We start from the raw sequence: 47,718 nt of genomic DNA on the forward strand, positions 1-47,718 counted from the left end.
CTGCTGGCCGGTGTCCAGCGCAAGCCGTGGGCGATTTGGCTCAACCTGGGGGCGCAGCTGTTGGTGCTGGCGGGCTTCGCGGTCTACCCCGGCGTCGGATTCATCGGCATCCTGTTCACCGCGTTGTGGGGCCTCATCGCCTATTTCCGCGCCGAGGTTCGGCGCCGGCAGGACCGCGGCCTGCCGCCCGGGGGCTGACGGCAAAACCGCGTTTTGGGCATCGACCGGTCGGCACTCTATGTTGGGCAGCGTGACCGAGCGGACTCTCGTATTGATCAAGCCCGCCAGCACCAACAGCTGCGCCCCCAGGTTGAGCCAAATCGCCCACGGCTTGCGCTGGACACCGGCCAGCAGCACCAGCACGACGGCCAGGCCGATCAGGTAACCCAGCGACGGCCCGCTCAGTCCGCCGCCCACCGCGCCGACCACAGGTATGGCCAGCAGCACCACGATCGCTTCCAGGATCAGCGTGGCGGCCATCACCGCACCGAAGCTTCTCCACGGGTCGGGCGGCCCGTGGTCGGCGAGGCCGGGCTGAGAGTCGTCGGTCATTGCGGGTCCCGACCGAACAGGCTGCGGGCGGCACCGGCGGTGACAACCGAGCCGGTGATGACTATCCCGGTACCCGACATCGCCTCCCCTTCGGCGGCCGTGGCGTCGTCGACCAGCGCGGTCGCAACGTCGATCGCATCCCGCAAATTCTCGGCGGTGACCACTCGGTCCGGCCCGAACCGTTGTTGCGCGACCAGCGCCAGCGACTCGACGTCCAGCGCCCGCGGTGACCCGTTGTTGGTCACGACGATCGAGTCGAAAACCGGCTCGAGCGCAGCGAGGATGCCGTCTACGTCCTTGTCGGCCAGCACGCTGAGGATCCCCACCAAGTACCGGAAGTCGAATTCGTCGGTCAGCGACTGCGCCAGCGCGGCCGCACCGGCCGGGTTGTGCGCGGCGTCGATGAAGACCGTCGGCGCGCTGCGCATTCGTTCCAATCGCCCTGGGCTGGCCACGGCGGCGAATCCGGCGCGCACCGCATCAACGTCGAGTTGCCGATGAGCGCCGGCGCCGAAGAATGCTTCGACGGCCGCGAGCGCCACAACCGCGTTGTGCGCCTGGTGTTCTCCATGCAGGGGCAGGTAGATGTCGGAGTACACCCCGCCCAGACCCTGAAGCTGCAACACCTGGCCGCCGATGGCGACTTGACGTCCGAGCACGGCGAATTCGGAATCTTCCCGGGCGACCGCGGCATCCGCGCGTACCGATTGGGCCAGCAGAACCTCCATGGCCTCCGGCACCTGCCGGGCGATGACCGCGACGGTGTCCGGGGCGCCTTCGGTGGCCCGGTGGATGATGCCCGCTTTCTCGCCGGCGATTCCGGCGATGTCAGCGCCGAGGTATTCGACATGGTCGACGCTGACCGGTGTGATGACCGCGACCGGCGCGTTGACCACGTTGGTGGCGTCCCAGCGCCCGCCCATGCCGACCTCCACAATGGCGACGTCGACGGGGGCGTCGGCGAAGGCGGCGAACGCCATCGCGGTCAACACCTCGAACTTGCTCATCGCCGGCCCACCGGCGGCCTGCGACTGTTCGTCGACCATCTGCACGAAGGGTTCGATCTCGCGGTAGGTCGCGACGTATTGCCCTGGGCTGATCGGCTTTCCGTCGATCGAGATGCGCTCCACCGCCGACTGCAGGTGCGGGCTGGTGGTGCGCCCGGTGCGTTGGTGAATCGTCGTGATCAACGCGTCGACCATCCGCGCGACGGAGGTCTTGCCGTTGGTTCCGGCGATGTGAATCGATGGGTAGTTCAGTTGCGGAGATCCAAGTAGGTCCAGCAGCGCGCTGATCCGCGTCAGGCTCGGCTCGATCTTGGTCTCCGGCCAGCGCTGATCCAGCAAGTGCTCCACTTGTAGCAGCGCGGCGATCTCGTCGGGTGTCGGGGCCACCTCGATCGCCGGTTGCTCATCGGCCCAGTCCGACGGCTCGAATGTCATTGCAGCGCGGCCAGTCTGGCGGTGATTCGCTCGTTTTCCTCCTGGGCGAGTCGCTGCCGGTCGCGGATCTTGCCGACCACGGCCTCGGGGGCTTTGGCCAGGAAGTCGGCGTTGGCCAATTTGGCGGCCGTCGACGCGAGTTCTTTTTGGGCGGTGGCCAGATCTTTCTCCAGCCGGCGCCGTTCGGCGGCCACGTCGATGGTGCCTGAGGTGTCGAGTTCCACGACGACCGTCGCGCGGCTGAGCCGGACTTCGATGGACGCCGAGGGCTGGAAGTCCGCACCGGCGGCGGTCAGCCAGGCCAGCGAGGTCACCGCGGGCACCTGGGTGTGCAGGTCCGCGTCGTCGATGCCGGCCAGCCGCGCCGGCACCTTCTGCCGGTCGGCCAGGCCCTGGTCGCTGCGGAAGCGACGCACCTCGGTGACCAGTTTCTGCATGTCGCTGACCCGTTGCGCGGCAGTTTTATCCAGCTCGATGCCGGATGGCTGCGGCCAGTCGGCAATGACGACGGACTCGTGCCCGGTCAGCGCTTGCCACAGTGCCTCGGTCAGGAACGGGATCACCGGATGCAGCAGCCGCAACAGCGTGTCCAGACCCGCGGCGAGCACGGCGGTGGTGTGGGCTACTCCGTTGGCCAGTTGAGTTTTGGCCAGTTCGACATACCAGTCGCAGAATTCGTCCCACGCAAAGTGGTAGAGCGCTTCACAGGCCCGGCTAAATTCGTATCCGTCGAAAGCCGAATCCACTTCCGCGCGAACCTCTTCCAGCCGGCCCAGGATCCAGCGGTCGGCGTCGGTCAACTCCGCCAACGGCGGCAGCGGCGCCGGGCGCGCGCCGTTCATCAGCGCGTATCGCGTGGCGTTGAACAGCTTGGTGCCGAAGTTGCGCGACGCCCGGACATGATCCTCACCGACGGCGAGGTCACTGCCGGGGCTGGCGCCGCGGGCCAAGGTGAACCGCAGCGCGTCGGCGCCGAACTTGTCCATCCAGTCCAAGGGGTCGACGACGTTGCCCTTGGACTTACTCATCTTCCGGCCGGACTCGTCGCGGATGAGGCCGTGCAGGAACACGTCGGTGAACGGCACCTGCGGACCGCGGCGCCCGCCGAGGGTGATGGCATCGTCGCCGCCGACGAAGGTGCCGAACATCATCATCCGCGCCACCCAGAAAAACAGGATGTCGTAGCCGGTCACCAAAACACTTGTCGGATAGAACTTCTCCAGCTCGACCGTCTGCTCCGGCCAGCCCAACGTCGAAAACGGCCACAGCGCAGAGGAAAACCAGGTGTCCAGTACATCGGGGTCCTGTTCCCACCCGGGCGGCGGTGTCTCGTCCGGACCCACACAGACCTGTTCCCCGTTCGGGCCGTACCAGATCGGGATGCGGTGCCCCCACCACAGTTGACGAGAGATACACCAGTCGTGCATGTCGTCGACCCAGCCGAACCAGCGCGGCTCCAGGCTGGCTGGGTGAATGACGGTGTCGCCGTTGCGGACCGCGTCACCGGCAGCCTTGGCCAGCGACTCCACCCGCACCCACCACTGCAGCGACAGACGCGGCTCGATCGGCTCGCCGCTGCGTTCGGAGTGTCCGACACTGTGCAGGTAGGGACGCTTCTCCTCCACGACGCGGCCTTGCGCCGCCAACGCCTCCCGCACCGCGACCCGGGCCTCGAATCGATCCATGCCGTCGAATTGGGTTCCGGTGTCCACGATCCGGCCCTTGGTATCCAAAATCGACGGCATCGACAGCTGGTGGCGCATGCCGATCTCGAAGTCGTTGGGGTCGTGAGCGGGAGTGACTTTGACTGCGCCGGTACCGAATTCGGGATCGACGTGTTCGTCGGCCACGATGATCAATTGCCGGTCCACGAACGGGTGCGGCAAGGTGGTGCCCACCAGATGGCGGTAGCGCTCGTCGTCGGGATGCACGGCGATTGCGGTGTCACCCAGCATCGTCTCGACTCGCGTCGTGGCGACCACGATGTGCGGTTCGGAATCGTCTAGCGAGCCGTACCGGAACGACACCAGCTCGCCCTCGACGTCGAGATAGTTGACCTCGAGGTCCGAGATCGCCGTCTCCAGCACCGGTGACCAGTTGACCAGCCGCTCGGCGCGGTAGATCAGTCCGGCGTCGTAGAGCCTTTTGAAGATGGTTCGCACCGCCCGCGACAGGCCTTGGTCCATGGTGAAGCGGTCGCGGCTCCAGTCCACGCCGTCGCCGAGCCGGCGCATCTGGCCCCCGATGGCGCCGCCGGACTCGCGTTTCCAGTCCCAGACTTTGTCGACGAACAGCTCGCGGCCGAAGTCCTCTTTGGTCTTGCCGTCCACCGCCAGCTGTTTTTCCACCACACTTTGGGTGGCGATGCCGGCGTGGTCCATGCCGGGTTGCCACAGCACCTCATAGCCCTGCATGCGTTTGCGGCGGGTCAACGCGTCCATCATCGTGTGCTCCAGCGCGTGCCCCATATGAAGGCTTCCGGTCACGTTGGGTGGGGGCAGCACGATGCAGTAGGCCGGCTTGCCGCTGTTCGGGTCCGCGGTGAAGTAGCCGGCGTCCAGCCACTTCTGGTAGATCGCGTCCTCCATCGCAGCCGGATCCCATGACTTGGGCAGCTGGTCGTCGGCGGGGTGGGGGGTTGCGGTCACCGGTCAATTCCTAGAATTGACCGGTGACCGCGTGACATCGCCTAAACCCGCAGGTGAAGCCGGCACCTGCGGGGTGGTCAGGGAATGGTGAGGACTTGACCGGGGTAGATCAGGTCGGGATTGGGGATGCCGCTGGCGTCGGCGATCACCTGGTATTTGCTCCCGTCGCCGTAGAAGCGTTCCGCGATGGCCCACAGGGTGTCGCCGGATTCGACGGTGTAGGTCTGCGCGGGCGCGGCGTCGGGAGCCGGCTCGGGCGCCGGGGGCATCTGCTCATCGGCGCCACCGACCGGCCCGGACGCCGGCGCCGGCGCAGCTTCAGCCACGGGCTCGTCGGTGGCGGTCGCCACCTCGGGTGCCGGCGGCTCGGCCGCCGACGATTCGGGAGCGGCGGGTGGCGGTGGTACCTCACCCTCGGTATGTGATGCCCATGCCGCGGTGCCGTCCGCGGCGTACAGCACCAGGTTGCCGTCGTCTTGCAGGACCAGTCGGACGTTCTTCTTGCCTTTGGTGTCGCTGTGCCAGACCGGCTTGTCGGGCGTGTAGAGGACGAAGTTGCCGTCTCGCTGCACTTCGGCGCGGACCACATCCTGACCGTTGGTGGCCGTAGCCCAGCGCGGTTCGCCCCGGGCGGCCAAGACGAGATTGCCGTCGTCCTGAAGGGTCAGCGAAAAGGCTCCGTTGTTGGAGACCAGCGATTCCCCCCGCGAGAGCTGCTGTCCTTCGGTGAGCGTGTCTGCCATGCGCTGTCCTCTCGATGATGGGTGCGGCGTCGGCTCAGTTGAGCCGCTCGGTCTGCAGGGATACCCCCGCAGCGGGTAACCGCTCCAGCAGTGCGTCACCCATCGCCGCGGCGGGCGTCAGGACACCGCGCAACTCGGACAGCTTGTCACCGTCGAAAGCCAGCGCCAGCGCGCATTCCCCCAGCAGCAAAGCCGTCGCCTTGTAGCCCGGGTCACCGCGTTGGGACATGCGCGTCACATACCGGGCACCCGTCGTGGTGATGGTGTAGGTCTCGATGCGGTAGTGGCCGCGCTCTCGGGTCGCCTCGCTCGGCCCACTGCCGGGCTTGGGCACGACGCGATCGACCAGCCGCCGCGGCAACAACCGGAAGTAGCGGCTGCCCAGCGCCACCATGGCGTTGCTCACCCCGTTGAAGACGGCCGACGCGACGGGCGCCAGCACCGGCGAGGAGCCCAGGCTCAGGTACTCGCTGTAGCGGAATTGCCGGCCGTAGGCCCAGTCCATCAGTGCGTTGCTGCGCCGCACGATGCGGGTATTCGCCGGGGCCATGCCGAAGCCGGCCGTCCACACGCCCGCGAGTTCGGGCGCGAGTTGACCGCCGCGACGCCACTGCAGGTCCCGCTGGGGGCCGAGGTCAGGTTCGGCAGCGCGGTCGGTGCTCAAGGTGTAGGGGTCGAGGAGTTGGCGACGCGCCTCGGAGTCACGGGAGGCGGTGTCGAGGACTTCCAGTAAGGACGACAGCGTTCCGCCGGAAATCCCGCCGGCCAGGGAACGCACGACGAAGTTCGTGTCTTTGAGTTGGCCGGCGTCATCATCTCGTGCCGCGCGGTACAGCGCGTACACGCTCAGGTCCGACGGGACGGAGTCGAACCCGCAGCTGTGCACGATGCGCGCGCCGATGTCAGCGGCCTGCTTGTGGAATTGGTCGATGCTGTCGCGCACGAACAGGGGCTCACCGGTGAGGTCGGCGTAGTCGGTCCCGGCGGCGGCGCACGCCTCGACCAGGGGCAGCCCGTAGCGGGTGTAGGGACCGACCGTCGTGACGACGACGTGGGCGCGGGCGGCCATCGCGTGCAGCGTGGATGGTGATTCCGCGTCGGCTTCCACCACCGACCAGGACTGCGCGGATTCTGGCAGGGTCTTGCGCACGGCGAGCAGGCGCTCGCTCGACCTGCCGGCAAGTGCGACCCGGGCGTCTGCGGCCGCCCTCGCCAAGTATTCGGCGGTGAGTTTGCCGACGAAGCCGGTGGCGCCGTAGAGGACGACATCGAATTCCCGGTCGGATTCACGCGGCGTTGCGGTCACGCGCCCGACGCTACCCCACCGAGCTGACGCGCCGCCCGAGCCGGACAGCGGGCTTGAAATGACCTTAAATGCGTTGAATGACCTGCGAATGACCAAGTGCCGGGCCCGAAGGCCCGGCACTTGTCGTAAGTGGCTGCTTGTCAGCCGCGTCGGCCGCACACCGGCCAGGCGCCAATGCCTTGCGAGTGCAACACGTTCTCGGCCACCCGGATCTGCTCCTCCCGGCTAGCGCCAGCCGCCGAGCCGGAGCCGCCGTTGGCATGCCAGGTGCTCGAGGTGAACTGCAAGCCACCGGAGAAGCCGTTACCGGTGCTGATGCCCCAGTTGCCACCAGACTCGCACTGAGCGATGGCGTCCCAGTTGACGCTGTAGGCCTTGACCGGCTTCGGCGCCGGGGGCGCCTCGGGCGGTGGCGGCTGGTTGGGGTCGAAGGCGGCCGGTTCCGGCGCGGGAGCCGGTGGCACGTCCTCGGGCGCATCCGCTGCCGGAGGCGGCGGCACGTTCGGGTCGAATCCGACCAGTTCCGGCGCGTCGGCGGGCGGCGCGTCGGCGGGCGGCGCGTCGGGTGCCGGCACCATGTTCGGGTCAAATCCCACTGGGTCCGGGCCGGGCGCAGCGTTCGGATCCGCTGGATCCGCGCTGGCGATACCGGACGGCAGAGTCACGAGCGTCCCTGTGATCGCGGCGACAACAAGCGTCTTACGGACGTTCTTCAACCTTTGTTCCTTTCGCGGTGCGCGCGCGCCGAAGCCACCCACGCATGTGGGTAGGAATGCATCTGCTTTTGAAGAGGTGCTGCTTCAGGACGTGCCGTCTCGGTTCGGCACGACAGCGGAGGGCTACAACTGCCTGGCGCGGCTCAGGGCCACCGCCTGCGGGGCGGCTAATCGAGCGTGCCGTCCCACTCCGCTCGCACGCGGGTCCGTGGATTCACTTTTTCGGTTATTTCTTGCTAGCCCCTGCGGGCTCAAAAAGGACCGTACGATAACGATTTGGATCCGTCATCTTCGCCGAGCGCCGATATCGGATCGGTAACGCGCGCATCACAACCCGGGTTTGCAATGGTCGCTGCAGGTCAGCTGTGAGTTTGCGGAGGGCGACTCAAGAAGTACTTTACGGTCTAATCGTGAGCCGAATCACGGCCATTTTGTGAGCTGGCACACGAGATTTCCCCGTGTGAACACAGATTAAGCGGGGAAGCTGACGCAACGGCGAGCGGTGATGCACGTCATAGGCGCATACCCGAGCGATGAGCGTCACACCGGTGCAAGCCGAGATTTCAACTGCCACACGAATTTCGGGCGATAAGCCGACGGTGCTGCTCGATGGTTACTGATGGCGTCAGATCGGCCGACTGGTGCGGCTGAGACGTACCGCTCTCCTGACACGGCGGTTCGCTGGCCGCAAACTCGCTGCGCTGCATCGCATGTCGATGCGGCAATTCATGCTGCGCCGTCTGGTCCTTGCTGTAGCAATAGGAACCGAGCGAAACGAAATCCGCTGGGCAATAACGTGTTCAATTAACAATTCCGAATACTTCGCATACGCCAATTGACGAACGTTCAATAGCAAGGCAATGCGACTGACCCGGTTGGCCTAGCGTCGCGGCGGCGCCGCCGTACGGAAATCGTCCGGCGAGTTGATGTTGGCCAGCGGGCCGGAGTCGGACACCACGATCTGCTGCACGTCCGAGGCTTCGATCAGCGCGCGCATTGAGCGCTCTCCCCCGTTGACCAGTGCGGCCACTCGCTCGGCGAGGTCGACCCGGTACACCCCGGCCAGATAGTGACTGCGGCCGTCCCAGGGCAACACCACTTCTGCGTTGGTCCGATCCGCCAGCGCAGCCAGCTCATCGATCAAATCGCTTGTCAGATAAGGCATGTCGACGGCGCAGACGAAGGCGTAGCGGGCGCCTGCCGCTGCGGCCGCGCGCAGGCCGCGGCCCGTCGCGGGCAACGGCCCCAGACCGCGCAATTCGTCGCGCAATACCGACACCTGCAATTTCGGCAGGGCTTGACCGGGGGCGGCGACCACGAAGACCGGCTCACAGCGCTGGCCGACCACACCGACCACATGCTCGACCAGCGTGGTGGTGCCTCCAGGCACGGGCAGGGTCGCCTTGTCGCGTCGCATGCGCCGCGATTCTCCGCCAGCCAGGACGACCCCGGCGAGTGATACTGCGTCGGGCACGGATTCAGCCACCTTTACTCGACGGTCCAGGTGTCGCGACCGCGCAGCAGGGCCTGCAGCGCGCCGGCATCGGACGGCTTGGCCTCCTGCGCCGCGGCGACCTGAGACCGGGCCGCGTCGTCGTATGTCGGCCGGTTGACGTGCCGGAAGATGCCCAGCACGGTGTGCTCCAAGTTCTGATCCGAAAGCCGCGATAGCGCAAAGGCATAGGCGGTGTCGTCGGCGTGCGCGTCGTGCACGACGATCTCTTCGGCCGCCACGTCGGCGGTCTTGGCGACGTCCAGACCGAAGCCGGACTTCACCACGCAGTATTCGTCGTTGGCGCCGAAGACTATTGGTTCGCCGTGGCGCACCCTGATCACTCGCTCCTCGGCGCCTTCCTTGCGCAGCGCATCGAACGAGCCGTCGTTGAAGATCGGGCAGTCCTGCAGGATTTCGACCAAGGCCGCGCCGCGGTGTTCGGCGGCCGCGCGCAGCACCTCGGTCAAGCCGGCGCGGTCGGAGTCCAGCGCGCGCCCGATGAAGGTCGCCTCGGCGCCCAACGCCAGGGAGACCGGATTGAACGGCTGGTCCAGTGACCCCATCGGGGTCGACTTGGTCACCTTGCCGACCTCAGACGTCGGCGAGTACTGGCCCTTGGTCAGACCGTAGATGCGGTTGTTGAACAGCAGGACGGTGATGTTGACGTTCCGGCGCATGGCGTGGATCAGGTGGTTGCCGCCGATCGACAACGCGTCGCCGTCACCGGTGACCACCCACACCGACAGGTCCTCCCGGGCCAGCGCCAGCCCCGTCGCAATCGCCGGGGCGCGGCCGTGAATCGAGTGGAAGCCATAGGTTTCCAGGTAGTAGGGGAACCGGCTGGAGCAACCGATGCCGCTGACGAAGACGATGTTCTCGCGGCGCAGCCCCAACTCCGGCAAGAAATTCCGGATGGTGTTCAGAATGACGTAGTCACCGCACCCCGGGCACCAGCGCACCTCTTGGTCGCTGGTGAAGTCTTTGCCCTTCTGCGGTTGGTCCGTCGTGGGCACTCCGTCGTGCTTGGTCGGCTTGGGTGTCACCCCGAGGTCCGTGCCCGCTAGCTTGCCGATAACGCTGGTCATGCGTCAGCTCCCGCTCCCACCGTGGCCGCCGACATGCGGGCGACCATCGTTTTGTCTTGCTCGACTTCGGCCAACGTCCCGCCGAGTGCGGCGCGAATCACGCGGCCGATCTCGTCGGCGAGAAACGCCAACCCCTGCACCTTGGTGACCGACTGGACGTCGACCAAGTACTTCCCGCGCAGCAGCAACGCCAGCTGGCCCAGGTTCATCTCCGGCGCCACCACCTGCGGGTAGCGCCGCAGCACGTCACCAAGATTGGCCGGGAAGGGGCTCAAGTAGCGCAAGTGCGCGTGCGCGACCTTGATGCCCTTGCGCCGGGCGCGCCGGCAGGCTTCGCCGATCGGGCCGTAGGAACTGCCCCAACCGATGATCAGCAGTTCCGCGTCTCGGGTGGGGTCGTCCACCTCTAGGTCGGGAACTTTGATGCCGTCGATCTTGGCCTGGCGCAACCGAACCATGAGGTCGTGGTTGACCGGCTCGTAGGAGATGGCGCCGGATCCGTTGGCCGCTTCCAATCCACCGATGCGGTGTTCCAGGCCGGGCGTGCCCGGAACGGCGAACTGGCGCGCCAATGTCGCGGGGTCACGCGCGTAAGGCTGGAACGGCTCGTCGGGCTTGGCGAAGACGTGCTTGATCGGGCTGAGCTCGCTGACGTCGGGAATCTGCCACGGCTCGGAGCCGTTGGCGATGGCGCCGTCGGACAGGATGATCACCGGTGTGTGATACGACACCGCGATGCGCACCGCCTCCAGTGCCGTCTGGAAGCAGTCGGAGGGAGAACGCGGCGCCAGCACCGCCACCGGGGACTCACCGTTGCGACCGTAGAGGGCTTGCAGCAGATCGGCCTGCTCGGTCTTGGTGGGCAGGCCGGTTGATGGTCCACCTCGCTGCACGTCGATGACGATCAGGGGCAGCTCCGTCATCACCGCCAAGCCCAGCGCCTCGGACTTGAGCGAGATGCCCGGACCCGAGGTGCTGGTGATGCCGAGCGCACCGCCGTAGGAGGCGCCGATGGCCGCGCAGATGCCGCCGATCTCGTCTTCGGCTTGGAAGGTGATGACGTTGAAGTTCTTGTGCTTGGACAGTTCGTGCAGGATGTCCGACGCGGGAGTGATCGGGTAGCTGCCGAGCACGACTTGCTTGTCGGCCACTTGACCGGCCGCGACGATGCCGTAGGCCAGGGCGGTGTTGCCCGAGATCTGCCGATATTCGCCGGCCGGCAGCGAGGCCTTGGACACCTCGTAGGTGGTGCCGAAAGCTTCGGTGGTCTCGCCGTAGTTCCATCCCGCCTTGAGCGCCAGCACGTTGGCTTCGGCCACGTCGGGCTTGCGGGCGAACTTCTCGCGGATGAATTTCTCGCTGGCCTCGATCGGTCGGCCGTACATCCAGGACAGCAGGCCCAAGGCGAACATGTTCTTGGCCCGCTGGCCGTCCTTTTTCGTCGCACCGATCGATTCCACCGCGCCCAGGGTCAGGGCGGTCATCGGCACGGCGTGGACGACGTACTCCTCCAACTCGTCGGATTCGAGCGGGTTGGTGATGTAACCGACTTTGGTCAGGTTCCGTTTGGTGAATTCGTCGGAGTTCGCGATGACCATTCCGCCGCGCGGCAGGTCTCCGACGTTGGCTTTCAACGCCGCGGGGTTCATGGCGACCAAGACGTCCGGTCGGTCACCAGCGGTCAGGATGTCGTAATCCGCGATTTGAATCTGAAAAGACGAGACGCCGGGCAAGGTGCCTGCGGGAGCGCGGATTTCGGCCGGATAATTCGGCTGGGTGGCCAGGTCGTTTCCGAATAACGCGGCCTCGGAGGTGAACCGGTCACCGGTCAGCTGCATGCCGTCGCCGGAGTCCCCCGCGAAACGGATGACCACATTTTCCAGACGCTGACGAGGGGACCCGGCAGCTCCATTGTGAGACTCTGCCCCGGCCCCGTTGCCGTTCGGATCCACGTCTCCGCCCTCCACTGATAACCGGACAGGCACTCCGTGCGACTTCAGGTTACGCGCCGTCGGAGTGACTTCCCCAAACGCTCACGATGTGTGTCACTGCCGGTATCAATTATGGCATTACTTTAAGGAAGAGATCGTCGCGTCCGGGCCGGAACGCTCCCGCAGGTCGTAGGAGAAAGGCCATGTCAGCGAGGTGCCAGGGGCGAGAACAGCGACAAACTGTGTTCTTGGTCACGCGGTCGGCCCAGAGAGTGGTTCGACACACCGATGGTTGCGCGCCTTCAGCTAGAACACGTTCTAATTCGGCCCCCCGACGGGGCCGAGATCGACGCTGTGACGTTGGTCAGGCGGTCTTGTCGCGGCGCTCGGAACGCGACGGCTTGCGCGGGACGATCGTGGGCAGCACGTTGTCTTCGACGGTCTCCTTGGTGACCACGACCTTGGCGACGTCGTCGCGGCTGGGGATGTCGTACATCACCGGCAGCAGCACCTCTTCCATGATCGCGCGCAAGCCCCGGGCGCCGGTGCCCCGGTGAATCGCCTGATCGGCGATGGCCTCCAGCGCGTCGTCGGTGAATTCCAGTTCGACGCCGTCCATCTCGAACAGGCGAACGTACTGCTTCACCAGAGCGTTCTTCGGCTCGGACAGGATCTTGACCAAGGATTCCTTGTCCAAGTTGGTGACCGAGGCGACCACCGGCAGGCGGCCGATGAACTCCGGGATCAAGCCGAACTTGATCAGGTCCTCGGGCATCACTTCGGCAAAGTGGTCGGTGGTGTCGATCTCGGCCTTCGAGCGAACCTCGGCGCCGAAACCCAAGCCGCGCTTGCCGACTCGCTCGTAGATGATCTTTTCCAGTCCAGCGAACGCACCGGCGACGATGAACAGCACGTTGGTGGTGTCGATCTGGATGAATTCCTGGTGGGGGTGCTTGCGGCCACCCTGCGGGGGAACCGACGCTTGGGTGCCTTCCAGGATTTTCAGCAAAGCTTGCTGCACACCTTCGCCGGAAACGTCGCGGGTGATCGACGGGTTCTCGCTCTTACGGGCGATCTTGTCGACCTCGTCGATGTAGATGATGCCGGTTTCGGCCCGCTTGACGTCGTAATCGGCGGCCTGGATCAGCTTGAGCAGAATGTTCTCGACGTCCTCGCCGACGTAGCCGGCCTCGGTCAGCGCGGTGGCGTCGGCGATGGCGAACGGCACGTTGAGCATCTTGGCCAGCGTCTGGGCCAGGTAGGTCTTGCCGCAACCGGTCGGTCCGAGCATCAAGATGTTGGACTTGGTCAGCTCGACCGGCTCCGAGCGCGAGTCGCGGCCCTTCTCGCCGGCCTGGATTCGCTTGTAGTGGTTGTAGACCGCCACGGCCAGCGTGCGCTTGGCGGTGTCTTGCCCGATGACGTAACCCTCGAGAAACTCGCGGATCTCGACCGGTTTGGGTAGCTCGTCGAGTTTTACGTCGTCGGCGTCGGCCAGTTCCTCTTCGATGATCTCGTTGCAGAGGTCGATGCACTCGTCACAGATGTAGACACCGGGGCCCGCGATGAGCTTCTTGACTTGCTTTTGGCTCTTGCCACAAAACGAGCACTTCAGCAGGTCACCGCCGTCTCCGATGCGCGCCATGATGCTTCAGGGCCTACTTCCTGTTTTCGCCGTTCGTATGGTCTGCCGCGTGTAATCCCCGACGCTACCCGCTTGCTCTGGCCCACCGCGACCGTTAGCGCGGAATAGCGTGCTTGGTATTCATGCCTCTCGTGCTCATGAACATATCCCGACGGCGCCCGTGACCCGTCGAGACGCGCAATCCGTGTCTCTGGCGTGTCGCGGTCGTTACGTCACTGACGCTCGTCTGTCCCCCAGCTAATCACCCTACAGTGACCGCATGGGGCTGCCGCTGGATTCGTTGCTGATCAGCGACGGTGGCCTGGCGACCGAATTGGAGGCGCGCGGTAACGACCTGTCCGACCCGTTGTGGTCGGCGCGGTTACTGCTCGACGCCCCGGAGGAAATCATTGCCGTGCATGCAACCTACTTTCGCGCCGGAGCACGCCTCGCGACGACCGCCAGCTACCAAGCCTCGTTCGACGGCTTCGCCGCGCGCGGTCTGGATCGTGGCGCGGCGCAGGCGCTGCTGCGACGCAGCGTGCGGTTGGCGGTCGACGCGCGGGACGCGGCCGGCCCGGACGGGCGGTGGGTCGCGGCGTCGGTGGGGCCCTTTGGTGCCGCGCTCGCCGACGGGTCCGAATACCGCGGCGGGTATGGACTTTCGGTCCAGGCTTTGGCCGAGTGGCACCGGCCGCGCCTGGAGATCCTGGCCGACGCGGGCGCCGATGTGCTGGCGTTGGAGACCATTCCGGACGTCGACGAGGCCGAAGCGCTGGTCGGCGTCGTGCATGACCTTGGCGTGCCGGCGTGGCTGAGCTACACCATCAGCGGCACCCGGACCCGCGCCGGCCAACCGTTGGCCGAGGCGTTCGCGGTGGCCGCGGGGGTGCCCGAGATCGTCGCGGTAGGGGTCAACTGCTGTGCCCCCGACGACGTGCTGCCGGCGATCGACCTGGCGCGCGCGGCGGGCAAGCCGGTCGTCGTCTATCCCAACAGCGGTGAGCGCTGGGACGGGCGGGCCTGGACCGGTTCGTCGCGATTTACCGGCGAACTCGCGCAGCACTGGGTCGCGGCCGGAGCGCAGATCGTCGGCGGGTGCTGCCGGGTCGGGCCGACCGACATCGCCGAGATCCGCGCGAAGCTGGCACCCCGTCGATCCCGCGACTAGACGGTTTGCGCCGACAGCTTCCGGTATTCCAGGACGGTGTCGATGATCCCGTAGTCCTTGGCCTCTTCGGCGGTCAGGATCTTGTCCCGGTCGGTGTCCTTGCGGATGACCGACGGGTCCTTGTTGGTGTGCCGCGCCAGGGTGGTCTCCATCAGCGTTCGCATCCGCTCGATCTCGGCGGCCTGGATCTCCAGATCGGAGAACTGTCCTTGGATGACACCGGATAACGAAGGCTGGTGGATCAGCACTCGGGCGTTGGGCAGGGCCATGCGCTTACCCGGCGTGCCGGCGGCCAGCAGCACCGCGGCTGCCGAGGCGGCCTGACCCAGGCACACCGTCTGGATGTCGGCCCGCACGTACTGCATGGTGTCGTAGATGGCCATCAACGAAGTGAAGCCGCCACCCGGTGAGTTGATGTACATGGTGATGTCGCGGTCGGGGTCCAGCGACTCGAGCACCAACAGCTGAGCCATGATGTCGTTTGCCGACGCGTCGTCGACCTGAACACCGAGGAAGATGATGCGTTCCTCGAACAGCTTGTTGTACGGGTTGGACTCTTTGACGCCGAAGCTGGAGTGCTCGATGAACGACGGCAGGATGTAGCGCGCCTGGGGCTGGATTTGAGAATGATTCACTGGGCTTCTCCGTTGCTGATGTGAGCGGCGCGGGTGATGATGTGGTCGACGAAGCCGTAGTCCAGGGCTTCCTGGGCGGTGAACCACCGGTCGCGGTCGGAATCCGCCTCGATGCGTTCGATCGGCTGGCCGGTGAACTCGGCGTTGAGCCGGAACATCTCCTTCTTGATCACGGAGAACTGTTCGGCCTGGATGGCGATGTCGGCCGCGCTGCCGGTCACGCCGCCCAGCGGCTGGTGCATCAGGATCCGGGCGTGCGGCAACGCGTAGCGCTTGCCCTTGGTGCCGGCGGCCAACAAGAACTCACCCATCGATGCGGCCATGCCCATCGCATAGGTGGCGACGTCGCACGGCGCGAGAACCATGGTGTCGTAGATGGCCATTCCGGCGCTGATCGAGCCGCCGGGCGAGTTGATGTAAAGCGAAATGTCCTTGTCCGAGTCCTCGGCGGCGAGCAGCAGGATCTGTGCGCACAGCCGATTGGCGACCTCGTCGTTGACCTCGGAGCCCAGGAAGATGATGCGCTCGGCCAGCAAGCGCTCATAGACCGAGTCCGTGAGGTTGAGACCCAACGAGTTCGAACGCATGTCAGTCACGACCGGATTACCTGCTTTCTCGAGTTCTTCTTGCACCGACCCTAACCAACCGGGCCCGCCGTTTCCCGCTCACGCACCCCTGAAACGGGCGCGTTCGCTCACAGCGTCACGACTTGGCTTCGTCGGCCTCTTTGTCGGCCTCTTCGTCGGTCACTCCGTCGGTCACCTGGTCGAGGTCGTCGGCCTCTTCGTCGGTCACCTCGTCGTCTTGGTCCGCAGCGTCGAGCCCGGTCTCGTCGTCGAGTTCGTCGGTCTCCGCCGCGCGGTTGCCGAAGAACTCACTGACGTCGATCGGATTGCCGTCGGTGTCGGTGACGGTGGCCTTCTGCACCACGGCTGCGACGGCCAGTCCTCGGCGCACGTCGGCGAACATCGCGGCGAGCTGGTTGTTTTCCTGCAGATAAGCGAACAGCTGCTGCGGCTCGATGCCGTACTGCCGGGAGGTCAGCACCAGCCGCTCGGTCAGGTCTTCCTGACTGACCTCGAGGTCGAGCTCGTCGGCGATGGCGTCGAGCAGCAGCTGACGTCTGACGTTGTTCTCCGCGGCGCTCCGCGCTTCGGCGTCGAACTCTTGGCGAGACGAGCCCTGCTGGGCGAGCACCTCAGCGAACTTGGTCTCGTCGTGGTCGAGGCCGCGCAGCGCGGCGTGCAGCGTCTCGTCGATCTGGGACCGGACGACGGCTTCGGGCAACGGCACCTCGACCTGCTCGACGAGGGCATCGAGGGTGGCGTTGCGGATCTGCTCGGCCTGCTGGGTGCGCTTGGTGGCACGCACTTGGTCGCGCAGGTTCTCCCGCAGCTCGTCGATGGTGTCGAATTCACTGGCCAGTTGCGCGAATTCGTCGTCGGGCTCGGGCAGCTCCCGTTCTTTGACCGATCGGACGGTGACGGTGACCTCCGCCTCGCGCCCGGCGTGTTCACCGGTTGCCAGCTTCGCGGTGAACACCTTGGACTCGTCGACCGACAAGCCCACCAGCGCGTCGTCCAGGCCCGCGATGAGCCGGCCGGAGCCGACCTCGTGCGAGAGGCCCTCGGCCGAAGCGGCCGGCACGTCCTCACCGTCGACCGTCGCCGACAGGTCGATGGAGACGAAGTCACCCGTCTGCACGGGCCGGTCCACTCCGGTGAGGGTGCCGAAGCGGGCGCGCAGGGACTGCAACTCGGCGTCGACGTCCTCGTCGGTGACCTCGATCGGGTCGACGGTGACGGCGAGCCCGGTCAGGTCGGGAAGCGTCAGCTTCGGCCGCACGTCGACCTCGGCGAAGAATTCCAGGTCCTGACCCAGCTCCTTCTTGGTGACCTGAATGTTCGGCCGGCCGATCGGCTGCACGTCGGACTCCGTCACCGCTTGCCCGTACCGGCTGGGCAAGGCTTCTTCGATGACCTGGTCCAGCAGCGCTTCGCGGCCGAATCGTGCCTCGAGCAGCTTGGCCGGCGCCTTGCCGGGCCGGAAGCCGGGCAGCCGGACCTGCTTGGCGAGTTCTTTGTACGCGCGCTGGAAGTCGGGTTCCAGCTCGGTGAAGGGCACCTCCACGTTGATTCGCACCCGCGTCGGGCTCAACTGTTTGACGGTGCTCTTCACGGGTGTGCTCCTCGATGTGTTCGTTGCGGTGTCCGGCGCTGAGTGGGTCGGGCTGGTCGGGGTGACAGGATTTGAACCTGCGGCCTTCCGCTCCCAAAGCGGATGCGCTACCAAGCTGCGCTACACCCCGCGCTGACCTCGCGATCCTACGGCCCGGTGACGCCCGCTCCGCAGCGACCTCGATCCTTACGGAGCGGTCACGGCGTTGCGTCGATTAGATTTGATCTACGCCACCACGTATCGTCTCGCTCGACGAATACACGCGGGCGTAGCTCAATGGTAGAGCCCTAGTCTTCCAAACTAGCTACGCGGGTTCGATTCCCGTCGCCCGCTCGAGCTCACGATTGCTCAACAGGAAAGGCGCCATGAGCGACGTCGTAATTCATGGCTCATGCGCTTCGAGCTTCGCGAGAGTGCGCGACGCGTTCGAGCGCAATTTCGAGCTGCGCAACGAGATTGGCGCAGCCGTTGCGGTCTGGGTGGACGGCGATCTCGTGGTCAATCTGTGGGGCGGCTCCGCTGACGCGGCCGGTACCCGGCCGTGGCGAGAAGACACCCTGACCACCGTGCTGTCGGGCACCAAGGGCCTCACCGCCACCTGCGTGCATCAACTGGCCGACCGCGGTGAGATCGATCTGAATGCGCCGGTATGCCGCTATTGGCCCGAGTTCGCCCAGGCCGGCAAGCAAGACATCACCGTCGGCATGGTGATGAGCCACCGCTCGGGAGTCATCGGGCCGAACAAGCGGATGACGTGGCAGCAGGTCGCCGACTGGGACTACGTCTGCGAGCAGCTCGCCATCGCCGAACCGTGGTGGGAGCCGGGTACCGCGCAGGGCTATCACATGACGACGTTCGGCTTCATCCTCGGCGAGGTGTTCCGCCGCGTCACCGGCCGGACCGTTGGGCAGTATCTGCGCACCGAGATCGCCGAGCCGATCGGCGCCGACGTCCATATCGGCCTGTCCCGACGCGACCAGCGGCGCTGCGCCGAGCGGGTGAACAAGCCACACGCGCGCGATCTGCTGGCCGAGGTGCAGGCTCCCGGTTATCCGACCAGCCTCGACGAACATCCCAAGGCGGCGCTGTCCATCTCAATGGGATTCGCCCCCGACGACGAGCTCGGTTCGCACGACTTGCAGTTGTGGCGCGAATTGGAGTTCCCAGGCACCAATGGACAGGTGTCGGCGCTGGGCTTGGCGACCTTCTACAACGCGTTGGCGCAAGAGAAGCTGCTCAGCCGCGAGCACATGGACTTGGTTCGCGTCTCGCAAGGCGGATTCGACACCGATCTGGTGCTGGGGCCCCGCGTCGCCGACCATGGCTGGGGGCTGGGCTACATGCTCAACCAACGCGGCACCAACGGACCCAACCGGCGCATCTTCGGACACGGCGGGCTAGGCGGCTCGTTCGGGTTCGTCGACCTGGAGCACCGGATCGGCTACGGGTATGTGATGAACCGCTTCGACGCGAGCAAGGCCAACGCTGATCCGCGCAGCGTCGCGCTGAGCAACGAGGTCTACGCGGTTCTCGGCGTCGAAGCCGACAGCTGACAGACGGACCCTGCCGGCAAGCGGCAGGGTCCGTTTCGCTGATGAACTCGATGACTTAGTGGTGGTCGCCACGCCAGCCGGGGCCGCCCGGGCCACCCGGTCCGCCTGGACCCCATCCCGGACCGCCGGGGCCACGCCCGAATTCCGGATGCGGGTTGGGTCCCGGTCCACGCCAGTTGTCGTGGCACCCGTGCCAATCCCAGTTGTCGCCCCAACCCGGGTCCCAGAAGTCGCCGGGGCACCACTGCGGAAACGGTCCCGGTTGGGCCTGAGCCTCGCCCGCGGCACCGAGTCCCGCCAGCCCCAGGCCGACCATCATTGCGAAAGTCGTTGCAGCCAAACGCGAAGAGATTTTCATAGGTAATAGATGTACCTGTAGAGCCTGTGCTCAAACTGAAGAAGGAGCACTTGTTCCTGTTAGTTTGCTGTCAAAACGCTGGCAGCGGGGTTGGCGGTCAGCGCTGACAGACCGGACACCAGAAAACGTTGCGGCCCTCCAGCACGTTGGTGTGGATCGTTTCGCCGCACACCCGGCAGGGCTTCCCCGCGCGCCGGTAGACGTAGGTGCGGGGCCGCCCCGGCGCGTAGGACGGCGCGCCGTGGTCATGTTCGGGACGGACGACGATGATCTTGCCGCGACGCAGGCCGACTTTCATCAGCGCCACCAGATCGGTCCATGCCGAGTCGAACTCCGCTTCGGAGATCTGTTGACCGGTCCGATACGGGTGGATGCGGTGGCGATACAACAGTTCGCTGCGGTAGACGTTGCCGACTCCCGCGATCACGGTCTGATCCATCAGAAGCGCCCCAATCGGCCTGCGCGACTTCTTGATTCGCGCCCAGGGCCAGGACGGGTCGGCATCCGAACGCAACGGGTCAGGCCCCAGCCGGGCCAGCACGGTATCGACTTGGCCCTCGTCGAGCAACTCGCACACCGTCGGGCCGCGAAGGTCGGTGCCGTAGTCGGCGCCGACCATGCGCATCCGCACCTGCCCGACCGGCTCCGGAAGGGGTTGTCCGACAACGCGTTCCCATTCGGTGAAGGCGCCGTAGAGCCCGAGGTGCACATGCACGATCGGACCGCCGGCGTAGTGATGGAACAGGTGCTTGCCCCAGGCGCTGGTGCGATTCAACACCCGGCCATCGACGACGTCGGCGTCGAATCTGCCTTGCGGACTCGACACCGCCACCGGTTTGCCGGCATACCGGCGCTGATGCAGCCGGGCCAGCCGGTGCAGCGTATGCCCTTCGGGCACGAGCTGGCTTAGCCCTGCGCGCCGGGTACCGGCGGCGCCTCGTGCGTGCGCTCGTATTCGGCGAGGATGTCGATACGCCGCTGGTGGCGTTCGACTCCCGACCATGGCGTGGTGAGGAAGGCGTCGACGATGGCCAGCGCCTCTGCCACGGTGTGCATGCGTCCGCCGATGCCGATCAACTGCGCATTGTTGTGCTGGCGTGCCAGCGAGGCGGTTTCCACGCTCCAGGCCAGCGCGCACCGCGCACCGGGCACCTTGTTGGCGGCGATCTGCTCACCGTTGCCCGAGCCGCCGAGCACGATTCCCAGACTGCCCGGGTCGGCCACCGTGCGCGTCGCCGTGGCGATGCAAAACGCCGGGTAATCGTCCTCCGCGTCGTAGCTGAACGCGCCGCAGTCGATCGGTTCGTGGCCGCCTTGCTCTAGGTGCGCGATGATCTGCTGCTTGAGTTCGAATCCGGCATGGTCAGATCCCAGGTAGACGCGCATGCCCGACATTCTGCACGATGCCGTGCGCGACACCGGCGAGCGTCGGTGCGGCTAGTCGAACTGCGGGCCCTCGGTGCGAGTCCGCTTGAGTTCGAAGAAGTGCGGGTAAGACGCGAACGTCACCGACGCGTCCCACAGCTTGCCCGCCTCTTCACCGCGTGGGATGCGGGAGAGCACCGGCCCGAAGAACGCCACACCGTTGACGTGAATGGTCGGGGTACCGACGTCGTCACCGACCGCGTCCATGCCGGCGTGGTGGCTCTTGCGTAACGCTTCGTCGTAAGCGTCGCTGGTCGCGGCGTCGGCCAACTCGGCCGGCAGCCCGGCGTCGGCCAGGGAAAGCTTGATGACCTCTTCGAGGTCTTTGTTGCCCTCGTTGTGGATTCGGGTGCCCATCGCGGTGTAGAGGGGCTCGAGCACCTTGGCGCCGTGCTGCTGCTCGGCGGCGATCGCCACCCGCACCGGACCCCAGGCCTTGGCCATGTTCTCGCGGTACTTCTCGGGCAAGTCGTCGCGGTTTTCGTTGAGCACCGCAAGGCTCATCACATGGAACTGCACGTCGATGTCGCGGACCTTCTCGACCTCGAGAATCCAGCGCGAGGTGATCCAACACCAGGGGCACAGGGGGTCGAACCAGAAACCGGCGACAGCTTTCTCGGGCATAGTGCGGTCCTCTCTAGCGAGTCAGGGATAGCCGCTCAAACACAACCGTAGCCGCGCGGCACCTGTTCCCGTGTCGACGCCGTCCTGCCCGGCGCCGTCAGTACGCCTATGTTGGAGCCCGTGGCTCTTCCCAACCTCACCCGGGATCAGGCGATCGAACGCGCCGGACTGATCACCGTGGACAACTACCAGATCAACCTCGACGTGACCGACGGCAACGGGTCCCCGGGCGAACGGACCTTCCGGTCCACCACCACGGTGGTGTTCGACGCACTGCCGGGTGCGGACACCGTCATCGACATCGCCGCGGACCGGATCCACAGCGCCACCCTGAACGGCCACGAACTCGACGTGTCCGGCTACGACGAGTCCGTCGGGATTGCGCTGCGCGGACTGGCCGAGCACAACACCGTCGTCGTCGACGCCGACTGCCGCTACTCCAACACCGGCGAGGGCCTGCACCGCTTCGTCGACCCGGTCGACGACGAGACCTACCTGTACTCGCAGTTCGAAACGGCCGACGCCAAGCGGATGTTCGCCTGCTTCGACCAGCCCGACCTCAAGGCCACCTTCGACGTGCAAGTGACGGCGCCCGCGCACTGGAAGGTGGTGTCCAACGCCGCCGCCACGTCGGTCGTCGACGGCGTGCACACCTTCGCCACCACCCCGCGCATGAGCACCTACCTGGTGGCGTTGATCGCCGGTCCGTACGAGGTGTGGGAGGACGTCTACCGCGACGAACACGGCGAGATACCGCTGGGCATCTACTGCCGGGCCTCGCTGGCCGACCACATGGACGCCGAGCGGCTGTTCACCCAGACCAAGCAGGGTTTCGGCTTCTACCACAGCAACTTCGGCATGCCGTACGCGTTCGGCAAGTACGACCAGTTGTTCGTTCCCGAATTCAACGCGGGCGCAATGGAAAACGCCGGTGCGGTGACGTTCCTCGAGGACTACGTGTTCCGCAGCAAGGTCACCCGGGCGTCCTACGAACGACGGGCCGAGACCGTGCTGCACGAGATGGCGCACATGTGGTTCGGTGACTTGGTCACCATGACGTGGTGGGACGACCTGTGGCTCAACGAATCGTTCGCCACCTTCGCATCGGTGTTGTGCCAGGCCGAGGCCACCGAATTCACCGAGGCGTGGACGACGTTCGCGACGGTGGAGAAGTCGTGGGCGTACCGCCAGGACCAGTTGCCCTCGACGCACCCAATCGCCGCTGACATTCCGGATTTAGCCGCCGTCGAGGTCAACTTCGACGGAATCACCTATGCCAAAGGCGCATCGGTGCTCAAGCAACTGGTTGCCTACGTGGGACTGGACCACTTCCTAGCCGGACTGCGCGACTACTTCCAGGCGCACGCGTTTGCCAACGCCACCTTCAGTGATCTGGTCACCGCGCTGGAGAAGGCGTCCGGGCGTGACCTGTCGGACTGGGGGCAGCAATGGCTGAAGACCACCGGGCTCAACACCTTGCGGCCGGACTTCGACGTCGACAGCGACGGGAGGTTCACCAGGTTCGCGATCACCCAGAGCGGCGCCGCCCCCGGCGCCGGTGAGACCCGGGTGCACCGGCTGGCGGTGGGCATCTACGACGACGACGGATCGGGCAAATTGGCGCGCGTGCACCGGGAGGAGCTCGACGTCGAAGGCGAGACGACGGAAGCCCCTGGGCTGGTTGGTCTTTCGCGCGGGAAGCTGATTCTGGTCAACGATGACGACCTGACGTACTGCTCGCTGCGGCTGGACGCCGAGTCGCTGCAGACCGCGTTCGACCGGATCGCCGACATCACCGAGGCTTTGCCGCGCACGTTGGTGTGGTCGGCGGCCTGGGAGATGACCCGCGAGGCCGAGTTGCGCGCCCGCGACTTCGTGGCGCTGGTGTCCCGAGGGGTGCACGCAGAAAGCGAGATCGCGGTGCTGCAGCGCTTACTGTTGCAGGCTCAGACCGCGTTGGGGTCCTATGCCGACCCGGTGTGGGCGCGCGAGCAGGGTTGGCCGGCGTTCGCCGAGCGGGTGCTGGAGCTGGCGCGTGCCGCCGAACCCGGTTCGGATCACCAATTGGCGTTCGTCAACTCGTTGTGCTCGTCGGTGTTGTCGTCGCAGCATGTCCAGACGCTCACGGCGCTGCTCGACGGCGATCCGGCCGACGTGGGGTTGGACGGCCTGGACGTCGACACCGACCTGCGGTGGCGCGTCGTCACCGCGCTGGCCGGCGCGGGGGCCATCGACGCCGACGGTCCCGAGACACCGCGCATCGACGCCGAAGCCCAACGCGACCGCACGGCTGCCGGCAAGCGGCACAGCGCGCAGGCGGCCGCGGCGCGGCCGCAATTCGCCGTCAAGGACCAGACGTTCACCACTGTGGTCGAGGACGACACGTTGGCCAATGCGCTGAGCCGGGCGATGATCGCGGGCATCGCCGCGCCCGGTCAGGGCGAGCTGCTCAAGCCGTTCACCGCGCGCTACTTCGAAGCCATTCCGGGAGTGTGGGCGCGGCGGTCCAGTGAGGTCGCGCAGACCGTGGTGATCGGCCTATACCCGCACTGGGACATCAGCGAGGAGGCCATCGCCGCCGCAGATCGGTTCCTCAGTGCCCCGGAGTCCGAAGTGCCGCCCGCGCTGCGCCGACTGGTGCTCGAGGGCCAAGCCGCCGTCAAGCGATCGTTCAAGGCCCGACAGCTCGACCGGACCGACTAGCCTCCCTACCGGCCGCGGGCGTCCGCCTAGGTCGGAGAGATGCCCGAGCTGAGCACGCGGATGGCGCTGACCAGGCCGTCGACCAGGTTGCCCTGCTCGAACGCCGAGGACGCGGCGGCCACGCCCAGGGGAGCCGCCGACTCGGCGCCGCGACCGCGCACCTGCGTGCCGTAGACCACTTCGATCGCGTGCTGGTTGGGCGACACGGCCAGCAGCACGGCGTTGTCCGGGGTCGGCACCTTGGCCAGGATTTCGCGGGCCCGCGAGGCGGTGTCGTCGCCCAGATCGCCGAGGTAGATGGCGAAACGGGTCTGCGACGTGCGCGAGCCGTATTTCAGTGCGTCGTCGATGGCGACCAGGTCTTTGATCGGGAACGGGAAGTGCACTGAGACGTCCCCGGGCTCGGTGACCCCGGACAGCCGTCCGCTGGTGGTGATCACCCACCCGCGCGGCAGCTCGGCTGGTTCTACCGTCGCCACTTCACCACGTGCCACTGGCTCCCCCTCCCACCGTGAAGCTCGATGCCCCGTGTCCGTGGCCGTGTCCGCGTGCGTGGCCGACATCCTCGTCCGTGGCGGCCCAAAGGATCGGTGGATGCGTCCACTGTTCGGACAGTTTGTACGTTGCCGGGTGGGGGCCCTTGCGCGACCAGATGAGCGCCGCGAGGACAACCACCAGCAGCAACGGAACTCCGATGAAGAAGAGGTGGATCTCCATTGTGCTCACGACGCAAACCGTATCCCACCGGGGAATCAACCGGCGCACCTAGGACATGAGAAGGACGCCGCAAGGACACCGCAAGCCCGCTCAGGCCGCGCCTTCACCGAGGTACTGCGCCCACGACGGGTCGAGTTCCTTGACCGTCGACAGCAACCGCCAGTGCTGTCCGGTGGGCGGCAGCGGGGTGCGGCGCAAGGTCCAGCCCAGTTCGGTGAGCAGCTTGTCGCCCTTGCGGTGGTTGCACGTCGAGCAGCACGCCACGCAGTTCTCCCACGAGTGGTCACCGCCGCGGCTGCGGGGTATGACGTGGTCGACGGTGTCGGCCTTGGCGCCGCAGTAGGCGCAGCAGAACCGGTCGCGATGCATCAACGCGGCCCGGGTCATCGGGACGCGGGCGCGGTAGGGCACCCGCACGTAGGAACGGAGCTGGATCACCGAGGGCACCGCGATGGAGCTGGTCGCCGAGTGGATCACCGGACCGGCAGGGTCGTCGTGCACCACGTCGGCCTTGCCGCAGATCAGCATGACGATGGCGCGGCGCATGGGCAGCGCGGTGAGCGGCTCGTAGGTGGAGTTGAGCAGCAGCACGCGGCGCCGATTCCAGATCGACGCGCCGTCGTGGCGGGTGGGTGGATGGGTGTCGACGCTGTGCAGGCATGACGCGTTTGGGGCCCCAGTTATGCCTGCCGCGGCACCGGTACTGCGGTGGCTGCGGCGTTTCTTGCCGTGCGCCATAAATCCTCCGCCGACAGTCCACCATGATTCGCCGCCAACTGCACGCCAATTCGCACGCCACGCCGTGTCGATCCGGTGAACAGCAGGCGCTCGCCGCGGGCCCGGTCGCAAATGGCCCACAATGGAGGAGATGGATCAGATGACAGAGTCTTTCTACGACGCGGTCGGCGGCGCCAAGACGTTCGACGCGATCGTTTCGCGTTTCTATCAAGAGGTCGCGCAGGACGAGATCCTGCGTCCGCTGTACCCGGAGGAGGATCTGTCGGGCGCCGAGGAGCGCCTGCGGATGTTCCTCGAGCAGTATTGGGGCGGCCCGCGGACCTATTCCGAACGGCGCGGCCACCCGCGGCTGCGGATGCGGCATGTGCCCTTCCGGATCACGCCCATAGAGCGCGACGCCTGGCTGCGCTGCATGCACACCGCGGTCGCGTCGGTCGACGCCGACACCCTGGACGACGAGCGCCGGCGGCAGCTGCTGCAGTACCTGGAGATGGCCGCGCACTCGCTCGTCAACTCGGCGTTCTGATGGCGGCCGAGACGCCGTGGTGGTCGCATGCGGTCTTCTACCAGGTGTATCCGCGCTCGTTCGCCGATAGCGACGGTGACGGTGTCGGCGACTTGGACGGCCTGGCGCAGCGGCTGGACCACCTGGTCGAGCTGGGCGTCGACGCCATCTGGATCAACCCGGTCACCGTTTCCCCGATGGCCGATCACGGGTACGACGTCGCCGACCCGCGCGATATCGACCCGCTGTTCGGCGGTATGGCCGCATTTGAGCGGCTGATCGCCGCGGCACACCAACGCGGCATCAAGGTGACCATGGACGTGGTCCCCAACCACACCAGCTCCGCGCATCCGTGGTTCCAGGCGGCCCTGGCCGCCGGACCGGGAACCGATGCGCGCGCCCGTTACTTCTTTCGCGATGGGCGCGGGCAGCGCGGGGAGTTGCCCCCGAACAACTGGAAGTCGGTGTTCGGCGGTCCGGCCTGGACCCGGGTGGTCGAGCCGGACGGCAACCCCGGCCAGTGGTATCTGCACCTGTTCGACAGCGAGCAGCCCGACCTCGACTGGGACAACTCCGAGGTCTTCGACGACTTCGAGAAGACGCTGCGGTTCTGGCTGGAACGCGGGGTGGATGGCTTCCGCATCGACGTGGCCCATGGCATGGCCAAGCCCGAGGGTCTGCCGGACGCGCCGGAATCGGACATTTCGGTGTTGCACCACAGCGACGACGACCCGCGCTTCAACCGCCCGCACGTGCACGCGATCCATCGCGACATTCGCTCGGTCATGGACGACTATCCCGAGGCGGTCTCCGTCGGGGAGGTTTGGGTTCGCGACAACGCCCAGTGGGCCGATTACGTTCGGCCGGACGAATTGCACCTCGGTTTCAACTTCCGGCTCACGCGCACCGACTTCGATGTCACCGAAATCCGCGACGCGGTGCAGAACTCGCTTGAGGCGGCTGCCTTGCAAGACGCCACGCCGACCTGGACGCTGTCCAACCACGACGTGGGCCGAGAAGTCACCCGTTACGGCGGCGGCGAGGTCGGGCTGAGCCGCGCACGGGCCATGGCGATGCTGATGCTCGCCCTGCCCGGAGCCGTGTTCCTCTACAACGGCGAAGAACTCGGGTTGCCCGATGTCGATTTGCCCGACGAAGTGCTCCAGGACCCTACCTGGGAACGCTCGGGGCACACCGATCGTGGCCGCGACCGGTGCCGGGTTCCCATTCCGTGGTCGGGCGAGACTCCCCCGTTCGGGTTCTCCACCAACGCCGAAACCTGGTTGCCGATGCCGGCGCAGTGGGCGGCGCTGACGGTGGAAAAGCAGCGCGCGGACGAGCAATCGACGTTGTCCTTCTTTCGCCGGATGGTCGAGATACGCAGTAATCGAAGCGAATTCGACGGCAGCCAGTTGGACTGGCTGGCCGCGCCCACCGATGTCCTGATCTTCCGGCGCCGCGGGGGCGGGCTGGTCTGCGTACTGAATGCCAGCCATCGCCCGGTGCCGCTGCCGCCGGGAGGGCTGATTCTGGCCAGCGCGGCGCTACGCGACGGCCAGTTGCCGCCCGACGCGGCGGCGTGGCTGGTCTAGCCGCGCGGGCATGCATCTCGCCGCGCGGTGCTCTATACGTGGTGTATGGCACCCTACGCGTGGACAGTGGTCGGAGCCGGTCCCGCCGGAATCGCGGCGGTGGGACGACTGCTCGATCACGGGATTCCGGACGAGGCGATCGCCTGGGTCGATCCGGCGTTCGCCGCCGGCGACCTCGGCCAGAAGTGGCGGCCGGTCTCCAGCAACACCATCGTCGGCACATTTCTGGAATATCTGAACGCCGCCAAAGCTTTTCGGTTCTCGGAGGCTCCGCCGATGCCGCTGCGCGAGGTCGACCCGGAGGAGACCTGCGCCCTAGCGCTGGTGGCCGAACCGTTGGTGTGGATCACCGATCATCTGCGGGAGCGGGTACCGGTCTTCCAGGCGACGGCAACCGCGCTGCGTCTGACCGGACGGCGCTGGCACATCGAGACAACGGGCCCAGAAATCGTCTCGGACAACGTCATTCTCGCCGTCGGTGCGGTTCCGAAGAAACTCGACTATCCGCTGGACGAGATTCCGGTCGACGTCGCGCTCGACTCGGAGAAGCTCGCGCAGGAGCCGTTGGAAGGCGCGACGGTCGCGGTCTTCGGGTCATCGCATTCGTCGATGATCGCGCTGCCGCACCTGCTACGCCATCCCGTCAAGAAGGTGATCAACTTCTATCGCAGTCCGCTCAAATATGCGATCTATCTTGACGATTGGATTCTCTTCGACGACACCGGACTCAAGGGACGAGCGGCGGTGTGGGCGCGTGAGAACATCGACGGGGTCTATCCGGAGAAGCTGGAACGGTATTGGGTTTGCAGTCCTGAGTTCGAAGAGAAGCTGCACACCTGCGACCGAGCGGTCTATACCGTCGGTTTCGAGCGCAGGCAGTTGCCGCAGACGCCGCAGTGGGGCCCGTTGGAGTACAACCAGCAGAACGGCATCATCGCCCCCGGCCTGTTCGGGCTGGGCATCGCGTTTCCCGAATATGCCGAAGACCCGTACGGGTACGGGCAATACCGCGTCGGGTTGAAGAAGTTCATGGACTATCTGGATTCGGTGCTGCCGCTGTGGCTCGTCTACGGGACCTGACCGGTGCCGGCCACATCGTCATAAAATCAACCTGATTCGTTTGACGAGTCGCCCCGAACTCGGGTCAGCGCAGCACCAGTGCGGGATCGCCGCGGCGGCGATACACCGACCCGAACCGGGCGTCGATTCGCAGCCATGCCGGCAAGATGCGGACCCGGATGATCTCGTCTGCGCCGTCGGGCACCTGCGGCAGGAATCCCATGGCCGTCAGCGCAAACACGCAGCGCATCGGTAGACCGACGGTGACGTCGTCCGCACTGACCTGGATGACCTCCTGGTCCAGCAGCGAGACCGGCGGGCCGTGGGCGCCGCTGTGTTGTTTGGCCAGTTGCGCACCGCTCTCGGACAGATCGAGGACGACCCGGGCCGGCACGTCGTCGAGGTGGGTGAACCCCGAGTCCGGCGGCAGCGCACCCCGCCACGCCGAATCCATCGAAAAGCCCGGGTCGACGTAGCCCGATGTGGTGTCCATGGCGGCCAATCCGCGCGCCAGCGCGTCCGCACCAACCGACATGTCGGCGGGCTGCATCGTGCCACCCACGACCCGGCTGGCCAGAACATCGAAACCCGTTGCGACCCAAGCGCTGAGCAGACCGGACGGCCGCGCTCGCAGTCGGATCACGGAGGCATCGTCGAGCCGCAAGGCACGTTCGACGAACGCCGCCAGATTCGCGCGGTGAGCCGCGGGCGCTTCGGGCCCCAGCCACAGGCCGCGATCGGGGGATTCCACTATTCCCGCAACCACCGTTGCAGGTAGTCCCGATGGTGGGGGGCCAAACGCACCAACCGCTGCTCGTCGATGTGGAAGGCGGCCAGTTGCGATTCGGCGATGACCGCCGGCTTCGAGTCGGGGTCCACGTTGACCGAGCGCACTTCGTAGCCGAGCGTGAAATCCACCGCCCGCAGCCGCTTCACCCAGATGGTGACCTGCAGCGGCGAATCCGTCAGGCGCAGTTGTCCTTTGTAGCTGACTCGCACGTCGGCGATCAGCAATCCGATGGTGGTGATGTCCGAGACGAACGCGTCCTTGAGGAAGGGGACGCGCGCCTCCTCCAGAATCGTGACCATGGTGGCGTGGTTGACGTGTTGGTACATGTCGATGTCGGACCAACGCACCGGCACTTGCGCGACGAAACCTTTGCTCACCCGGAGGATCCCCGTCCACTGGTACGCGTCATTCGGCGGATCTGCCGCGCCGCGACCGACAGGGTCGCCAGATCCATGGCACCGCTTTCCCGGATTTCGCTCAGGGTACGGCGGGCGCGGTCGACGCGGGATGCGCTGATGTGCTCCCACTCGGCGATCTTCTCTTCGCCGCTCTCATCGGGTTCACCGACGGCAAGCACGTCGAAGCACAACGACCGCAGCGACGCGTAGATGTCGTCTCGAATAGCCAACCGCGCCAACGAATGCCAGCGGTCGTTGCGGGGCAGTGCGGATACGGCGGTCAGCAGGGCGTCGGTGCCGAGCCGGTCCATCAGCGCGAAATAGGTGTCGGCGACCTCAGCGGTGTCCATCTCGGTGATGTCCGCGATGTCGATGACGTCGAGCAGGCTGTAGCGGTAGAGCCCGCTGGCCACCCGGTAGGCCAGGTCGTGGGGCGCCCCCATCGAGGTGAACTCCGCGGCTTCCTTTTCCACGATGGCCTTGTCGTCACCGCGCAACCACTCCCCCATTCGCGGTGTCAGAGCCTTGACCTTGGCGGCGAACCGGTTGATTTCGGCGCCGACGGCCAGCGGCTGTGGGCGGTAATTGAGCAGCCAGCGCCCGGCGCGGTCGATCAGCCGACGGGTGTCCAGCGTCAGCCGATCTGACAGCGCGACCGGCAGGTTCTCGGCCCGGATGCGCCGCCAGATGTGTCCGACACCGAAGATGGCGTCGGTGGCGGCGTAGGTGCGCACCGCGTCGATCGCGCTGACTCCGACGTCCTCGGTGATGCGGAACGCATAGCTGATGCCCGCGGTGTCCACCAGGTCGTTGATCAGCATGGTGGTGACGATTTCCCGGCGCAGTTGGTGGGAGCGGATCTCCGAGGTGAAGCGCTCCCGCAGCGGTGTCGGGAAGTAGCGCGGCAGCCGCGATGCGAAGACGTCCTGATCGGGCAGTTCGGTGCGCAACACATCGTCTTTGAGGGCCAGCTTGACGTGCGCCATCAACGTGGCGAGCTCGGGAGAGGTCAACCCCAGCCCGATGTCGCAGCGCCGCTCGATTTCCTTTTCTGAAGGCAGCGCTTCGAGATCACGGTTGACGCCACGCTCGGTCACCAGATAGTCGATCTGTCGGGCGTGCACGGTTAACAAGCTCGGCGCGTTGGCGCGGCTGGTACCCATCAGATCGTTCTGGTCGTCGTTGTCGGTCAGCACCAGGTGCGCCACTTCGTCGGTCATCGACTCCAGCAGCTGGCTGCGCTCCTCAGGTTTGACCTTGCCGGCGGTGACCAGCGCGTCGATGAGGATCTTGATGTTGACTTCATGGTCGGAGCAGTCGACCCCGGCCGAGTTGTCCAGCGCGTCGGTGTTGATGCGCCCGCCGGACAAGTCGAACTCGATGCGGCCCCGTGCCGTCACTCCAAGGTTGCCGCCCTCACCGATTACTTTGGCGCGCACCTGATTTCCGTTCACGCGCACCGGGTCATTGGCGCGGTCACCGACGTCGGCGTCGGACTCCGACTCGGCTTTGATGTAGGTGCCGATGCCGCCGTTGAACAGCAGGTCCACCGGCGCCAGCAGGATCGCCTTGATCAGGTTGGGCGGGGCCATCTCCGTGACGTCGCTGTCGATGCCCAGCGCGGTGCGCACCTCGGCGCTGACCGGAATGGCTTTCTGGTCGCGGCTGTACACCCCGCCGCCCTGACTGATCAGTGATTTGTCGTAGTCGTCCCAGCTGGATCGGGGCAGGTCGAACATCCGGCGACGCTCCGCCCACGACGCCGCCGGCTGCGGGTCGGGGTCGAGGAAGACGTGCCGGTGGTCGAAGGCGGCGATCAGCCTGATGTGCTTGCTCAGCAGCATTCCGTTACCGAACACGTCACCGCTCATGTCGCCGACTCCGACCACGGTGAAATCTTGGCTTTGGGTGTCGACGCCGATTTCCCGGAAGTGGCGCTTGACCGCTTCCCAGGCGCCACGGGCGGTGATGCCCATGGCCTTGTGGTCGTATCCCACCGATCCGCCGGAGGCGAACGCGTCACCGAGCCAGAACCCGTAGGACTTGGCGACGTCGTTGGCGATGTCGGAGAAGGTGGCGGTGCCCTTGTCGGCTGCCACCACCAGGTAGGCGTCGTCGCCGTCGCGGCGCACCACTTCCGGTGGCGCGCTGACGTTTCGGGTGGCGTGATCGACGTTGTCGGTGACGTCGAGCAGGCCGGAGATGAACAGCTGGTAGCAGGCGACGCCTTCGGCGCGGGTGCCGTCGCGGTCGACGGCCGCGTCGCCGGTGGGCAGCGGCGGGCGCTTGACGACGAATCCGCCTTTGGCTCCTACGGGAACAATGACTGCGTTCTTCACCGCCTGGGCCTTGACCAGACCGAGGATCTCGGTGCGGAAGTCGTCGCGGCGATCCGACCACCGCAGTCCGCCGCGGGCGACGTGGCCGAACCGCAGGTGCACCCCTTCGACGCGGGGCGAATACACGAAGATCTCGAATTTCGGTCGCGGCAATGGCAATTCGTCGACCAGTTGTGCATCGAGCTTGAGCGCCAACACATCTCGGCTGCGAGCCGAACCTGCGCGCGTCACGAAGTAATTCGTGCGCAGCGTGGCCTGCACGAGTGAGGCGAAAGCGCGCAGGATGCGGTCGGTGTCCAGACCCACGACCGCGTCGATGTCCGCGGCCACGGCGGCGGCGGCCGCTTGGGCGTCCCGGCTGGCCGGGGAACCCGACGGTCGGGGATCGAAGAGCGCTTCGAAGAGGGTGACCAGCGAGCAGGCGGTGGAGGGGTGCTCGTTGAGCACCGATTCGATGTGGGACTGGCTGTACGGAAAACTGGCCTGGCGCAGGTATTTTGCGTAGGCGCGCAGTAAGACCACCTGCTGCCAGTTCAGCCCGGCGCGCATCACCAGTTCGTTGAACCGGTCGATTTCGACGCGGCCCTGCCAGATGGCGGTGACCGCGTCGGCGAATCGTTCCGCGGTGGCTTCTCGTTCGGCAGTGGTCTTGGCCAGGGGGATGGTGGGGTGCGGTGAGATCTTGAATTGGTAGATCCACACCGGCAATCCGTCGGGCCGGGTGACGGTGAACGGTCGCTCTTCGAGCACCACGACGCCCATGCTTTGCAGCATCGGCAACAGTTGGCTCAGCGAGGCGGTACGACCACCCAGGAACCAGGTGAGTTGCGCGGCGCCTTCGTCGCCGCCGTCGGAGAACACCAGTTTGACCGAGTCGTCCTGGAGTTCTTCGATGATCTTGATGTCATTGATGGCATCGGCCGGGCTGACCACCTGCTTGTAGGCCTCGGGGAAGGCGGAGGCGTAATGCTCGGCGTCAGCGTGGGTGATCGAGGAGCTGGCCACTGCACCGATCAGGCGGTCGGCCCAGGTGCGCGCGGCTTCGCTGAGTAGCGCCTGGATGCGCAGCCGGTTGGGTTCGGACACGTCGACCGAGCCGGGCGGTGAGTCTTCGGGCAGACGCACCATGAAATGCATGAGGGCCCAGGGTGATTCACTGACCCGGGCGGTGAATTCGAGTCGGGTGCCGCCGAATTCGCGGACCAGGATGTCCTCGATCTGCAGGCGAACCGGAGTGGTGTAGCGATCGCGCGGCAGGTACACCAGGCAGGAGACGAAGAACTGCAGTCGGTCGGCGCGCAGGAACAGCAGGGCACGTCGTTGCGATGCCATGTCGACGACGGCCTTGGCCATCGTCAGTAACCGCTCGGCGCTGAGCGAGAACAGTTCGGGGCGCGGCACGGTCTGGATCACGTCGAGCAGCAGCTGGCCGGGGTGGCTCGGGTCGCTGCCAGCCAAGGTGAGGGCTTGGCGGACCCGTTGGGAGATGGTGGGGATCTCCAGCACGTCGGCGTTCATGGCCGCGACCGTGAACAGACCGACGAAGCGGTGCTCGAAGACGCCGTCGGCGACGTTTTCGCGGACGGCGATGGCATATGGGTAGGCGCCGTAGCGCAGATAGCTGCCGACCGCGGCCTGCGCCAACACCAGCAGCTTGTTCTCGTCGGTCAACCGGGGCCGGGTGCCCGATCGGGCCCGGAGGACGCCGAAGCCGGTGGATCCGTCACCGGAGACCAGGCCGTCGTGCACCCGGCATCGCTGATAGCCGAGCAGCAGGAAGTTGCCGTTGCCCAGCCAGCGCAGTAAGGCGGCGACCTCTTCGCGGTCCGGCGCGGCGTAGTGGCCGTCGGCGTTGGTGTCCACATCGGCGGCCACTTCGGCCAGAGTGGCGATCAGCGCTGTGGCGTCGGTGGCCACCCGCTCCACGTCGGCCAGGACCTTGGGCAGCAGGCGCTCCACTTCGGCCAGGGCCTTGCTGTCGACCGAGGGGGACAGTTGCACGTGGATCCAAGCTTCACCGACGAAGGGCGACGTGTCGTCGGGCTTGGGTTCGACGCTAAGCAGATTCCCGTCCGGGCTGCGGCGGACCTCGAAGACGGGCGTCATGATCGCGGTGTAGGCGACGCCGAGCCGGTGCAGCAACACCGTGACCGAATCCATCAGCATGCCGCCGTGCTCGCTGACCACCTGCAGGGCCGGCCCGAAACCGCCGGGGTCGTCGGCGGGGTAGACCGCGACCGCACTTTCACCGGCCGGTCGGTGCTGACCCAGTCGATAGTGGGCGGCCAGTAGGGCCGGTGTCACCAATGAGGCCGGTACCCCGGAGTCGGATGGCTGGTCGTTGTGCGGTCCTCGATAGCTGTCGAGGTAGGCCTTGGTGATCCAGTCCGGGATGTCGGAGTTCTCGGTAAGCGTGGTCCAGGCGGTCACATCCTGCTTGGGCCCGGGATCGATCGTCATGCCGTTCGCTCCCAACTCCCGACGGATAGTAAGCCGAACCGGTCCCGCTCCTGCGCGACCATTCCGGCCGCGTCAATGCGGAGCGGGTCCAGTTCGCCCCGCTCGGGAAGCGGGGGCAGAGCTGACATTAGTCGCGCGTCAGCCTGCGGTGTGTCACTCGATGAGGACGGGCGGCTTCGATACCGAGCCGTTGCACTTTGTTCTCCTCGTAGGCGCCGAAGTTGCCTTCGAACCAGAACCACTTGGCTTCGTTGTCCACGTCGCCTTCCCACGCCAGGATGTGCGTGCAGGTGCGGTCGAGGAACCAGCGGTCGTGCGAGATCACTACCGCGCAGCCGGGGAACTTCTCCAAGGCGTTCTCCAACGAACTCAACGTTTCGACGTCGAGGTCGTTGGTCGGCTCGTCGAGCAGGATCAGGTTGCCGCCCTCTTTGAGCGTGAGCGCCAGGTTGAGCCGGTTGCGCTCGCCGCCGGACAGCACACCCGCCGGTTTCTGCTGGTCAGGACCCTTGAACCCGAACGCCGAGACATAGGCTCGGGACGGGATCTCGTTCTGGCCCACCTCGATGTAGTCCAGCCCGTCGGACACCACTTCCCACACCGTCTTCTTGGGGTCGATGCCTGAGCGGCTCTGGTCTACATAGCTGAGCTTGACGGTTTCGCCGACCTTGACCGTGCCGCTGTCCGGTTGCTCGAGGCCGACGATGGTCTTGAAAAGCGTGGTCTTGCCCACGCCGTTAGGGCCGATCACGCCGACGATGCCGTTGCGTGGCAGCGTGAAGGACAGGTCCTTGATCAGCGTGCGCCCGTCGTACCCCTTGTCGAGGTGTTCCACCTCGACGACCACGCTGCCGAGTCGCGGCCCCGTCGGGATCTGGATCTCTTCGAAGTCGAGCTTGCGCGTCTTCTCCGCCTCGGCGGCCATCTCCTCGTAGCGCTGCAGGCGGGCCTTGCTTTTGGCCTGCCGCGCCTTGGCGCCGGAACGCACCCAGGCCAGCTCCTCGGTCAGCCGTTTCTGCAGCTTGGCGTCCTTGCGGCCCTGAACAGCGATCCGCTCGGCCTTCTTCTCCAAGTAGGTCGAGTAGTTGCCCTCATACGGGTACGCCCGGCCCCGGTCGAGCTCGAGGATCCACTCGGCGACGTTGTCCAGGAAGTACCGGTCGTGGGTGACCGCCAAGATCGCGCCGGGGTAACTGGCGAGGTGCTGCTCGAGCCACTGCACGCTTTCGGCGTCCAAGTGGTTCGTCGGCTCGTCGAGCAGCAGCAGGTCAGGCTTGGAGAGCAACAGCTTGCACAGAGCGACCCGGCGACGCTCACCGCCGGACAGGTTGGTGACCGGCTCGTCGGGCGGCGGGCAGCGCAGTGCGTCCATCGCCTGCTCGAGCTGCGAGTCGAGGTCCCACGCGTCGGCGTGGTCGAGTTCCTCCTGCAGCCGACCCATTTCTTCCATCAGCTCGTCGGAGTAGTCGGTGGCCATCAACTCCGCGACCTCGTTGAACCGGTCGAGTTTGACCTTAATCTCACCCAGACCTTCTTCCACGTTGCCGCGGACGGTCTTCTCCTCGTTCAGGGGCGGCTCCTGTTGCAGGATGCCGACCGTGGCCCCGGTCGCTAGGAACGCGTCACCGTTGTTGGGCTTGTCCAGCCCCGCCATGATCCGCAAGACGCTCGACTTGCCCGCACCGTTTGGGCCGACCACACCGATCTTGGCGCCGGGGTAGAAGCTCAACGTGACGTCGTCGAGGATCACCTTGTCGCCGTGCGCCTTGCGGACCTTCTTCATCGTGTAGATGAACTCAGCCATGCCGCAGTAGTGCCTTTCTGGTCTTTCGGAATTATCTCGCCGACCATCCTAGGCACCGCCAGCCGCGCTAAGCCGACAAAGGCAGTCCACCGAGGCCAGCAGCGGCCCCGTCGGCGTCGGTGAGCGGCTCTCCCGCGGCCACGGCGTCGTCCTCGCCGAGCACCGCGCCCGGCGCTGCGTGCGGCGGCGCCTCGTCGGGGTTCGGCCCGGTGTAACTGGGCCGCTCGATGCGCACGAACGCCCGGGACAGGTCGGGTCCGACCGCGGTTGCCCGCATCTCCACCGAGGAGCGGCGATTGCCGTCTGGGTCCTCGTACTCGCTGGTGTACACGTGCCCCGAGACGATCACGGGTGCACCCTTGCTGAGCGCCGCACACACTCCGCCCACCAGTCGCCCCCAGCAGTTGACGTTGATGAACAGCGAGTTGCCCGGCTCCCATTCGCCGTCGGTGTTGCGTCGGCGCGAATTGCTGGCCACCCGAAACTTGACGACCTCTTGGTTTCCGACTTGGCGGCGCTGCAGGTCGTTGACGATGTGACCGACCACGGTCAGTGGAGTTTCGAACATAGCTACGGTCCTTCCGTGAGTTAGTGCTGTTGGTTGCCGCCATTCAGCTCCGAGTCGCCGACAGATTGGCCGGACGACCACCGCTGCAGGACGCGCCTGTGGACGAAGTCGTAACTGTGGATAGGTCGGAGCGTCAGGTGCGCCGCGGCGTGTCTCGGCGCGCGAGTTCGGCCAGCATCGCGTTGTAGGCGGCCAGCTCGCTGTCGTCGTCGCGGTCGGCCGCGCGATCCAGGCGTCGGGCGGTGCGCCGGTCGCTGCGCGCCCACTGCACCAGCAACGCCAGGATCACGATGACCAACGGCACCTCACCAGCCGCCCAGGCGATCGCTCCGCCCAATCGCTGATCACCGAGCAGGTCGGTGTGCCAAGACAGACCCAGGGACCGGTAGTAGTTGCCACCCAACACGGTTCGGGTGCCCATGAGGACCACGCCGAAGAAGGCGTGCAGCGGCAACGACGCGAACACGACAGCCACCTTGGCCAGCGGCGGGATGGGCCGCGGCGTGGGGTCGACTCCGATGACGACCCAGTAGAACAGGTAGCCGCTGAGCAGAAAGTGCACGTTCATCGCCAGATGACCGGCGTGGCTACCTGCGGCGGTGTCGAAAATTCCACCGAGATACAAACCGTAGAAACCGCCGACGAACAGCATCGTGGCCAGCACCGGGATGGTCAGCACCCGCGAGAGCCGGCTGTGCAGTGCAGCTAGTAGCCATTCCCGCGGGCCCGGTGGGCCGCCGCGCCCGGCAGCCGGCAGCGCCCGCAAAGCCAGGGTCACCGGCGCCCCGAGCACCAGCAGGATTGGCACCAACATGGACAGACCCATATGGGCGACCATGTGCATGCTGAACATCGCCGGCATGTACCGCCCCACTCCCGAGGACGTGACGAACAGCAAGCAACCACATCCGAGCAGCCACGCCAGACTCCGCCCCGCCGGCCATGTGTCGCCGCGTCGGCGCAACCGCAACACCGCCGCCACATACAGCGCGGCGGCAACAATCGCGGCGGTACCGAAAATGAGGTCGAATCGCCAGTCGAACAGCACCCGGGCCACGGTGGGTGGACCGTCGAAGTCGTAGCCGATCTCGGCTTCGGATATCGAGGGAATGCCCGTCGGCGGTGGCGGTGGCGCCGTGCGACCAAGTCCGACGGCGACGCCGAAGGTGAGGGCGAACGCCGCCGCCTCAGCAAGCGCCAGCCGGATCAACGCGCGGCGGGAGTTCGGATCCAGTTGCAACGCAGCCACACCGACGCGACGCTGGCGCCAGCCGAGGACGCCGAGCACGCACAGCGCCAGCACCTTGGCCATGACCAACCGCCCGTATCCGGTGGTGACCAGTTGCGACGGCAGGACCCGCACTGCGGCATTGACGACGCCGCTCAGCACCATCGCCAACCAGCACCACAGGGCGACGGCCGAAAACCGCTGCGCGGCCAGGCCGGTGTGCTCACCGCCGCGCACGGCGTGCGCCAGCAACGCCAACAGGCCCCCTGCCCACACGCTGGCCGCGACGAGGTGGATCAGCAGGCTGTTGGTGGCCAGGTCGTGCGAACCACCCGCCGAGGAGTGACCGGTCAGACCGAGCGGAACCAGCGTCACCAAGGATCCGGCCAGCAGCAGCGGTGTCCACGACCACCGCAGCACCGACCAACTGGCCACCGTGACCATCGCAGCCAGCGCAGCGGTCCAGCGCCACGCTTCCGCGGTGCTGACCAACCCGGTCAACGACCACAACCTGATCGGATTGAGCTGTTGCGCAAACGGTCGACCCGACACATCCGAAATGGTCAGCGGCACAAGTAATGCGGCGCAGACGGCCCAGCTCAAGGACGCCATGGTGCCCAGCCGAAGCGCCCGGTATCCGGCGGCGTCCAGGACACCGCTGCGCTGCGGCGGCACCAAAAAGGCCGCGAACAGAAAGGATCCCACGGCTAGCACCGCGGCGATTTCGCCCGCCGCACGCACGAACGGCAGTCCCAGGGTGGTCGCCGGGCCCGGATCCGGCAGGCCGGTCGCGCCCAATGTATCGGCCAACGACAGCGCCGCGATTCCAGCGGCGGTGCCCCCGGCGAGCACGGCGACACTGACGAGCAGCGTCGGTACGCGGACAGCAAGCCGACTCAGCACGCTACTGCGCTTGACCGGCTTGCCGCCCGTGTCGCAACTGGAATTCGCGGGCGAAGAACTGATTTCGGGCGATCTGCTCGACGTAGCTGCAGTCGCGCAGGATGCTGCGCAACTCGCGCCGGAAGGCGATCCGGCGCTCGGTGAGGTCGGCCGCCGGCGCGATCAAGTCCTGATCGGCCACCACCTGTCGGGCGGTTGCGAAGAGCAAGGTGGAGACCGACTCGCTGCTACGCACCCTGCCTTGGGCCACGTATTGACGGCCGACGCCCAGTGCTGAGTCGGTCAACTCCTTCTGGTCCACGTCGGCAGGCGCATCGCGCAAAACGTCGGCGACGATTTCGTAGGCTTCGAAGAACACGCGCAACATGGCGTCCGACATCAGCGGCCGCTTGGCGTAGAGCAACGCATCGATCTCGTCACCGCCGGCGGCCACGCGGGCTTCCCAATCGTGTTGCCACGCCAACTCTTCGGCGATGTTGGCGCGGAACGCGGCCGAGTCGGCGAAGTAGAAGTCGAACTTGAGCAGATCGCGCAGGCGCATCGCTTGTTCCCAGAACGCCGCGACCCGGTCAGCTTCGCTGTGTCGGGCATGCGCGAGCGCCAGTTCGACGATGGAGGTCTCCAAAAATGCATGGATCACCGAATTGCGGTAGAACGCCGCGGCATGTTCGTGTTCGGGGGCGATGTGCCAGACGGGCTCTCGGCCGCTGTCGACGCGAGTGACCGGGTGGCCGTTGGACAAAGCATCGACCGCTGCTCGCACGCCTTCACGGGTCCGTAGGCGCAGGGCGCTGGTGGAAACCGGTGTCTGCTTGCGATCCAGATAGTCCAGCGAATCCTGCAGCGTGTGGTGCAACTGGTCGAGGGTCAACGCCAAGCCGCGCGTGGTCAAGAGCAACGCCGACACCAGACCCGTCGCGGTAATCGGGGTGGCTTGCAAGATCCGCCACGCCACCTCAAACGACATCTTCTGCAGCGCAAGGCGTTTGGCGCTCTCATCCTGAGCCAGAGGGCCTTGGGGCGGCCCAAGGTACTGCCGCATTGACACGGCCTCGGGGAACCGCACGTAGATTTTGCCGTAGTTGCGCTCCCCCTGCGCCTTGATAAAGTTGTACAACCAACCAAAACCCTCGGGTGTCTTCTCGGCGCCGCGCGCGTAGGCCGCGTATTCGGCAATCTCGTGCAACTGGTCGAAACAAATGGCGACGCCTTGCAGCAGGATGTCGTCGCTGCGGCCTTCCAGGTAGGCGTCGGCCACATAACTCAACAGTCCGAGCTTGGGCGGCAACATCTTTCCGGTGCGCGACCGCGTCCCCTCGATGGACCAGCTGAGGTTGAACCGCTTTTCGACGACGTAGCCGACATACTCTTTGAGCACGTACTTATACACCGGGTCGTCGCCGATGTTGCGCCGGATGAAGATCATCCCAGACCGCCGCAGCAGCGGTCCCATCACGCCGAAGGAAAGGTTGATGCCGCCGAACATGTGTACCGGCGGTAACCGATTCTCCTGCATGGCCACCGGCACCACGGCGCCGTCGATGTAGGACCGGTGCGAGAACAGCAGAACTGCCGGGTGCGCCTCGAGCGCGGTGCGCATGGCGGCGACTTGATATTCGTCGTAATCGATTTCGGGATCGAAACCGCGGCTGATCATCTTACCCAGGACGGAGATGACGTCCACGGACGCCTGGCTCCAGCCGGTCGCCAGCTCGTCGAGCATCTTGGCGGCTTCCTCGAGCGTGGCGCCGGGAATCTTCTTCAGACCGGCACGGAACCGGGCCGACGCCATGATCTCGGGTTTTACCAACCGCGGGGATTTGTACTGCGGCCCGAGGATCCGGTACTCCGAGCGCGCCAGCGCGAGCAGGGCTCGGCGGGTGACGAACTGCGCGAAATCGACCTGATCTTCGCCGACGGTGGTGTCTCGCCACTGCTTGCGCAAATCGGACACCTTGGCCGACTCGCCGGCCATGACCCGGGCGCGCCACGGTTCGGTGCGCACAATCCGTTGCTGCTGGCGCTGATTGGGATGGTAGGGATCGCGTCCGGGCAGCAGCGCGGTCACCTTCGCCACCTTGCCGCGATCCGCAGACGGCAGCCAGAACACCTGCACGGGGACGATCGAGCGGTTCTCGGCGGCATCCGACCCGTCCTCGAGCTGCTCGACGAGTTCGGTCAGCGCCGCCGACGGTGCGTTGCGAGCTGGCAGCTCCAACAGATCGAAGTTTGCTTCCGGATGACGAGAAGACTGCTCGCGCAGCCAATCTCGGATCAGTTGCGATTCGACCGGCGTTTGCATGCAGGCAAGCACCAGGGTGTCTTCGGCGATCAAGGCTGCACTGGTGTCGGCGGCCGGCTTCGTCACGGCCGTCCTTTGGGCCTCGAAGATTCGGAAGCGCTGGAGGGGGTCTCGGCGGGTTGGTGTTTCTCACCATCCCGCAGAGCCACTGTGGATGCGTTCGGATTGGCCTTACTGACTGCCGTAGTAGCCGCCTTTTTGGCCGGGGTTTTCTTTGCCGGCGCTTTCTTAGCCGCCTTCTTGGCTGTGGTCTTGGCTGTGGTCTTCGCGGCGGCCTTCGTCCCGGTCGTCTTCTTGGCGGTCGCCTTGGCCGCGGTCTTCTTCGCCGCTGGCTTGCCGCCCGCACTCTTGGCCCGCTTGGCCGCCTTCTTCTCGGCGTACAAGCTCACTTCCGGAAGTTTATCGACCGGCCAGTGCCGCAACGTGTCCAGATAGAGTTGGCGCACTTCGGCGATGCGGTCGGAAAGAGTGTCCAAGGTCCAGTCGTCGACGGGGATCGGCGGGAACACCGCGACGTCAACGGTACCCGGATTGATCGTCGTCGAGTTGCGCGAGGCGACGAACTCGGCATTGCGAATCACGATGGGCACGATCGGAATTCCCACTGTCATCGCGATGCGGAACGGCCCCTTCTTGAACGGCCCCACTTCGGTGGTGTCCAACCGCGTCCCTTCCGGGGCCATCATGATGGACAAGCCGTTCTTGGCGCGCTCTTCGACGATGTGCAGCGTCTCCACCGCGGCGACCCGATCGTCCCGGTCGATGAACACCCCGTCCAGCAACTTGCCCAGCGGACCCATGATGGGGTCGCGTTCCAGTTCTTTCTTGGCCACCGCCACCCAGTTGTCGCGGATCAGCGATCCGGCGATGATCGGGTCAACTTGGTTGCGGTGGTTGAAAATGAAGACGGCGGGTCGCTGCGCGGTCAGGTTCTCCTGGCCGATGACGTTGAGCTGCACCCCGCTGGTGGCAAGCACCAGCTGGGAGAAGGTTGAGGTGAAGAAGTTGACGCCGCGACGACGGTTGCGGGTCAACACACCGATGCCCACCGCACCGGCAGCGACGGGGAACATGGAACCGAAGCCGGCCAGGGTGCGCAGCTGGCGTCGCAGACCGACACCGCCGCGGCTGTTGAACTTCAGGATTGGCCAGCCGCGACGCCGCGCGACGGCGGCCATCTTGCCTTCCGGATTCGTCGGGCGCGGGTTGCCGACCAGGTACATCAGCGCGACGTCCTCGTCACCGTCGGCGTAGAAATAACTGTCCTTGAGGTCGATGTCATGCTCGGCCGCAAAGCGTTGCACCGCAGCAGCTTTGCCCGGGCCCCACAGGATGGGCTTGACCACTCCGCCGGTCAGCAGACCGTCCTCGTTGATCTCGAACTTGTTGGTGAGCATGTTGCTGATGCCCAGGAAGCGGGCGACCGGTTCGACCTGGATGGTCAGCGCCGACGAGCTGAGCACGACGGTGTGGCCGCGAGCGACGTGCGCGCGCACCAGTTCTCGCATCTCGGGGTAGATCCGCGACTCGATGCGTTGAGCGAACAACCGCTCGCCGATTTCCTGTAAGTCGGTGAGTTGCCGGCCGCGCAGGGCGGAGGCGGCTTTGCCGATCAGGTCTTCGAACTCGATGCGGCCCAGCGTGTGGTTGAGTCCCGCCTGCACCATGCTGAGCAGCTCGCCCACGCCCATGTCGCGACGGCGCAACCGCTCCTGGGTGAGGATGACGGCGGTGAAGCCGGCGACCAGGGTTCCGTCGAGGTCGAAGAATGCGCCGACTTTGGGACCTTCAGGACTGGCCATGATCTCGGCTACCGAACCGGGCAGCCGCAAGTCGCGCGCCGGAGTTGGGCGGTCTTCGTCGGACGCGCTCATGAGCCCGACACCGATCGAGACGCCGCGTCGGCCGGTGCGGCAAACGATGCGGGCGCGGCCCGCGGCGCCGGATCCCCGGCGAGGGCGAGGATTTCGTCGAAACCCTCGAGCAGGCACCGGGCGAACAATTCGTCGTTGCGCACCGAGGCTCGGTCGTAACGCACGGTGATGGTGCACCAGCCGCCGCGCGATATCAGCACCACCATCATCGCCACTCCCGGCAGCGGCCCAATCCCGTACTGGCGCAATACTTTCGCACCGGCGATGTAGGTGTCGCCCGGGTAGACCGGCACGTTGCTCGCCTGCACGTCAGAACCGATCACCGAGCCGCTGATTCCCTCCAGCACCGCGGTGGGCAACACACTGAGCACCGGCGCCATGGCACCGACGACGTTCATCGCGGGCTCGTCGCGCCGTTGCGTCATCTGCGCCCGGATCTTCTTCATGCGCGACACTGGGTCGATGGTGCCGACCGGGGCGGCGAGATTGACTCCGGTGAAACGGTTTCCACCCGCGGCATCGGCATCGGCGCGCAGGTTTACCGGCACCGCCATAGGCAGCGTGCTGATCGGTACGCCAAGCGCGTCGTGGTAGCGGCGCAGCGCGCCGCACAAGCCGGCCAGGTAGGCGTCGTTGATGGAACCGCCACCGGACTTCGCGGCTCGGTGCAGCTCGGACAGCCGGATGTCGATGGCTTCAGTGCGGGTGGCCAGGCTGCGCCGACGAAGTAGCGGTGACGGCTCGGCAGCCCGGTTCATCACCCGCACGCTTGACATGGCGTATCCGACTAGACCCGACACGGTGGAGCCAGGCTCCAAGACCGCACGCCCGGCGACCGATACCGCCCCGGACAACGCCCCCAATGCCCCATTGACGATGGCGACGGGCAACCGGTTGAGGCCTTGACGCATCAGGTCGTTGGGAGTCAGGTCCTGCGGAATGGGTTGGGGCGGCGTCGGCTTGGCCGGCGGGTCCCGCTCCAAATCGTAGATCTCGGCGAACATCTCGACACCGCCGACGCCATCGGTGACCGCGTGGCTGACATGCAACAGCGTGGCAGCCCTACCGTCTTCGAGGCCCTCGACCAGCGTCGCCGTCCACAGCGGACGCGAGATGTCCAGCGGCGATTGCAGAATCACCTCGGCGAGGTCGAACACCTCCCGCAAGGTGCCCGCCCCGGAGACGCGGATGCGGCGCACATGAAAGTCGAGGTTGAAGTCCGGGTCGACCACCCACCGTGGCGCGGCCGTGGGCAACGTTGGCACGACTACCTTTTGCCGCAATCGCAATACTCGCCGGGAGGCGTTCTCGAATCGGGTCCGGAAGCGATCCCAATCCGGTGTCGTGTCGAGGACTTCCAGGGCCATGATTCCCGACCGAGTTCGCGGATTCGCCTCGCCGCGGTGCATCAGATAGTCGACGGGGCCCAGCTCGTTGGACAACCCTGCGGCCTCACCGGGTTCAGCCATCAGCCCGTCCTCCGCGAGCCGGGTAACTCGACACGCCAGACCCTTCCACCGTCGATCAAGCCTCCTGATTCAGCCCGCCAACCCGATTGCCCACACAACGCTAGTCCGGTTAGGGCAGTGGTGAAAGGACTCGGGGTCTCCCCGAGCGGCGACCTGCCGGAATCAGCTGGCCGGGGAGGCCGACAACGCCAGCGATTCGAGCAGCGCGTGTTCGCGCCGGCCGTAGATGACCCCGAGGAAATCCGACACGGCGTCTGCGGCCAGTCGAGATCGGACCGTCGGCGTGATGTCGAAGGCGTGGTGGGCGTTGGCCAGCTCGGCGTAGGCGACCGTGGCAGCGCCGGCGTCCTTGAGAGCCGCGCAGAAGGCGCGGGACTGCCCACTGGGGACCAGTTCGTCTTTCTCCCCGTGCAGGACGAAGAACGGTGGCGCGTCGCGGTGCACATAGGAGATCGGTGACGCCGCCGCGAACCGCTCGGGTTTGTCGGCGTAGCGGGCCTTCATCACGAAGTGCTCGAGGAACGGCAGCATCATTTCGTGCATGTTGTCGAAATCGGTGAAGTCGTAGACGCCGTAGTACGGCGCGACCGCCTGCACGGTGGTGTCGGCACGTTCGAATCCCGGCTGAAAGGTCGGGTCGTTTGGGGTGAGCGCCGCCAGCGAGGCCAGGTGCGCTCCGGCCGAGCCGCCGGTGATGGCCACAAAGTCAGGGTCACCGCCGTAGTCGGCGATGTTTTCGCGAACCCATGCGATGGCGCGCTTGACGTCGATCAGGTGAGCCGGGAAGGCACACCGTGGGCTCTTGCTGTAGTTGATCGAGACGCAGATCCAGCCGAGCTCGACCATCTTGCTCATCAGCGTGTAGGCCTGAGGGCGCTTGCCGTTGACCGCCCACGCGCCTCCGGGCACCTGAATCAAGACCGGGGCCCGGCTTCCGGGTGACAAGTCGGGACGGCGCCAGATGTCCAGGAGGTTGTCGCGGCCCGCCGGGCCGTAGGAGATGTCGGACGTCTTGGCCGCGTAGCGGCGGTGCGGCCCGGGTTTGAGCTTGGGCAGCAGACCGCCGCGGCGTGCGCGCACCGCCGGGTTGGCGGTCGGGTGCAACACCAGGTCGCGGAAGTCGGCGCCGAGGGACTGGTGCAGGGCCGCGTTGAGGGCTTGGTCCGCACGTTGGGCCGCCCAGGTGGTGCCGACGCGGTTGATCGCCGCTGGTGACACGCGGGTCAACGCATGGCCGGTGACCACGTGCGGAGGAAATTCGGTGGCGATCCAGCCAGCGACCCAGCCGACGGCGAATGGTGAGCCGCGCAGCAGCAGGGCGCCGGCCCGGTAGGTGTCTTTGACGTCAGCGGCGAGTTGCGCGCCCTGCCGCAGGGCTTCGGCACCCGCACGCGAGCACCGCGAAGTCACACTGGCCATGCACATTCGAAAGCCCACCCCTCGACGTCCAGGCACACGCATCGTTGCGGTAAACGGCCGATTACCGGCCGGTGTTGTACGTGTGTCGAGGCTCACACCATAACCCATTCCTGGCGCGCTCAAACACTTTTCGCGGGCGTTGCGTCGTGGGAACTGAGGTTCGGGCGGCGTTGGATAGACTGACCTGCGCATTGCCTCCGTAGCTCAGTTGGATAGAGCAAGGGCCTTCTAATCCCTAGGTCGCACGTTCGAGTCGTGCCGGGGGCACTGGGACCGTTGGGACGTCGGCTGATGCTTGACAGTTGTTTCGGTTAAACCTTGACACTCCCCAAGGTGTCTGAGTTGAGCCTGGCCGAGCATCGGTAACAAGCCGTGTTGGCGGTGATGGGTGAGGCTTGTCGGTATCGCAAGTGATCGCCGAGCCCAGACCGACCCAATCTTTGGCCGCCGTCTCCAGCACAGCCGGCATTGCCACGACAAACGACCTGAGAGACCTCTCTAGCGGTTGGGAGCCCGAAACCCGACCGTTGCGGCAAATTAGATCGCGCGCGAAGACCGGAGTTCGGATGCTACGGGTTGCGGAGCAAACGCGCTGTGCGTTTGCTCCTGGGGCTCCCGGCTAGTGGTCCTCGAGAATCCGGCAAATTGCTACTTCTGCCCGCCTCACAGCGACTGGCTAGCACGGACCGTTCACGCGGGAACCGCAACCAGTCCGCCCCGCACCGGCCTGCGAGGCATTGCGATGCGCGGCGTGAACCTGGTGAACAACCGAGCCACGAAGGGTGCAGCGAACAGCATCACGACCACCCGAATCACCTGGGCCGCCATCACAAAGGTCACGTTGGAACCCGACCCGGCGGCGGTGCCGAGCACCGCGTAGATGCCCCCCGGGCTTGTGGCCAGGTAACCGTCGAGCATGCTCAGTCCAGCGACCTTGGCCAGCAGCACACCCATACCGGCCGCGGCAACGTTGATCACCATGATCAGCCCGAAAGCACCCGGCAGGATCCGTCGCACCGCGCGCAGCGATTCGCGGTCGAACGCCAACACCGTCTGCAGGACGATCAGCACGATTCCGATCTGAACCAGCACCATGGGAACCGCCAGGCCGTGGGCCAGCCCGGAAAGCTCCAGCGCGATCGTGATCGCCATCGGAACCAGCAAACCGGCACCTGGCAGCCGCACGTAGCGTGCTAACGCCGCGCCGACCACCACAATCACCGCCAGCAACGACAGCCCGAAACCCGATGACTCTGAGGTGGTTTGGTTCGTCTCCGGTCCGCGCGCCGCGGCGGCGTGGTAGCAGACCGTCGCAACAACGGGCATGGCCGCGGTGACCAGCGCGACGCGTAGGTATTGCACCG

Annotated in this window: 37 protein-coding genes, 3 tRNA genes and 1 pseudogene; 9 read left to right on the forward strand and 32 right to left on the reverse strand. The window is 66.1% G+C overall.

The genetic code is table 11. From position 1 onward, the window contains the following. A partial coding sequence (locus tag A9W95_RS26520) for a DUF4233 domain-containing protein (protein WP_156746321.1) occupies positions 1-198 on the forward strand: 198 nt, incomplete at its 5' end. A gap of 81 nt (positions 199-279) precedes the next feature. Here A9W95_RS26520 and A9W95_RS20985 read toward each other — a convergent pair. The 10 genes and pseudogenes from A9W95_RS20985 to clpX form a co-directional block, all read right to left on the reverse strand. After that, positions 280-552 (reverse strand): annotated as a pseudogene (locus tag A9W95_RS20985) (DUF4233 domain-containing protein); the annotation flags it as partial. Next, entirely contained in the window at positions 549-1,994 is a 1,446-nt protein-coding gene (locus A9W95_RS20990) for a folylpolyglutamate synthase/dihydrofolate synthase family protein (protein ID WP_067417245.1), read from the reverse strand. The gene A9W95_RS20990 and the pseudogene A9W95_RS20985, both read right to left, overlap by 4 nt. Continuing rightward, entirely contained in the window at positions 1,991-4,642 is a 2,652-nt protein-coding gene (locus A9W95_RS20995; protein ID WP_067417249.1) for a valine--tRNA ligase, read from the reverse strand. The genes A9W95_RS20990 and A9W95_RS20995 overlap by 4 nt, the downstream gene beginning before the upstream one ends. Before the next feature lie 77 nt (positions 4,643-4,719). Next, the gene (locus A9W95_RS21000) at positions 4,720-5,385 is read right to left on the reverse strand and encodes a LysM peptidoglycan-binding domain-containing protein (protein ID WP_067417252.1); all 666 of its coding nucleotides are present in this window, start codon (positions 5,383-5,385) and stop codon (positions 4,720-4,722) included. 34 nt (positions 5,386-5,419) lie between these two features. Then, positions 5,420-6,691 (reverse strand): trans-acting enoyl reductase family protein, encoded by a 1,272-nt coding sequence (locus A9W95_RS21005; RefSeq protein ID WP_067417255.1) that lies wholly within the window; start codon positions 6,689-6,691, stop codon positions 5,420-5,422. 140 nt (positions 6,692-6,831) lie between these two features. Next, positions 6,832-7,407 carry a transglycosylase family protein gene (locus A9W95_RS21010; protein WP_067417324.1) on the reverse strand — a complete coding sequence of 192 codons (576 nt, stop codon included), beginning with the start codon at positions 7,405-7,407 and terminating at the stop codon, positions 6,832-6,834. 880 nt (positions 7,408-8,287) lie between these two features. After that, positions 8,288-8,893, reverse strand: a complete 606-nt coding sequence (gene mobA, locus A9W95_RS21015) for a molybdenum cofactor guanylyltransferase (protein ID WP_082983241.1) — start codon at positions 8,891-8,893, stop codon at positions 8,288-8,290. A gap of 2 nt (positions 8,894-8,895) precedes the next feature. Continuing rightward, the gene (locus A9W95_RS21020) at positions 8,896-9,987 is read right to left on the reverse strand and encodes a 2-oxoacid:ferredoxin oxidoreductase subunit beta (protein WP_067417258.1); all 1,092 of its coding nucleotides are present in this window, start codon (positions 9,985-9,987) and stop codon (positions 8,896-8,898) included. Then, the gene (locus tag A9W95_RS21025) at positions 9,984-11,939 is read right to left on the reverse strand and encodes a 2-oxoacid:acceptor oxidoreductase subunit alpha (protein ID WP_156746322.1); all 1,956 of its coding nucleotides are present in this window, start codon (positions 11,937-11,939) and stop codon (positions 9,984-9,986) included. Before A9W95_RS21025 ends, A9W95_RS21020 begins: the two co-directional genes overlap by 4 nt. Positions 11,940-12,282: 343 nt before the next feature. After that, a complete protein-coding gene (clpX, locus tag A9W95_RS21030; protein WP_067417265.1) occupies positions 12,283-13,563 on the reverse strand; it encodes an ATP-dependent Clp protease ATP-binding subunit ClpX in 1,281 nt (426 codons plus the stop codon). Positions 13,564-13,822: 259 nt separating this feature from the next. On the opposite strand from clpX, the gene mmuM reads away from it, so the two are divergent. Continuing rightward, the gene (mmuM, locus tag A9W95_RS21035; protein WP_067417267.1) at positions 13,823-14,713 is read left to right on the forward strand and encodes a homocysteine S-methyltransferase; all 891 of its coding nucleotides are present in this window, start codon (positions 13,823-13,825) and stop codon (positions 14,711-14,713) included. Here the strand turns inward: mmuM and clpP2 are convergent. The 4 genes from clpP2 to A9W95_RS21055 all read right to left on the reverse strand — a co-directional run bounded on the left by clpP2 (position 14,710) and on the right by A9W95_RS21055 (position 17,656). After that, on the reverse strand, positions 14,710-15,348 hold the full coding sequence (gene clpP2, locus A9W95_RS21040) for an ATP-dependent CLP protease proteolytic subunit ClpP2 (protein ID WP_067417269.1): 639 nt from the start codon (positions 15,346-15,348) through the stop codon (positions 14,710-14,712). The genes mmuM and clpP2 overlap by 4 nt on opposite strands. After that, positions 15,345-15,935 carry an ATP-dependent Clp protease proteolytic subunit gene (locus A9W95_RS21045; protein WP_067417329.1) on the reverse strand — a complete coding sequence of 197 codons (591 nt, stop codon included), beginning with the start codon at positions 15,933-15,935 and terminating at the stop codon, positions 15,345-15,347. Before A9W95_RS21045 ends, clpP2 begins: the two co-directional genes overlap by 4 nt. 115 nt (positions 15,936-16,050) lie before the next feature. Then, positions 16,051-17,526, reverse strand: coding sequence for a trigger factor (tig, locus tag A9W95_RS21050; RefSeq protein ID WP_067417272.1), 1,476 nt, complete (start codon positions 17,524-17,526; stop codon positions 16,051-16,053). A 53-nt stretch (positions 17,527-17,579) separates the two neighbouring features. Then, a tRNA-Pro gene (locus A9W95_RS21055) sits at positions 17,580-17,656 on the reverse strand. A 132-nt stretch (positions 17,657-17,788) separates the two neighbouring features. Between A9W95_RS21055 and A9W95_RS21060 the strand changes: the two genes are divergently transcribed. Together A9W95_RS21060 and A9W95_RS21065 are read left to right on the forward strand one after the other, a co-directional pair. Next, positions 17,789-17,859 (forward strand) — tRNA-Gly (locus tag A9W95_RS21060). A gap of 32 nt (positions 17,860-17,891) precedes the next feature. Continuing rightward, positions 17,892-19,079, forward strand: a complete 1,188-nt coding sequence (locus A9W95_RS21065; RefSeq protein WP_067417275.1) for a serine hydrolase domain-containing protein — start codon at positions 17,892-17,894, stop codon at positions 19,077-19,079. 55 nt (positions 19,080-19,134) lie between these two features. Here the strand turns inward: A9W95_RS21065 and A9W95_RS21070 are convergent, their stop codons facing one another. From A9W95_RS21070 to A9W95_RS21085, 4 genes are all read right to left on the reverse strand, one after another. Continuing rightward, a complete protein-coding gene (locus A9W95_RS21070; RefSeq protein ID WP_253851722.1) occupies positions 19,135-19,419 on the reverse strand; it encodes a hypothetical protein in 285 nt (94 codons plus the stop codon). 115 nt (positions 19,420-19,534) lie between these two features. Next, entirely contained in the window at positions 19,535-20,335 is an 801-nt protein-coding gene (locus tag A9W95_RS21075) for an Fpg/Nei family DNA glycosylase (protein WP_067417280.1), read from the reverse strand. 8 nt (positions 20,336-20,343) lie between these two features. Then, positions 20,344-20,823, reverse strand: coding sequence for a ribose-5-phosphate isomerase (locus A9W95_RS21080; RefSeq protein ID WP_067417332.1), 480 nt, complete (start codon positions 20,821-20,823; stop codon positions 20,344-20,346). Positions 20,824-20,874: 51 nt separating this feature from the next. Beyond that, positions 20,875-21,486 carry an Rv2466c family mycothiol-dependent reductase gene (locus A9W95_RS21085; RefSeq protein ID WP_067417283.1) on the reverse strand — a complete coding sequence of 204 codons (612 nt, stop codon included), beginning with the start codon at positions 21,484-21,486 and terminating at the stop codon, positions 20,875-20,877. Positions 21,487-21,606: 120 nt separating this feature from the next. On the opposite strand from A9W95_RS21085, the gene pepN reads away from it, so the two are divergent. Further along, positions 21,607-24,189 (forward strand): aminopeptidase N, encoded by a 2,583-nt coding sequence (pepN, locus tag A9W95_RS21090; RefSeq protein ID WP_067417334.1) that lies wholly within the window; start codon positions 21,607-21,609, stop codon positions 24,187-24,189. A 26-nt stretch (positions 24,190-24,215) separates the two neighbouring features. Here the strand turns inward: pepN and A9W95_RS21095 are convergent, their stop codons facing one another. The 3 genes from A9W95_RS21095 to A9W95_RS21105 form a co-directional block, all read right to left on the reverse strand. After that, positions 24,216-24,683: a DUF5130 domain-containing protein gene (locus tag A9W95_RS21095; RefSeq protein WP_067417286.1), complete on the reverse strand. Its 468-nt coding sequence runs from the start codon at positions 24,681-24,683 to the stop codon at positions 24,216-24,218. Continuing rightward, on the reverse strand, positions 24,670-24,906 hold the full coding sequence (locus A9W95_RS21100) for a hypothetical protein (RefSeq protein WP_067417289.1): 237 nt from the start codon (positions 24,904-24,906) through the stop codon (positions 24,670-24,672). The genes A9W95_RS21095 and A9W95_RS21100 overlap by 14 nt, the downstream gene beginning before the upstream one ends. A gap of 90 nt (positions 24,907-24,996) precedes the next feature. Further along, entirely contained in the window at positions 24,997-25,644 is a 648-nt protein-coding gene (locus A9W95_RS21105; RefSeq protein WP_067417291.1) for an HNH endonuclease, read from the reverse strand. Between the two features lie 139 nt (positions 25,645-25,783). Here A9W95_RS21105 and A9W95_RS21110 point away from each other — a divergent pair, with 139 nt between their 5' ends. The 3 genes from A9W95_RS21110 (at position 25,784) to A9W95_RS21120 (ending at position 28,821) form a co-directional block, all read left to right on the forward strand. Next, complete coding sequence (locus A9W95_RS21110; RefSeq protein ID WP_156746325.1) at positions 25,784-26,170, forward strand: globin; 387 nt, start codon at positions 25,784-25,786, stop codon at positions 26,168-26,170. After that, on the forward strand, positions 26,170-27,741 hold the full coding sequence (locus A9W95_RS21115; protein ID WP_067417296.1) for an alpha-amylase family glycosyl hydrolase: 1,572 nt from the start codon (positions 26,170-26,172) through the stop codon (positions 27,739-27,741). Before A9W95_RS21110 ends, A9W95_RS21115 begins: the two co-directional genes overlap by 1 nt. A 66-nt stretch (positions 27,742-27,807) precedes the next feature. Next, the gene (locus tag A9W95_RS21120; protein ID WP_067417338.1) at positions 27,808-28,821 is read left to right on the forward strand and encodes an FAD/NAD(P)-binding protein; all 1,014 of its coding nucleotides are present in this window, start codon (positions 27,808-27,810) and stop codon (positions 28,819-28,821) included. Positions 28,822-28,885: 64 nt separating this feature from the next. Here the strand turns inward: A9W95_RS21120 and A9W95_RS21125 are convergent, their stop codons facing one another. From A9W95_RS21125 to A9W95_RS21170, 10 genes are all read right to left on the reverse strand, one after another. Next, positions 28,886-29,551, reverse strand: a complete 666-nt coding sequence (locus A9W95_RS21125) for a hypothetical protein (RefSeq protein WP_371328102.1) — start codon at positions 29,549-29,551, stop codon at positions 28,886-28,888. Continuing rightward, positions 29,551-29,967 carry a thioesterase family protein gene (locus tag A9W95_RS21130; RefSeq protein ID WP_067417299.1) on the reverse strand — a complete coding sequence of 139 codons (417 nt, stop codon included), beginning with the start codon at positions 29,965-29,967 and terminating at the stop codon, positions 29,551-29,553. Before A9W95_RS21130 ends, A9W95_RS21125 begins: the two co-directional genes overlap by 1 nt. Beyond that, complete coding sequence (locus tag A9W95_RS21135) at positions 29,964-34,787, reverse strand: NAD-glutamate dehydrogenase (protein ID WP_067417302.1); 4,824 nt, start codon at positions 34,785-34,787, stop codon at positions 29,964-29,966. Before A9W95_RS21135 ends, A9W95_RS21130 begins: the two co-directional genes overlap by 4 nt. A 127-nt stretch (positions 34,788-34,914) precedes the next feature. Continuing rightward, positions 34,915-36,591, reverse strand: coding sequence for an energy-dependent translational throttle protein EttA (gene ettA, locus A9W95_RS21140; protein ID WP_067417305.1), 1,677 nt, complete (start codon positions 36,589-36,591; stop codon positions 34,915-34,917). A 67-nt stretch (positions 36,592-36,658) separates the two neighbouring features. Further along, entirely contained in the window at positions 36,659-37,159 is a 501-nt protein-coding gene (locus A9W95_RS21145) for a single-stranded DNA-binding protein (RefSeq protein WP_067417308.1), read from the reverse strand. A 133-nt stretch (positions 37,160-37,292) separates the two neighbouring features. Then, a complete protein-coding gene (locus A9W95_RS21150; protein ID WP_082983243.1) occupies positions 37,293-39,290 on the reverse strand; it encodes a cytochrome c oxidase assembly protein in 1,998 nt (665 codons plus the stop codon). A gap of 1 nt (position 39,291) precedes the next feature. Further along, the gene (locus A9W95_RS21155) at positions 39,292-41,658 is read right to left on the reverse strand and encodes a glycerol-3-phosphate 1-O-acyltransferase (protein ID WP_067417310.1); all 2,367 of its coding nucleotides are present in this window, start codon (positions 41,656-41,658) and stop codon (positions 39,292-39,294) included. Beyond that, a complete protein-coding gene (locus A9W95_RS21160) occupies positions 41,655-43,466 on the reverse strand; it encodes an HAD-IB family hydrolase/lysophospholipid acyltransferase family protein (protein ID WP_067417313.1) in 1,812 nt (603 codons plus the stop codon). Before A9W95_RS21160 ends, A9W95_RS21155 begins: the two co-directional genes overlap by 4 nt. Further along, positions 43,463-44,935: a wax ester/triacylglycerol synthase family O-acyltransferase gene (locus A9W95_RS21165; RefSeq protein ID WP_067417316.1), complete on the reverse strand. Its 1,473-nt coding sequence runs from the start codon at positions 44,933-44,935 to the stop codon at positions 43,463-43,465. The genes A9W95_RS21160 and A9W95_RS21165 overlap by 4 nt, the downstream gene beginning before the upstream one ends. Before the next feature lie 162 nt (positions 44,936-45,097). Beyond that, positions 45,098-46,360: an alpha/beta hydrolase gene (locus tag A9W95_RS21170; RefSeq protein WP_067417319.1), complete on the reverse strand. Its 1,263-nt coding sequence runs from the start codon at positions 46,358-46,360 to the stop codon at positions 45,098-45,100. 187 nt (positions 46,361-46,547) lie between these two features. Between A9W95_RS21170 and A9W95_RS21175 the strand changes: the two genes are divergently transcribed. Further along, positions 46,548-46,621: transfer RNA gene (locus tag A9W95_RS21175), tRNA-Arg, on the forward strand. A 423-nt stretch (positions 46,622-47,044) separates the two neighbouring features. On the opposite strand, the gene A9W95_RS21180 is transcribed toward A9W95_RS21175, so the two are convergent. Continuing rightward, positions 47,045-47,718: AbrB family transcriptional regulator (locus A9W95_RS21180; protein ID WP_172826677.1), on the reverse strand; the 674-nt coding region annotated here is incomplete at its 5' end.

Source organism: Mycobacterium sp. 1423905.2 (assembly GCF_001673155.1).
In the GTDB taxonomy this organism is placed as follows: domain Bacteria; phylum Actinomycetota; class Actinomycetes; order Mycobacteriales; family Mycobacteriaceae; genus Mycobacterium.

Excerpts from the sequence above, each read along its gene's own strand:
- A9W95_RS21105 (WP_067417291.1), bottom strand. The coding sequence starts at position 25,644 with ATGGCGCACGGCAAGAAACGCCGCAGCCACCGCAGTACCGGTGCCGCG.
- A9W95_RS21080 (WP_067417332.1), bottom strand. The coding sequence starts at position 20,823 with ATGCGCGTCTACCTGGGATCTGACCATGCCGGATTCGAACTCAAGCAG.
- A9W95_RS21145 (WP_067417308.1), bottom strand. The coding sequence starts at position 37,159 with ATGTTCGAAACTCCACTGACCGTGGTCGGTCACATCGTCAACGACCTG.
- A9W95_RS21085 (WP_067417283.1), bottom strand. The coding sequence starts at position 21,486 with ATGCCCGAGAAAGCTGTCGCCGGTTTCTGGTTCGACCCCCTGTGCCCC.
- clpX (WP_067417265.1), bottom strand. The coding sequence starts at position 13,563 with ATGGCGCGCATCGGAGACGGCGGTGACCTGCTGAAGTGCTCGTTTTGT.
- A9W95_RS21000 (WP_067417252.1), bottom strand. The coding sequence starts at position 5,385 with ATGGCAGACACGCTCACCGAAGGACAGCAGCTCTCGCGGGGGGAATCG.
- A9W95_RS21065 (WP_067417275.1), top strand. The coding sequence starts at position 17,892 with ATGAGCGACGTCGTAATTCATGGCTCATGCGCTTCGAGCTTCGCGAGA.
- A9W95_RS21100 (WP_067417289.1), bottom strand. The coding sequence starts at position 24,906 with ATGGAGATCCACCTCTTCTTCATCGGAGTTCCGTTGCTGCTGGTGGTT.
- A9W95_RS21165 (WP_067417316.1), bottom strand. The coding sequence starts at position 44,935 with ATGGCTGAACCCGGTGAGGCCGCAGGGTTGTCCAACGAGCTGGGCCCC.
- A9W95_RS21170 (WP_067417319.1), bottom strand. The coding sequence starts at position 46,360 with ATGTGCATGGCCAGTGTGACTTCGCGGTGCTCGCGTGCGGGTGCCGAA.
- A9W95_RS21045 (WP_067417329.1), bottom strand. The coding sequence starts at position 15,935 with ATGCGTTCGAACTCGTTGGGTCTCAACCTCACGGACTCGGTCTATGAG.
- A9W95_RS20990 (WP_067417245.1), bottom strand. The coding sequence starts at position 1,994 with ATGACATTCGAGCCGTCGGACTGGGCCGATGAGCAACCGGCGATCGAG.
- ettA (WP_067417305.1), bottom strand. The coding sequence starts at position 36,591 with ATGGCTGAGTTCATCTACACGATGAAGAAGGTCCGCAAGGCGCACGGC.
- A9W95_RS21115 (WP_067417296.1), top strand. The coding sequence starts at position 26,170 with ATGGCGGCCGAGACGCCGTGGTGGTCGCATGCGGTCTTCTACCAGGTG.
- A9W95_RS21160 (WP_067417313.1), bottom strand. The coding sequence starts at position 43,466 with ATGAGCGCGTCCGACGAAGACCGCCCAACTCCGGCGCGCGACTTGCGG.
- mmuM (WP_067417267.1), top strand. The coding sequence starts at position 13,823 with ATGGGGCTGCCGCTGGATTCGTTGCTGATCAGCGACGGTGGCCTGGCG.
- A9W95_RS21135 (WP_067417302.1), bottom strand. The coding sequence starts at position 34,787 with ATGACGATCGATCCCGGGCCCAAGCAGGATGTGACCGCCTGGACCACG.
- A9W95_RS21110 (WP_156746325.1), top strand. The coding sequence starts at position 25,784 with ATGACAGAGTCTTTCTACGACGCGGTCGGCGGCGCCAAGACGTTCGAC.
- A9W95_RS21020 (WP_067417258.1), bottom strand. The coding sequence starts at position 9,987 with ATGACCAGCGTTATCGGCAAGCTAGCGGGCACGGACCTCGGGGTGACA.